Below are 49949 nucleotides of genomic sequence, written 5' to 3' on the forward strand. Positions count from 1 at the left end.
TACGTTCTGGGGCGACAAGGATGTGGGCAAGCTGCACAACGACAACAGCATGGCGCAGTTGCGCTTTGAGCATCTGCTGAATGAGAACTGGACCTTGGGCGGTGGATTCCAGTGGTTGGATGGGACGTTGCAGGGCAATGCTATTGAGGCCAACGGTCCCGCCAGCCTGAACGCCGACGGTCGCACCCTGCAACGCAACTTCAACTACCGCAAGCTGGAATGGACCGACAAAGACACCCAGCTCAACCTCACCGGGCATTTCTCCGCAGGCGGCTTCGAGCACACCTTGCTGACCGGTGTCGAATTTGAAAACTACGACTACAAATCGATCATCCAGCGCTCCAGTGCGGCGGCTGGCACTTACCCCATCGACATCTTCGATCCGGTCTACGGCCAGGCACGTCCGCCGCTCACCCGCACACCGACCCATGACAAGGAAAACCTCAAGACTTACGCCGCATTCGTGCAGGACCAGGTTGCGCTCACCGAGCGCCTGAAAGTGCTGGCCGGCGCGCGTTTCGAGCGCTTCGAACATGACTACGAAAGCTATGTGAGCGGTGTCAAACCCTGGAGCGCCGCGGACAACGCGGTCACTCCGCGCGTGGGTGTGACCTACGACCTCACCGACACCGTAGCGATCTACGCCGACGCTGCGCGTTCGTTCAAGCCAAACACCGGCGCGGCCCGCGTCGGTGGCGGGTTCGAGCCGGAGAAGGGCAAGTCCTATGAGATGGGTGTGAAGTGGGAAGCACTGGATCGCCAGCTGAGCGTCGATGCCGCGATCTATCAGATCGAGAAGAAAAACGTCCTCGCCACCGACCCGGTGGATTCGGCCTTCAGCGTTGCCGCAGGCCAGGTACGCAGCCGTGGTTTCGATCTCAACGTGGCGGGCAACCTTACGCCGCAATGGCGGGTCATCGGCGGCTATGCCTATGTAGACGCCGAAGTCACTAAGGACACCACGCTCCGCTCCGGCACCCGCCTGATGAACATCCCGCGCAACAGCTTCAGCCTGCTCAACGTGTACGAGTTCCAGGACGGCACGCTGAAGGGCCTTGGCCTGGGTGCAGGTGCCAAATACGTGGATGAGCGCGCAGGCCAGACGGCAAACACCTCGTTCGCCATGGATGCCTACACCGTCGTCGACCTGCTTGGCTACTACAAGGTCAACGACAAAGTACGCCTCAACCTCGACGTGAAAAACCTGTTCAACCGCGACTATGAAGAAGGTGCATTCGGCAACTTCTACGCCTACCCCGGTGCCCCCCGCACCGTCCAGGTCGGCATCGCCTACACCCTGTAAAACCCCGCGCGGCTTGCAGCCAATTGCAAGCCGCGTCACACCCCTGACAAATCCCCGCCGATAAGCATTTACGTCCACCCCCATTCGATGAGAAAAGCATGTCCATTTTCCCGGATATGGACATCTCATGCCTCGTTCAACCCTGATAGCCCGTGTGCTTTTCACGCTGGTGGTCGTCCTGGCGCTCTGGTACTGCTGGATTCTCATCAGCGCCACCCAGCAAATCGGCGGCGCCAGCCCCGCTCAACAGACCCTCGGCACCTTGCCCGGCGTGCGGCCACGGGCGGTCGCCAAGGACTGCACCGGGGTGGTGGTGACCGCCCAGGGCACGTGGCTGGTGGGGCGTGTGGAAAATGAATATGAACAGCTGGCGCCGTCGGCCGAGCGCATCGACCTGAATGGGTTGGTTGCCGGCAAACCACGGGACACGTCCCAAACCAGCGTTATCGCGCGCCTGGATGCCGACGGCGTGTTCAAGCCGGTAGCGCAGGTCAGTGGCACGGCGTGCCTGGTGACGAGTGCAGACGGTGCAAGGGTTGTGCTGTTGACGGACATTTATCGGGCCGACGATGGGGGCGCCCAGAACGTGGTGTTTCGCAGCGATGACCAGGGCAAAAGCTGGGCGTGGCTGCGCGACGGGTTTTTCCCTGACGTGAGCGGTGCGGCCACCACGATCACACCGTACTTCTACGGCAAGGACGAGGTCTGGGCCTGGCGCTGGGCCGACGACATCGAGCCGCTGTCCGGGGTGTTTTACTCCGCCGATGGCGGTGCCCACAGCACGCCGATCACGGTGACAGAGCCGCTGGCAGTGACCGCCGACTACGTGCGCAGCCAGCATCCGGACATCCAGGAGTGGCGCGACTCGGTCGACCAACTCACCCACGTCCTGCAAGTCAGCCCGCAGCGTGCGTTTATCTGGGTGTCCCAGCGTTATTGGGCCAGCCATCCCGATGGCAAGAGCGATAACCTGGCGTTCAGCGTCACCACCCGTGTGCAGGTGCAACGCGTGGCTGGGCAGTGGCAAGTGGAGAACCTGCAGCGGGACAACGGCCTGTATATCTCCGAACTGGCCGACAACGGCGCCGGTCGTGTGATCGGGCTGATCGACCAGGGCTCCAGCGGTCGCACGCTGGTCGCCGAGCTGGACACGGGCAGCCTGGCCTGGAAACCCCTGGGCGAGTTACCCAACGTGTTCTCCCCACTGCCCGCCAAGACCCGGGCGTTCGGGCTGTGGGTAGGACGCAACAGCCTGCTGGTCAACACCTACAGCGGCCACCGTCCGCCGCGTTGGCTGTATTGGTGGAGTGAGGCGAACATCTCGGCCGACGCGGTGTTCTATTCCCAGGACTGGGGCCAGTCCTGGAAACGCCTGGCGTTGGACGGCTACATGGGCGTGCGCGGGTTTGAGGGCAAAAGCGACCGGGTGATCTGGAGCCAGCAGGATTACGGCGCCGACACCGTCCTCAACACCTACCGCTTGCACTAAACCCCGTAGTGAGCGGGCTTGCCCGCGCCGGGCGGCGAAGCCGCCCCAAATCCAGCCCCCCCGGTTTTTCTGAAACACCGCGGCGCACCGTTTGGGGCGGCTTCGCCACCCAGCGCGGGCAAGCCTGCTCACTACAGGGGGGTGAGGACGTTCATGACGGTGTCCAGCGCTACGCGTGTGTCGTCCAGTTGCACCAGAGAGGCATGCCGCGCACCCAGTGCGTCGCGGTTCTGGATCGCGGTGAGGATCGCCTTGTGCCGGGGCAGGCTCAGGCCCTGGATGTCGGGGCGGCGGTTGGTGATGTTGATTGATTCGCGCAGCGGCAACGACAGCATGTTGCACATGTAGGCCAGCAGGTCGTTGCGCGTGGCGTCGGCGATGGCGCGGTGGAAGTCCAGGTCGGCCTGTAGCAGCTCCTCGTGGGTCTTCGCGGTTTCCATACCCAGGTAGGCTTTTTCGATGGTGGCGATGTCTTCATCGGTAGCCGTGGTCGCGGCCATGGCGGCGATTTCCGGTTCGAGGATGCGCCGCACACCGGCCAGGGTGTTGAAGAATTCGCTGTGGGGCGTGGACTGCATCAACCAGGACAGCACGTCCGGGTCGAGCAGGTGCCATTTCAAGCGTGGCCGTACCACCGCGCCGACCCGTGGCTTGGAATACACCAGGCCCTTGGCGCTGAGCACCCGCGTCGCCTCGCGCAACACCGAGCGGCTGACCTTGTACTCCTCGCAGAGCGTGGCCTCCAGGGGCAGCTTTTCTTCGGGCTTGAAGCGCCCGGAAACGATGTGCATGCCCAAGTCCTGAACGATCTGGGCATGCATGCTCTTGCGCGGCTTGGGCGGCTGGTGATCCATAACGACGGGGAGGCTCTGGCTTAAAGACGCCGCATCATAGCATCCCAATTAGTGGGAATGCCGGGGGACTTCCGCCCCTCGGCAGCCCACCAGGAAGTCAAAGTCGCAACCCTGGTCCGCCTGCAGTACATGGTCGATGTACAGTTGGCGATAGCCGCCAACGATCAGCTTCTGCGGCGGTGCAAGATCGGCCATGCGCGCCGCCAGTTCGGCGTCGGGGATGTCCAGGTGCAGGCGGCCGTTGGCGCAGTCCAGCTCGATCCAGTCACCTTCCTGCACCGTGGCCAACGGCCCGCCAGCCGCCGCTTCCGGCGCCACGTGCAAGACCACGGTGCCGTACGCGGTGCCGCTCATGCGCGCGTCGGAAATCCGCACCATGTCCGTCACGCCCTGGGCCAGCAGCTTGGCCGGCAAGCCCATGTTGCCCACCTCGGCCATGCCCGGGTACCCCTTCGGCCCGCAGTTCTTCATGACCAGAATCGAGTTGGCATCCACGTCCAGTTCCGGGTCGTTGATGCGTGCCTTGTACATGTCGAAGTTCTCGAACACCACCGCACGGCCGCGATGCTGCATCAGTTCCGGGCTGGCGGCCGACGGCTTGAGCACCGCACCCAGCGGCGCCAGGTTGCCGCGCAAGACGCAAATGCCGCCGTCGGCGCGGATCGGGTTGTCGAGGGTGCGGATCACTTCATCTCTGCCGTAGATCGGTGAGTCCTTGGTGTTCTCGCCGAGGGACTTGCCGTTCACGGTCAGCGCATTCGGATGCGGGATCAGGTTGGCTTCACCGAGGCGGCGCAACACGGCGGGCAGGCCGCCGGCGTAGTAGAACTCTTCCATCAGGAAGCGCCCCGACGGCTGCAAGTCGACGATGGTCGGCATGCCGCGGCCCATGCGGGTCCAGTCGTCCAGGTCGAGTTCGACGCCGATGCGTCCGGCGATGGCTTTGAGGTGAATCACCGCGTTGGTCGAACCGCCGATGGCCGCGTTCACACGGATCGCGTTTTCAAACGCCTCTTTGGTGAGGATCTTCGACAGCTTCAAGTCTTCACGCACCATCTCCACCGCACGCATGCCAGACATGTGCGCCAACACATAACGTCGCGCATCCACCGCCGGAATCGCCGCGTTGTGGGGCAGGGAAGTACCCAGCGCCTCGGCCATGCAGGCCATGGTCGAGGCGGTGCCCATGGTGTTGCAGGTGCCCGCCGAACGCGACATGCCGCCCTCGGCCGCGAGGAAATCGTCCAGGGTAATCGTGCCGGCCTTGACCTGTTCGCTGAGCTGCCAGACCACTGTGCCCGAACCGATGTCCTGGCCCTTGTGCTTGCCGTTGAGCATTGGCCCGCCGGTGACCACGATGGCTGGCACGTCGCAACTGGCGGCGCCCATCAGCAGGGCGGGGGTGGTCTTGTCGCAGCCGGTCAGCAGCACCACGCCGTCAATCGGGTTGCCGCGAATCGCTTCCTCCACGTCCATGCTCGCCAGGTTGCGCGTGAGCATGGCGGTAGGGCGCAGGTTGGATTCGCCATTGGAGAACACCGGGAATTCCACCGGGAAGCCACCGGCCTCGATCACGCCGCGTTTGACGTGCTCGGCGATCTGGCGGAAATGCGCGTTGCACGGGGTCAACTCCGACCACGTATTACAGATGCCGATGATCGGTTTGCCATGGAACTGATGGTCGGCAATGCCCTGGTTCTTCATCCAGCTGCGGTACATGAAGCCGTTCTTGTCGGCAGTACCAAACCACTGGGCGGAGCGTAGGCCGGGCTTTTTATCAGACATGATCGATTCTCTTATTGTATGACTATATGTTCTATGCGTGCTTAAACATAAGCGCAAAATCGCTGCTTTGGAAGAGTTGTTTTGCAAATAGTCCTACTATATAGTCTTTCTCAACTGAGGTATGACCCTGGCGGATTTTCGCGAGAGGCGTCCCCCGAGCTTCTATAAAAACAACAATCCGGAGATCGACCCATGAGCCAGGAACTGCGGCTTATTCGGCGCATCACGCTGAAACTGATTCCCTTCCTGATCCTGCTGTACCTGATCGCCTACGTGGACCGTTCCGCCGTGGGCTTCGCCAAGTTGCACATGGGCGCCGACGTCGGCATCGGCGACGCCGCCTATGGCCTGGGCGCGGGGCTGTTCTTTATTGGCTACTTCCTGTTCGAGATCCCCAGCAACCTGATGCTCGACCGCTTCGGCGCACGGCGCTGGTTTGCGCGGATCATGATCACCTGGGGCACGATCACCATCGGCATGGCCTTTGTGCAGGGCCCGCACAGCTTCTATGTGATGCGCTTTCTGCTCGGCGCGGCGGAGGCGGGGTTCTTCCCTGGCGTTCTGTACTACATCACCCAGTGGTTCCCGGTGCGCCATCGCGGCAAGATCCTCGGGTTGTTCATCCTCTCCCAGCCCATCGCAATGATGATCACCGGCCCGGTGTCCGGTGGTTTGCTGGGCATGGACGGCATCCTCGGCCTGCACGGCTGGCAGTGGCTGTTCATCGTCATCGGCACCCCGGCGATCCTGTTGACCTGGCCGGTGCTGCGCTTCCTGCCGGACGGCCCCAAGCAGGTCAGCTGGATGAGCGCCGACGAGAAGGCCTGGCTTACCGGCGAATTGAACAAAGACCTGCAAACCTACGGCCAGACCCGCCACGGCAACCCGCTGCATGCCTTGAAAGACAAACGCGTGTTGCTGCTGGCGCTGTTCTACCTGCCGGTGACCCTGAGCATCTACGGGCTGGGCCTGTGGCTGCCGACCCTGATCAAGCAGTTCGGCGGCAGCGACCTCACCACGGGTTTCATCTCCGCCGTGCCTTACCTCTTCGGCATTATCGGCCTGCTGATTATCCCGCGCAGTTCCGACCGCTTGAACGACCGCTACGGCCACCTTGCGGTGCTCTACGTACTGGGTGCCATCGGGTTGTTCTTCAGTGCCTCGCTCAGTGTGCCGGTGCTGCAAATGGCCGCGCTGTGCCTGGCGGCATTCGCGATGTTTTCCTGCACGGCAGTGTTCTGGACCTTGCCGGGGCGCTTCTTTGCGGGGGCCAGCGCGGCGGCGGGCATTGCGTTGATCAACTCGGTGGGCAACCTCGGCGGCTATATCGGCCCGTTCGTGATCGGTGCGCTCAAGGAATACACCGGCAACCTCGCTTCGGGCCTGTACTTCCTGTCCGCTGTGATGGTGTTCGGCCTGCTGCTGACCGGCGTGGTCTACCGCCTGCTGGAACGCAAGCACGTGCTACCCGCCGACCAATTTGCCGCCAGCGCCCGTGGCGCCACACGTACTTGATTCAAGGAGAAAAGGCATGCGTTTAGTTCAGTTTGAAGTGCACAACAGTGAGCGTCGGGTCGGCGTGGTGCAGGGCGCGCAATTGCGCGAAGTGCAGGGCGCCCGCAGCGTGCGGGAATTGGCCCTGGCCGCCATCGAAGCCGGCGTCGGCCTGGCGCAACACGTGAACAGCCTGGGCCTGGGTGCCAGCCACGATTACGCGGCATTGCTCGCCGCGCTGAAAATCCTGCCACCGCTGGATCACCCCGACCCCGCTCACATGCTTATCAGCGGCACCGGCCTGACCCACCTGGGCAGCGCCTCGGCCCGCGACAAGATGCACCAGGCCGGTGACGACACCGCCCTGACCGACACCATGCGCATCTTCAAATGGGGCGTGGAGGGCGGCAAACCCGCGGCCGGCCAGGCGGGTGTGCAACCGGAGTGGTTCTACAAGGGTGACGGCAGCATTGTCGTGCGCCCCGGCGCCGCGTTCCCGGTGCCACCCTTTGCCGAAGACGCCGGTGAAGAGCCGGAAATCGGCGGCCTCTACGTCATCGGCCCGGACAGCCGGCCTTATCGCGTCGGCTTCGCGGTGGGCAACGAGTTCTCCGACCACGTGATGGAGCGCAAGAACTACCTGTACCTGGCCCATTCCAAACTGCGCAGTTGCAGCTACGGCCCCGAGCTGCGCATCGGCGAGCTGCCCGCGCATTTGTCGGGCAGCAGTCGCATCCTGCGCAACGGTGAAGTGATCTGGCAGAACGAGTTCCTCAGCGGCGAGGCCAACATGTGCCACAGCCTGGAAAACCTCGAATACCACCACTTCAAGTACCGCCAGTTCCTCACACCGGGCGATGTGCACGTCCACTTCTTCGGCACCGCCACGTTGTCATTCGCCGACGGTATACGTACCCAACCGGGGGATGTGTTCGAGATCAGCCAGGCCGAATTCGGTGCGCCGTTGGTCAATAGCGTCGGCAGCAGCGATGCGGCATTCGAACCCGGCCACGTCCTCACCCTTTAAGGAGCCCCTCATGTCCCAGTTTCTCGGCCACAACTACATCGGCGGCCAGCGCAGCGCCAACGGCAGCGTCACACTCAAGAGCGTCGACGCCAGCACCGGCGAAGCCTTGCCCCAGGATTTTTACCAGGCCACCGCGCAGGAAGTTGACGCCGCCGCCAAGGCCGCCGCGCAGGCCTACCCGGCCTACCGTGGATTGAGCGCGGCGCGGCGTGCGCAGTTCCTCGATGCGATCGCCGAAGAGCTGGATGCGTTGGGCGATGATTTTGTCGAGCTGGTCTGCCGCGAAACCGCGCTGCCCGCTGCCCGCATCAAAGGCGAGCGCGGGCGCACCAGCGGCCAGATGCGCCTGTTCGCCAGTGTGCTGCGGCGCGGTGATTTCTACGGCGCACGCATCGACAAGGCGTTGCCGGAGCGCCAGCCACTGCCGCGCCCGGACCTGCGTCAATACCGCATTGGCCTGGGCCCGGTCGCCGTGTTTGGTGCGAGCAACTTTCCCCTGGCGTTTTCCACGGCCGGCGGTGATACCGCGGCTGCGCTGGCCGCAGGCTGCCCGGTGGTGTTCAAGGCCCACAGCGGGCACATGGCGACCGCCGAGCGCGTGGCAGACGCGATTATCCGCGCCGCCGAAGCCACCGGCATGCCGGCCGGTGTGTTCAACATGATCTTTGGCGCGGGCGTCGGCGAGGCGCTGGTCAAGCACCCGGCGATCCAGGCCGTGGGCTTTACCGGCTCGCTCAAGGGCGGGCGTGCGTTGTGCGACATGGCGGCGGCGCGGCCGCAACCGATCCCGGTGTTTGCCGAGATGTCGAGCATCAACCCGGTGCTCGTGCTGCCCGAGGCGCTCAAAGCCCGCGCCGAAACCATCGCCCGCGACCTGACCGCCTCGGTGGTGCAGGGCTGCGGCCAGTTCTGCACCAACCCTGGCTTGGTGATCGGTATCGCCTCGCCAGCCTTCACCGCGTTCACCCAACAAGTGGCGCAATTGATCGGCGATCAACCGGCACAAACCATGCTCAACGCCGGCACCCTGGGCAGTTATGGCAAGGGCCTGGAAAAACTCCTCGCACACCCCGGCATCGAGCATCTGGCGGGCAACCCGCAGGCGGGCAATCAGGCGCAGCCGCAGCTGTTCAAGGCTGATGTGCGCCTGTTGATCGACGGCGATGAAGTGTTGCAGGAAGAAGTCTTCGGCCCCACCACGGTGTTTGTCGAAGTGGCTGATCAGGCTCAGCTCAGTGCCGCTTTGCACGGCCTGCATGGCCAGCTCACCGCGACCCTCATTGGCGAACCGAATGACCTGCAACAGTTCGCCGAACTCACGCCGCTGCTGGAACAGAAAGTCGGGCGCATCCTGCTCAACGGTTACCCCACCGGCGTCGAAGTCTGCGACTCGATGGTACATGGCGGCCCGTACCCGGCAACGTCCGATGCCCGTGGCACCTCGGTCGGCACCCTGGCCATCGACCGCTTCCTGCGCCCCGTGTGCTTCCAGAACTACCCTGATAGCCTGCTGCCCGACGCGTTGAAAAACGCCAACCCGTTGCGTATCCAGCGGTTGGTGGATGGCACGCCATCGCGTGACCCGCTGTAAGACGCAGACCTGAGAACAACAACAATCCAGGAGGCAACATGTCGTTTCACGCCGTTACCGCACACCGTGCGCAACTGGGGGAGAGTCCGTTCTGGGACGTGCCCACCCAGGCGCTGTACTGGGTCAATATCGCCGGCAAGCAGGCGCTGCGCCTGATGGGCGGGCAGTTGCAGGTGTGGCAGTTGCCCGAGCATGTCTCGGCGTTCATCCCGTGTGAGCGCGGCGATGCGTTGGTGACGTTGAGCAGTGGTGTGTATCGCCTGGATCTGGTCACCGAAGCCCTGACGTTGTTGTGCGTCGCCGACCCGCAGCCGGGCAACCGCAGCAATGAGGCGCGCTGCGATGCCCGGGGGCGCCTGTGGCTGGGCACCATGCAGAACAACATCGGCGAACAGGGTGAAGACCTGCCGATTACGCGCCGTTCCGGCGGCCTGTTTCGTATCGATGCCGATGCGCAGGTCACGCCGTTGCTCGGCGGCTTGGGCATCCCCAACACCCTGCTGTGGAACGAGGATGCCAGCCTGGTGCACTTCGGCGACAGCATGGACCGCACGCTGTACCAGTTTGCAATCCGGCCGGACGGCCAGCTCGACCCCGCGCAGGCGTGGTTCGGCGCCCACGCACGTGGCGTGCCGGACGGCTCGGCGATGGACGTTGAAGGCTACCTGTGGAATGCGCGCTGGGATGGCAGTTGCCTGCTGCGTATCGCGCCAGATGGGGAGGTGGACCGCATCATTGAACTGCCTGTCAGCCGTCCCACCAGTTGTGTGTTCGGTGGGCCGGACCTTACCACCCTGTATATCACCAGTGCCGCCAGCCCTTTGGATCACCCGTTGGACGGTGCCGTGCTGGCAATGGAAGTGGATGTACCCGGAAAGCCTTGCACGCGTTTCGCCGGATAACGAGCGAGCCTGAACTGTGGCCAGGGAGCAAGCGCCCGCGCCACAAGAACCGTTCTACCTAAAAACAACAACAAGGAGTCACCCTATGAATCGTCGTCGTGGTATCCGTTCCCTGTGCGCCGCCGCCGTAGCGGTCTCGGCCATGAGCTTGAGTGGGCTGTTACTGGCCGCTGAAGAAGTGAAGATCGGCTTTCTGGTCAAGCAGGCTGAAGAACCGTGGTTCCAGACCGAATGGGCCTTCGCCGAAAAAGCCGGCAAGGACCATGGATTTACCGTGATCAAGATCGCCGTGCCCGATGGCGAGAAAACCCTTTCGGCCATCGACAGCCTCGCGGCCAACGGCGCCAAGGGCTTTGTGATCTGCCCGCCGGATGTGTCCCTCGGCCCGGCCATCGTCGCCAAGGCCAAGGCCAACGGCCTCAAAGTGATTGCCGTGGATGATCGCTTCGTCGATGCCAAGGGCGCCTTTATGGAAGACGTGCCGTACCTGGGCATGGCGGCCTTCGAAGTTGGCCAGAAACAGGGCGCGGCCATGGCGGCCGAAGCGAAAAAACGTGGCTGGGACTGGAAAGACACCTACGCGGTGATCAACACCTTCAACGAACTCGACACCGGTAAAAAACGCACCGACGGTTCGATCAAATCCCTGGAAGAAGCCGGCCTTCCCAAGGACCACATCCTCACCGCCGCCCTGAAAACCCTCGACGTGCCGGGCAGTATGGACGCTACCAACTCGGCCCTGGTCAAGCTGCCCAGTGGCGCGAAAAACCTGATCATCGGCGGCATGAACGACAACACCGTGCTTGGCGGCGTGCGCGCCACCGAAAGCGCCGGCTTCAAGGCGGCCAACGTGATCGGCATCGGTATCAACGGCACCGACGCCATCGGCGAGCTGAAAAAGCCTGACAGTGGTTTCTTCGGTTCGATGCTGCCGAGCCCGCATATCGAGGGCTACAACACCGCGAAAATGATGTTCGACTGGGTCACCAAGGGCACGGAACCGCCGAAGTACACCGCCATGGATGAAGTGACGCTGATCACCCGCGACAACTTCAAGGAAGAACTGACCAAAATCGGGTTGTGGCAATGACCGCTGCGGCCCTGCGCTTTGACGGCATCGGCAAGACCTTTCCCGGGGTCAAGGCGCTGGATGGCATCAGCTTTACCGCCCACCCCGGGCAGGTGCACGCCCTGATGGGCGAGAACGGCGCGGGCAAGTCGACGCTGCTGAAAATCCTTGGCGGCGCCTACATCCCAAGCAGCGGCACAGTGCAGATCGGCGCGCAGACCATGGCCTTCAAATGCGCCGCCGACAGCATCGCCAACGGTGTGGCGGTGATCCACCAAGAGCTGCACCTGGTGCCGGAAATGACCGTCGCCGAAAACCTGTTCCTCGGGCATTTGCCGTCGCGGTTCGGCGTGGTCAATCGGGGCCTGCTGCGCCAGCAGGCCCTCGCTTGCCTCAAGGGCCTGGCGGATGAAATCGACCCGGCCGAAAAACTCGGCCGCCTGTCCCTGGGCCAGCGCCAACTGGTGGAAATCGCCAAGGCGCTGTCCCGTGGCGCGCATGTGATCGCGTTTGACGAACCCACCAGCAGCCTGTCGGCGCGGGAGATCGACCGCTTGATGGCGATCATCACGCGCCTGCGCGACGAGGGCAAAGTGGTGCTCTACGTGTCGCACCGCATGGAAGAAGTGTTCCGCATCTGCAACGCGGTGACGGTGTTCAAGGACGGCCGCTTCGTGCGCACCTTCGACGACATGAGCGCGCTGACCCATGACCAGTTGGTGACGTGCATGGTCGGGCGCGACATCCAGGACATCTACGATTACCGCCCGCGTGACCACGGCGAAGTGGCGTTGAAGGTCGACGGTTTACAAGGCCCTGGCTTGCGTGAACCGATCAGCTTTGACGTGCGCAAGGGCGAGATTCTCGGGCTGTTCGGCCTGGTCGGGGCAGGGCGCACCGAACTGTTGCGCCTGCTCAGCGGTTTAGAGCGCACCAGCGCCGGTCGCCTGGAGCTGTGCGGCGCGCCGCTGCAACTGCGCTCACCGCGCGATGCCATCGCCGCCGGGGTGCTGCTGTGCCCGGAAGACCGTAAAAAGGAAGGCATCATCCCGCTGTCCAGCGTCGCCGAGAACATCAACATCAGCGCCCGTGGCGCCCATTCGGCGTTCGGCTGGTTGTTGCGTGACGGCTGGGAAAAGGGCAACGCCGAGCACCAGATCAAGGCGATGAAGGTCAAGACGCCGAATGCCGAGCAGAAGATCATGTACCTCTCCGGCGGCAACCAACAGAAGGCCATTCTCGGCCGCTGGCTGTCGATGCCGATGAAGGTGCTGCTGCTCGACGAACCCACCCGCGGTATCGATATCGGCGCCAAGGCCGAGATCTACCAGATCATCCATAACCTCGCAGCCCAGGGCATTGCGGTGATCGTGGTGTCCAGCGACCTGATGGAAGTGATGGGCATCAGCGACCGCATCCTGGTGCTGTGCGAAGGCGCGCTGCGCGGCGAACAAACCCGCGCGCACGCCACTGAATCCAACCTGCTGCAACTGGCCCTGCCGCGCAGCCTGGCGAACTGAGAGAGAACCATGACCACTCAACACAACACGCTGCCCACGGCACGCAAACCCCTGGATGTGCGCGCACTGCTCGACAACTGGGCGATGCTGCTGGCGGCGGTGAGCATCTTTTTGCTGTGCGCCTTGCTTATCGACAACTTCCTTTCACCGCTGAACATGCGCGGCCTGGGCCTGGCGATTTCCACCGTGGGCATCGCCGCCTGCACCATGCTGTTCTGCCTGGCGTCCGGGCACTTCGACCTGTCGGTGGGCTCGGTAATTGCCTGTGCCGGGGTGGTCGCGGCCATCGTGATGCGCGATACCGACAGCGTGTTGCTCGGCATAGGCGCGGCATTGCTGATGGGCCTGGTTGTCGGGCTGATCAACGGCATCGTCATCGCCAAGTTGCGGGTCAACGCGCTGATCACCACCTTGGCGACCATGCAGATCGTGCGCGGCCTGGCCTACATCTTTGCCAATGGCAAGGCGGTGGGCGTGTCCCAGGAACAGTTCTTCGTGTTCGGCAACGGCCAGTTGCTGGGCGTGCCAGTGCCGATCCTGATCACCATCCTGTGTTTCCTGTTCTTCGGCTGGCTGCTCAACTACACCACCTACGGGCGCAACACCATGGCCATTGGCGGCAACCCGGAGGCCGCGCTGCTGGCCGGGGTGAACGTGGATCGCACCAAGATCCTGATCTTCGCCGTGCACGGCCTGATCGGCGCGCTGGCCGGGGTGATCCTGGCGTCACGCATGACCTCTGGCCAGCCGATGATTGGCCAGGGCTTCGAGCTGACCGTGATCTCGGCCTGCGTGCTGGGCGGGGTGTCGTTGAGTGGTGGGGTGGGCATGATCCGTCACGTGATTGCCGGGGTGTTGATCCTGGCGATCATCGAGAATGCGATGAACCTGAAGAACATCGACACGTTCTACCAGTACGTCATCCGTGGCTCGATCCTGTTGCTGGCAGTCGTCATCGACCGCATGAAACAACGCTGACTCCAAGCCATGTGAGGAACCAAATGTGGGAGCGGGCTTGCTCGCGAATGCGGTGTATCAGATTCAAATGTGTTGACTGACACACCGCATTCGCGAGCAAGCCCGCTCCCACAGTTTTAGTCCGCGGTGAATCTGAAAATGGTGTTCTGGGTGTAGGTCTGGCCTGGGTTCAGGCGGGTGGATGCAAAGTTCGGCTGGTTGGGCGCATCCGGAAAATGCTGGGTCTCCAACGTAAACCCACTCCAATGCAGATACGTCTTGCCGGCTTTACCCTTCACCGAACCATCGAGGAAGTTGCTGGTATAAAACTGCACCCCGGGCTCCGTGGTAAACAGCTGCAAGCGCCGTCCCGACTCAGGATCACGCACTTCGGCCGCCAGTTTTTTCACGTCGCCCTTGCTATCCAGCGCCCAGTTGAAATCAAACCCACCGCTCTTGGGCTCGGCAAACTTGAGCTGCGGATGATCGTCCTTGATGCGCTGCCCAATCGGCGTCGGCGTGAGGAAGTCCATCGGCGTGCCCTTGACGGGCGCTAGTTCGCCGGTCGGGATCAGGGTGGCATTCACCGGCGTGTAATGGCTGGCGTGCAGGGTGGCGACCTGCTTGAGAATGTCGCCATTACCCGCGCCGGCCAGGTTGAAGTAGCTGTGGTTGGTCAGGTTGAGCACCGTGGGTTTGTCGGTGGTGGCCTTGTAGTCGATGTGCAGTTCGTTGTTGTCGTTGAGGCGGTAGGTGACTTCGGTCTTGAGGTTGCCGGGGAAGCCCATCTCGCCGTCCTTGGACAGGTAGGTGAGGGTCACGCCCACCGAGTCCTTGGCCTTGATTGGCGTGGCGGTCCACACATGTTTGTCAAAGCCCTGGGCGCCGCCGTGCAACGCGTTGGGGCCGTCGTTGAGCGGCACTTGGTAGCGCTTGCCGTCGAGTTCAAACGCGCCGCCGGCCAGGCGATTGCCGAAGCGCCCGATGGTCGCGCCGAAAAACGCCGTGCCGGCCTGGTAGCCCTGCACATCGTCGAAGCCGAGCACCACGTCTTCGACCTTGCCGTGTTTGTCCGGCACCTTGAGCGCCTGCAACACGCCGCCGTAGGTGATCACCGTGGCTTGCATGCCATGGCTGTTGCGCAGGATGTACTGTTCGACGGCGGTGCCGTCGTTGGTTTTACCGAAGGGTTTGTGCTCGCTGCTCAGGCCTGCCGCCTGGGTGCCGCCACTGGCGATCAGCATGGACATGGCCAGGCCCGAAAGCAGGTATCGAGGGTGCTTCATGGTCGAACTTCCTTTTGTTGTTTTGAGTGGAATAGTTCTACTAATGTGCGATATTTTGTCTGTTGGACAGCGAATTTATAGCCTTTAAACAGGTTTTTGCAAAATAAAATAAGACTAATTAGACGAGGCAGCATTTTATGACCACCACACACGCCGTTTACCCCGACCTTGAAGGCAAGACCGTGCTGATTTCCGGCGGCGCCTCGGGCATTGGTGAATTCATGGTGCGCGCGTTTGCCGCCCAGGGTGCCAAGGTCGGCTTTGTGGACCGCGCCCAAAGCCAGGGCGAACGCCTGGCGGCGTTGTTGAGCTCACGGGGGCATACGGTGGAATTCGTGCAGTGCGACATCACTGACGAGATCGCCTATAAGGCCGCCATCGCGCGTTTCGAACACTCCCTGGGGCCGATCACCGTGCTGGTGAACAATGCCGCCAATGACGTGCGTCACACCCTGGAAGAGGTCGACTCGGACACCTTCGACCGGCTCATCTCGGTGAACCTCAAGCACGCTTTCTTCGCCGCCAAGGCCGTAGTGCCGATGATGAAAGGCGCGGGCGGCGGGGCGATCATCAACCTCGGTTCGGTCGGCTGGATGATGGCCTCGGCCGGCTACCCCGTGTACGCCGCCAGCAAGGCTGCCGCCCACGGCATGACCCGTGCGTTGGCGCGAGAGCTGGGGCCGAGCCAGATCCGCGTGAACACCTTGGTGCCGGGTTGGGTGATGACCGAGAAACAACTGGCGATGTGGGTCGATGATGACGCCAAGGCACTGATCAGCCGCAGCCAATGCCTGCCGGGCAGCGTGCTGCCGGAACATATCGCCGACATGGCGTTGTTTCTGGCCTCGGATGCGTCGGCGATGTGTTCGGCGCAGAACTTTATCGTGGATGGTGGGTGGGTCTGATCCTCAATCTTCCAGTCAACAAAGCACTCATGTGGGAGCGGGCTTGCTCGCGAAGGCGGTGTACCAGTCGGTAAATCCAGTAACTGACACTCCCCCTTCGCGAGCAAGCCCGCTCCCACACAAACTCACTCCTACAGGTGGATAGGGGGTGTTTATTCGATGGGGTATTTCTTGAAGGCAGGGTGTTGCTCCAGCCGCTCGGCCAGGCGTTGCAGGTTGGGGAATGCCTGGGCATCGACCACCGACGCCACGGTGTACTGGCTGAACGACCACGCCACCGCAGCCGTAAGGCTGGCTTGGTTCAGCGCGTCACTGTCGGCCACGTGCTTGTCCAGCAACGAATACGCCGCGAGCAATTGCCCCGTGACCCGCTCCAGCCATGGCGCGTGCAACTTCTCCGCGGGGCGCAGGTTGTGTTCATAGACGATCTGCACGCTCTTCTCGCAGGCCGCCAGCGCCAGGCCCAGCACTTGCAAGTCATGGGCGCGTGCCTTTGGGGCCTGGGGCAGCAGCTTTTTGTCGGCCGGGGCCAGGTTTTCCAGGTAATCCAGGATCAGGCTCGAATCCATCAACACCGTGCCATCGTCCAGCACCAGGGTCGGGGCCTTGACCACCGGGTTGATCTGGGAGAATTCGTTGAAGGTGCTGAACACCGACAGCGATTGATGCTCGAATGCCACCCCATACAACTCCAGGGAAATGGCCACGCGGCGTACGTAGGGCGAGTCCAGCATGCCGATCAATTTCATGAAGCCTCCATTGCTCACAACGTCATTGGCCCAAGAGAGTAAGGGCAGGCGATAGGCCTGCGCAATATCGGACGTCAATGGGTAAGATGGCCTACGAATTCGTTGATCGTAAACGCCTATGGAGCAGTCAGCATGACCGACTACGTACCCCCGAAAGTATGGACCTGGGACACCGAAAACGGCGGCACCTTCGCCAGCATCAACCGGCCCATCGCCGGTGCTACCCATGAGAAACAACTGCCGGTGGGCAAACACCCGTTGCAGTTGTATTCCCTGGCCACGCCCAACGGGCAGAAGGTCACGATCCTGCTCGAAGAGCTGCTGGCCCTGGGGCACAGCGGTGCGGAATACGACGCCTGGCTGATCAAGATCGGTGACGGCGACCAGTTCGGCAGCGGGTTTGTCGGCCTCAACCCGAACTCCAAGATCCCGGCCTTGCAGGACCGCAGCGGCGCCACGCCGATTCGTGTGTTCGAGTCCGGCGCGATCCTGCAATACCTGGCCGAGAAGTTCGGTGCGTTCTTCCCCACTGAACCGGCGGCCCGGGCGGAGTGCCTGTCGTGGTTGTTCTGGCAGATGGGCAGCGCGCCATACCTGGGCGGTGGGTTCGGGCATTTTTATGCGTATGCGCCGAGCAAGATGGAATACGCGATCAACCGCTTTGCCATGGAAACCAAGCGTCAACTCGACGTGCTGGACCAGCGCCTGGCAGTCAGCGAGTACATTGCCGGAGATGAATACACCATCGCCGATATTGCGATCTGGCCTTGGTACGGTGGTTTGGTCAAAGGCCGTTTGTACGGTGCGGCGGAGTTTTTGTCGGTGCATGAATACAAGCATGTGCAACGCTGGGCCGATGCGATTGATGCACGGCCGGCGGTGCAGCGTGGGCGTAGGGTGAACCGGGTTTCCGGTGAGCCCCATGAGCAACTGGCCGAGCGCCATGACGCCAGCGATCTTGATTAACGCAGTTGTAAAAGGTGGGCGCGGGCTTGTGTGTGGGAGCGGGCTTGCTCGCGAAGACGGCGTGCCAGTCAGCGGATTTGTCGACTGATACACCGCATTCGCGAGCAAGCCCGCTCCCACACAAGCCCGCTCCCACAGTTGGATCTGCACATATCAATCTATTGGTAGCGTTGCTCGTAGATCGCGACCTGCTCGGGCTTGATCAGCTCAAACGGCACCCACACCTCTGACTCAATCGCTTCACCCTTGATCATCCTGATCGCCGACTCCACGGCTTTGGCTGCCTGGGCTTTTGGGTCCTGGAACACTGACGCCGCCAACAACCCACGCTTCACCGCCGCCAAGCCATCCGGCAAGCCATCGATCCCCACAATCGCCACTTCGCCCTTGGCTTTCCCCGCCTGCTGCAACGCCATCCCGGCGCCGATCGCCATTTCGTCGTTGTTGGCGACAATCGCATCGAACTGCGTCCCCGCCAGCAGCCAGTTGCTGGTCAGGTCCATGCCCTTGTTGCGTTGCCATTCGGCGCTCTGCTGCTCCACCACCTTAATCCCGGGATAGTCCTTGAGCACCTGCCTGGCACCTTCGGTGCGGTCGTGGGTCGCGTTCTGGGCGAGGTCGCCCATGATGATCGCCACATTGCCCTTGCCGCCCAGTTTCTCGGCGAGAAAGCGCATCTGCAACTGCCCGGCCTCGATGTCGTTGGAGGCCACGGTGACCACGCCCTTGGGCAGGCTGCGCTCATCCGGGTGGCGGTTGACGTACACCAGCGGCTTGTGGGCGGCCACGGCGGCGCGGGTCATGTTGGCGGTGGCGGAGGTGTCCACCGGCAGCACAATCACTGCGTCGACGTTCTGGTTCAGGAAGCCTTCGACCTGATTGAGCTGGCGCACCACATCACCCTGGGCGTCTTCGAACTGGATCTGCACGCCCTGTTGCCTGGCGGCCGTTTCCAGGCCGTTGCGCACGTAGGTCATGAAGTTGTCGTCGACCCGGGCAATGCTCACGCCGATGCGGTAATCGGCGAATGACCAGGGGCTGACCAGCAGCAACAGCGAGGCAACAATCAACGAGTAGCGGTTCATAGGGGGGTTCCTTTTATTGTTATAGGGTGAACGCTTGGCGGAATCGCTCCAAGGCCAGCTCGCTGTCGCCGCTGGCCCAGCCTTCGAGGCCGACCACGCCGCGGTAGCCCATGGCATGCAAGGCCCTGGCAATCGCAGGGTAGTGGATTTCACCAGTGCCGGGCTCCTTGCGCCCCGGTACGTCGGCGACCTGGATTTCGCCGATCGCGCTGCCGGCGCGCTGGATCAGCTCGATCAGGTTTCCTTCGCCGATCTGCGCGTGGTACAGGTCCAGGTTCAGCTTCAGGTGCGGGCTGCCCACCGCCTCGATCAGCGCCAGGGTGTCCTCGGCGCGGGCGAACGGCGTGCCGGGGTGGTCGACCGCGGTGTTGAGGTTTTCCAGCAGAAACACGCGGCCGGCGTCTTCGCCCAGGCGGGCGATTTTTTCCAGGGTCTTGCAGGCGCTCAACCACATGCGCCCGCTGGTGTGGCTGACCGGCTGCACGGGCAGGCCGCCGTCACCCAGGCCGGTGCCGTGCAGGTTGAGGCTCGGGCACTTCAAACGTTCGGCAACGCCAAGGGATTCGCGGGCGCTGTCGAGCAATCGGCGGATGCCGTCGGGGTCGGTGAGGGTGCCGCTGATGTAGCCGGTCATCGAGGTGAAGTCGGCGCCGGTGGCGGCCAGGGCGCTGATGTCCTTGTCGGTCCAGTTCCAGATCTCGGCACTGAAACCCAGTGCATGGATGCGCTTTACGCGCTCGATGAAGGGCAGTTCGAGAAACACCATCTCGGCACTGATCGCCAGTTTGAACGGGCTCATACCGCCACCGCCTGGCCTTGCTGGAACGACTCGATACACGCCCGCGCAATCGCCAGGGCGGCGCGGGCATCTTCACCGCTGGCCAGGGGTTTGGTGCCGCTGCGCAGGCAATCGGCGAAGTGGTTGAGCTCGGCAATATAGGCGTCGCGCAGCAGGTCGGTGTCCAGGCGCTGGGTATCGGCCTGGATACCCTGGGCCAGGTAACGCACCAGGTCGGACTCGTTGACGCCGCCCATGGTCAGCATGCCCGCGCTGCCGAACACTTCGCCGCGCACGTCGTAGCCATACACGGCCTGGAAGTTGGCTTCGGCGGTGGCAATCGCACCGTTGTCGAAGCGGATCGTGACCACGGCGGTGTCAAGAAAGCCTTTGCTCTTGTACTCAGGCGCGATCAACGCGTCGGCCATCACGTGCACTTGCACGGCTTCGGCGCCAGGGTTGAGGTAGCGCAGGGTGTCGAAGTCATGGATCAAGGTTTCGAGGAAGATCACCCATTGCGGCGAGGCCGCTGGGTTGTTCAGCGCCGGGTCGCGGGTCAGCGAGCGCAGCAGCTGCGGGGTGCCGATACGGCCGGCGACGACATCGAGGTGGGCGGTGCGAAAACTCTTGGCGAAGCGCCGGTTGAAGCCAACCTGCAACGGCACATGGGCATCGGCCGCGGCGGCGATGGCGCGGTCGGCTTCATCGAGGGTGATGGCCATGGGTTTTTCGCAGAAGATTCCCTTGCCGGCGCGGGCGGCGCTGATCACCAGTTCGGCGTGGCTGCGGGCGGGGGCGGCGATGAGTACGCCGTCGATGTCCGGGTCGTCGAGCAGTTGTTGCGGGTCGGTGTAGACCTTGGCCACGCCTAGCTCGGCGGCGAGGCGGGCGGCTTGGCCCGGCGTCGGATCGGCAATCGCCACCAGGCTGGCGCCGGGGATGTGCCGTGCGGCGGTCAGGCCGTGGAAGCTGCCCATGCGGCCGGCACCGATCAAGCCCAGGCGGATGTTCTGTGTAGTCATGCAATTACCCCTTTTTTATTGTTGGCCTCAGGACGGTCCTGATCGGCAAGGAGGTAAGAGCAAAGCCTGTGCCAATTTGTAACGTGTTGATAATTAACGATTAAATATTACAAATAAACAAAATGTGTTGATTTAAATGACATGCCTATACTGACATGTCGAAATTATGAACACGGACCCCTCCCCATGAGCATGACGTTCAGCGTGCAAGACCTCGATTACCTCACCGCCCTGGGGCCCGCCGCGCTGAACGATGGCCCCGTCGCGGCGCTGGAGCAGGCGTGGCGCGCTTGCCAGGGCGGCGAAGGCGAACGCCCGGCGGCGGTACGGCAGGTGATCTGGGATTCGTGGCGGCGCAGCGTCGCGGCGGGGATCGACCCGGCGGACGCCAGCTATCGTTTTGTCGGCGCCGACGCCCTGGCCACCACATTGGCTGCCCACCGCGTGCTGATCAGCGCCGCCGCGCAAGTCATGCACGGCCTGTTGGCCTACAACCCGCGTGGGCACATCAACCTCACCGACGCCGACGGCACCACTCTGTATTTCTGCGGGTTGGACATCACCCCGGTGGGCAGCCGCCTGCTGGAGTCGGTGCAAGGCACCAACTGCACCGGCCTGGCCCTGGCCGAGGATCGTCTGGTGTACGTGCTGGCCGAAGAAAATTTCGCCAGCGGCCTGCGCGAGCGGCGCATGCACTGCGCTGCCGCGCCGATCAAGAATGCCCAAGGCACGACCCTGGCCATGCTGACCCTCACCGCCGAGCCCGGCTGGTTTCACTTCCACACCCTGGGCACCGTGCAAGCGGCGGCCGAAGCCGTGTCGCGGCAGATGGCCCTGCAAGCGCTGCTGGAAGAACAGCAAACCGTCCTCGAAGTGCTCAACGAAGGCCTGGTGGTGCTGGATGAACGCGGCTGCATCAAGGCGCTCAACCGTTATGCCCGGCAATTGTTCGGGGTCGGCCTGGAACTGATCGGCCGCCCGTTCCAGCACCTGGGTCGCAGTGAATTGAGCGACTCCCTGGGTGAGCCGGTGCGCGACCTCGACTGCACCTTCCACCTGCACGACCGCAGCCAGCTCGCCTGCCTGGTCTCGGTGTGCCCGCTGGAGCAGGGCGGGGTGATCGTGTCGCTGCGCGAGAACCGGCGTATCCGCGAAATCACCCGGCGCATCATCAGCACCCAGGCCCGCTACACCTTCGACACCATCCAGGGCAGCTCGCGGGCGATCCAGGACGCGCTGCACCTGGGGCGCATCGCCAGTCGCAGTGACGCCACCACCCTGATCCTCGGTGAAAGCGGCACCGGCAAGGAGCTGTTCGCCCAGGCGATCCACAACGCGAGCGAGCGCCACAACGGCCCGTTCGTAGCGGTCAACTGCGGCGCGATCCCTCGTGACCTGGTGCAAAGCGAACTGTTCGGGCATGTCGAAGGGGCATTCACCGGCGCGACGAGGGGTGGTTCGGCGGGCAAGTTCGAGTTGGCGGATGGCGGCACGATTTTTCTGGATGAGATTGGCGACATGTCCTTCGATGCCCAAGTCAGCCTGTTGCGGGTATTGCAGGAGGGCGAAGTCACCCGTGTCGGCGCGAAAAATTCGCGGCAGGTCGACGTGCGCATCATCGCCGCGACCCACCGCAACCTCAGCCAGGCGGTGGCCGAAGGCGCATTTCGCGAAGACCTTTACTACCGCCTCAACGTGTTGAACCTGACCGTGCCGCCGTTGCGCATGCGCCGCGAAGACATTCCCTTGCTGGCACGGCATTTCCTCACGCGCTGTGCTCGCTCATTGCGTAAATCGGTGCAGGGGTTTGCGCCGGATGCGCTGGCGTTGCTCACGGCCTACAGCTGGCCGGGCAATGTGCGGGAGCTGGAAAACAGCATCGAGCGCGCGACCAACCTGGCCATGGGCGAGTTGATCCAGCCGATTGATTTGCCCCTGGACACCCGCCCGCGCACGCCCATGCGATTGCCCGAGCCGCCACCTGCCCAGCAACTGAGCAGCTTCGAGATGCACGCCATCGTCGCCGCGCTGCAGAGCACCGGCGGCAACATCCGCCTGGCGGCGCGGCAGCTCAATGTGTCGCGGGGCGGGCTGTACAACAAGATGAGCCGGTTCGGGCTCAATGCCGCGGATTTTCGCAATCATTGAGCCTCGCACCGATCAAACTGTGTGTCAGGTGCAGATGTTTTCCGAAGTGACAATCTGCGGCGGTATGTGCACTCGATGCCGCACCGGATCGAACGCCTCGGCGGTCTGCAACTCCACCATCAATTGCACCAGCGCCGTGGCCGTCAGCTTTGGTTGCGAGTCCATCGCCACATCGATCAACCCCTGCCTCAACGCCTGGCGCGACAGCTCGGTGGACTCCTGCAAGATGCAGCACAGCGCCGGGCGCTTGGGCAGTTGCGCAAGGGCGCTGATGATGCCGTCGCCACCGCCGCCCACCACGCACAGGCCGCGCAGGTCGGTGTGGCGGGTGATCAGGTCGAGGGTGGCCTCTTCGGTGATGTCGCAGTTGTCCAGGTTGATCAACGGCTCCAACGGCTTGAGCCCCGGCGCGTGTTCGGCAAGGTAGCTGTGCAGGCCTTCGACGCGGGCCTGGTGGCCGAGGAAACGGTGGCCGCCGAGCAAGATCCCGACGCTGCCTTTGCGGGCGCCGCAGGTGCGCGCGAGCAACCAGCCCATGGTGCGGCCGACCACGTGGTTGTCCTGGCCCACGTAGGGCTCAAGGGCTTGTTCGTGGATGTCCGACAGCAGCGCCACCACCGGCACGCCGGCGGCGCGGATCTGCGCCAACGTGGCATTGATCAGTGGATGGGCGAAGCTGACCACGGCGAGGCCGTCGCACTGCACCGCGAGTTGTTCGATCTGCGCAGCGATCACGCTCGGTGTGCGCTCGACGATGTACTCGAACTGGCAGGTCAGGTTGGCCCCGGCGTGTTGCTGCGCCGCCTCGGCAATCGACTGCGCCAGGGTGGCGTAGAACGCCTGGGCGGTGGCCAGCAGCAGGATACCGAAACGGTAGGTCGGCCGCCGTTCGCGAATGCGCTGGCCGATCAGCCGCGCGGCGAAATAGCCTACGGCTTCGGCCGCCTGGAACACCTGCTCGGCGGTATCGGGATTGACCGGCGCACGCGCATTCAAGACCCGGTCGACGGTGGCCACGCTGAGGCCCGCCTGGGCGGCCACGGTGGCAATGGTTGGGCGTTTATGGTTGTTCATGGCAAGCCCTTGATGCGTCTTGATAGAAAACTATCAAGCCCCGCTGGGCCTGGATGATAGCTTGATAGGGAATGGATTCAAGGCCTTGAGGGCGATTTAGCGCTTCTCTATCGTGGGTTTGGCAAGGCACCTGAACCCCACGCTTGCGGAGAACAATAACAATGCCTGAACACACCGCTCACACCGCCCGGCGCGACTACAGCCTCACTGGCCCCGAAGCCGCCCGCGCCGCTGAAAAAGGCCTGGTCTCGGCCAGTTGGTATCAATCACCGATTTCCCGTAAACGCATGAAAGAACTGATGCAACGCCGCGACGGCCCGGCCTTGCGCGACACCGCCCTGTGGTTCGTCGCGCTGTTTGCCAGCGGCTTTGGCGGCTACTGGTTCTGGGGCTCCTGGGCCTGCGTGCCGTTCTTCATGGTGTATGGCGTGCTCTACGGCACGGCGTCCAACCCGCGTTGGCACGAGACCGGCCACGGCACCGCGTTCAAGACCCGCTGGATGAACGACGTGCTCTACCAGGTCGCCAGCTTCATGTGCATCTTCGAGCCCCACGTGTGGCGCTGGAGCCATGCGCGGCACCACACCGACACCATCGTCGTCGGCCGCGACCCGGAGATCGTCGAGCCGCGCCCGCCGAGCTTTCTGATGATGTGCCTGAGCCTGTTCAACCTGCCCCTGGCCTGGAAAACCTTCAGCGGCGTGGCGCGTCACGCCGCCGGCAAGATGAGTGCCCAGGAGGCCGACTTCATTCCTGAGTCCGAGTGGCCCAAGGTATTCCGTGCCGCCCGTGTCTGGCTGGCGATCTACGCCGTGGTCATCGGCACCGCGCTGTACCTGCACAGCTGGTTGCCGCTGATGCTGATCGGTTTGCCGAGCATCTACGGTGCCTGGCTCGGCTACCTGTTCGGCCTGACCCAACACGTGGGCCTCGCCGAAGATGTCCTCGACCACCGCAGCAATTGCCGCACCATCTACATGAACCCTGTGCTGCGCTTTATCTACATGGACATGAACTACCACCTCGAACACCACATGTACCCGATGGTGCCGTACCACGCCCTCGAGCAACTGCACGCAGAGATCCGCGGTGACTGCCCGCCGCCGTACGCCAACCTCTTCGAGGCCTACAAGGAAATCCTGCCGACGATCTGGAAGCAACGCAGCGACCCCACCTACTTCATCCAACGCCCGATTCCCGGCGCGCCTGTTGTAGTGAGCGAGCTTGCTCGCGCTGGGCTGCGAAGCAGCCCCAATGACGCCCCCGCGTTTTTTCAGACAAATCCCGATAGCTGATCCTGGGGCCGCTTCGCAGCTCAGCGCGAGCAAGCGCTCACTACAACAAGCTCGTTCACCACGAGGAACTACCATGAACGATCAATGGATCGACGTCTGCGCCGTGGGCGAAATTGACGAAGAAGACGTGCTGCGTTTCGACCATGGCGCTCACACCTACGCGGTGTATCGCTCGGCCGAGAATGAATTTTTTGCCACGGCCGGCCTGTGCACCCACGAGAAAATCCACCTCGCCGACGGCCTGGTGATGGACCACGTGATCGAATGCCCCAAGCACAACGGACGCTTTGATTACCGTACCGGCAAAGCCATGGGCGCGCCGGTGTGCGTCAACCTCAAGACCTACCCGGTACGGGTCGAAGCGGGGCGGGTGTTGCTCGCCGTCACGGTGTGACGATGAACGCGCCCTTGATTATCGTCGGCGCCGGCCATGCCGGCGGCCGTGCGGCGCTGACCCTGCGCGAAGAAGGCTACACCGGACGCCTGATCCTGATCGGCGATGAACCGCACCTGCCCTACGAACGGCCGCCGCTGTCCAAGGGGTTGCTGCAAGGCTGCGTGGACCTGGCCGGCTACAGCCTGTGCGACCGCGAGCGGTTGGCCGCGTTGAACATCGAACATATCGCCGCCAACCCGGTGACTCATTTGCAGCCCGAGCAACAGCGCCTGCAACTCGCCGACGGCCAGTGGCTGGCCTACGCCGGCCTGTTGCTGGCCACCGGCGGCCGGGCGCGGCGTTTGCCCCAGGCACAGGCCAACGTGTTGTACCTGCGCACCCACGATGAAGCCTTGGCCTTGCGCAGCGCGCTGCGGCCCGGCACACGGCTGGTGGTGGTTGGTGGCGGGTTTATCGGCCTGGAAGTGGCGGCGACCGCCCGTGGCCTGGGCTGCGAGGTGACGCTGCTGGAAGCCGGGCCGCGCCTTGCCGGGCGGGTATTGCCGCCGGTGATCTCGGCGGCGCTGTTGGCGTTGCATCGCCAGCACGGGGTGGATGTGCGCTTGAACGTGGCACTGGAATCGATCCAGGCCGATGCCGTGCAGTTGGTCGATGGGCAGTTGTTGCCGTGCGACCTGGTGGTGGTGGGCATCGGCATGCAGCCGAACATCGAACTCGCGGCGGCGGCCGGGCTGGAAGTGGGGCAGGGCATTCGTGTCGATGCGCAGTTGCGCACCAGCGCGGCGCATATCTATGCGGCGGGCGATGTGTGTGAGTTCCGCCTCGACGGCCTGTACCAGCGCCAGGAAACCTGGCGCAATGCCGAAGCCCAGGGGCGGCATGCTGCGTTGAACCTGCTCGGGCGCCAGTTGCCTTTCGATGCGCTGCCCGGTTTCTGGTCCGACCAATACGATTGGGGCTTGCTCACCGTGGGCGTGATGACGCCGACTGTGGTCACTCGGCCATTGCCCGGCGGCGCACTGTTGCTGTTCTACCTGGACGCCGAGTCCCGCATGCAAGGCGCTTGCGGTTGGGCGCCCGGCAACGGCGCGGCCAAGGACATCAAGCTCTGCGAACGCCTGATCGGCGCGCGTATCGCGCTCGACACGGCCAGCCTGGCCGACCCCGAAGTATCCCTCAAACAGTTGCTGCGAGGCTGAGATGCGCCAATTCCTGGTATTCCAATCCCTGTGGGCGATGCAAACCGAGCCCGGCCCTCTGGAAGTGCAACTGGACCGCATCAAAGCTGCGGGTTTCGACGGCATCACCGACCACTACTGGAAGCCCGCCGATGTCGCCCGCCTGCACGCCGCCGCCGCGGCCAGGGGCTTGCAGATCGAGGGCCAACTGTTCCCGCAATCGGTGGATGACCTGGCCGCCGCACTGGATGTGATCAGCCGCTACGGCTGTCACCATCTCACTTTGCAGGCCGACGTGCGCCCGCGTACGCAGTCCGAGGCGGCACGCTTGGTCGAAGGCTGGCAGCGCCTGGCCGAGCAGGTGGACTTTCCGGTGCTGCTGGAAACCCACCGTTATCGGCTGACCAACGACCTGCACTTCACCCTCGATCTGCTCGCGCAAATGCCGGATTTGCAACTGCTGGCCGACCTGTCCCACTACGTGGTCGGGCGCGAACTGCCGGAGCCGGGTGCCGTGGAAGACGATGAACAGATCCGCACGATCCTGCGCCATAGTTGGGGGTTTCATGGGCGTGTGGCGAGCAGTGAACAGGTGCAGGTTTCGCTGGACTTTCCCCAGCACCAAGCCTGGGTGCAGCGCTTCACCGAGTGGTGGCGCTACGGGATCGAAGACTGGCTGGCGCGGCCCGACACGCCGCACAGCCTGTCCTTCACCTGCGAGCTGGGCCCGCCGCCGTATGCCATCACCGGCGCAGACGGTCGCGAGATCAGTGATCGCTGGAGCGAGGCCTTGAAGCTGCAAGCGTTGATCCGCGAAGTGTGGCGCAACTGTCAGAAATGATCTGCTAATCTGCGCGAGTTTAATCTCGCCCTTTAGTCTGGACGTTCACCATGACCCCATCCTCTGTTTTGCCACCTCTGGAACCGCAGTCGGTGTGCCACCCGATCACCCGCAGCGCAATTTTCATGGTCGCTACCTTGACGCCCGGCAATGTCGATACGGTGCGCGCCTGGTGCGCCGACATCGCCGGGTTGGTGCGCTCGGTGGGCAAGCGCGTGCCGGACGGCAATCTCACCTGTGTCTGCGGGTTTGGCTCGGATGCCTGGGACCGGCTGTTCGGTGCGCCACGCCCGGCGGCGCTGCATCCGTTTCGCGAGTTTGGGGTGCAAGGGCGCATGGCCGTCGCGACGCCGGGGGATATCCTGCTGCATATCCGCGCCGAGCAGATGGACCTGTGTTTCGAACTGGCCACCCAGTTGATGGCGGCGCTGGGGGATAGCGTCAAGGTGGTGGACGAGGTCCAGGGTTTCCGCTACTTCGATATGCGCAGCATCATCGGCTTTGTCGACGGCACCGAGAACCCGGTGGGGCGCAAGGCCGAAGGGTTCACCCTTGTCGGTGATGAGGACAGCGAATTTCGCGGTGGCAGCTACGTGCTGGTGCAAAAGTACCTGCATAACATGAACGCCTGGAACGGCCTGACGGTAGAGGCCCAGGAGAAGGTGATCGGGCGCACCAAGCTGGCGGATATCGAGCTGGACGATGAGGCCAAGCCGAGCAACTCCCACAGTGCGCTGACGGTGATTACCGACGCGGACGGTAATGAAGTGAAGATCCTGCGCGACAACATGCCCTTCGGGCGGCCTGGGGCGGGGGAGTTCGGCACCTATTTCATCGGCTACGCGCGCTCGCCGCAGCCGCTGGAATTGATGCTGGAGAATATGTTTGTCGGGCGGCCGGTAGGCAACTATGACCGCTTGCTGGATTTCAGTACGGCGGTGACGGGTGGGTTGTTTTTTGTGCCGTCGGCTGACCTGCTGGAAGAACTGGCCGAGCGAAGCGGCGGCCTCTAAAACCACTCAGTCCAACTGTGGGAGCGGGCTTTTGTGGGAGCGGGCTTGCTCGCGAAGACGGTGTGCCAGTCGCTGAATAGGTTGACTGATCCACCGCTTTCGCGAGCAAGCCCGCTCCCACATTAGATTTCATGTGCTTTCGCAATTGGGTTAGCTCAACAGCCCAGTGCTCACGGCCACAATCAGAAACACCCCCAACAACGCCCGGTAGATCACAAACGGCCAGGTCGAGAACCGCTCCAAAAACTTCATCAGCCCCCAGATCGCAAAAAACGCCGAGACGCTCGCCACCACCAGGCCAAACAACAGATGCGGCCAGGCATGCGCGGGCAAGTCGGCGCGCAGCAGTACCCACAGCTCCTTCAACCCGGCGAGGGCAATGGCCGGCAGGCCCAGCAGAAAGGAGAAACGCGCCGCTTCTTCACGCTTGAAGTTGAGGAACAGTGCGGCGGTGAGGGTGGAACCCGAGCGCGACACCCCCGGAATCAAAGCCCCAATCTGCGCAATGCCGACGATCAACGCATCACGCAGGCGCATCTCACCCATCTCCCGGGTGTGGCGTGCGCGTACTTCCGCGACGGCCAGCAGCACCGCCATGACCACGCAGGAAATGCCGATCACCATCAACCCACGCAACGGCGAGTTGCATGCATTCAAGGTCGAAGACAGCGCCAACCCGGCAATCCCGATGGGAATCGTCGCCAGCACAATCGCCACGGCCAGCTTGAACCAGCGGTCGTTGTAGTCGCCCCGACGCACTGCGCCGATGCTGCCGGTGGTGACTTGGCGCACGTCGCGCCAGAAATAGCTGACCACCGCCGCCAGCGCCGCCAACTGCATTGCCGCCGAAAACGCCGAGCCTGGGTCCTGCCAGCCGAGCAGGGCGGGGACCACGCGCATGTGGGCGGTGGACGACACCGGCAGCAGCTCGGTAATGCCCTGGATCACGCCCAGGATGAAGATCTGCAAGTAGTCCAGGGAGGCAAAGCCCACATCCAGGCCGGCGGAACAGACGTTGGTCACGGTGCGTGTCCTTGAGAAAAGGGGGATTTGCGCGAAGTCTATTCTAAATGTTTCAGGAATTTGGCCAGGGCAGGGTAAATCCGCAATCGGTTCAGCAAACAGAAAGGTTGGACAATGTATTGGCCTGCGCGAAGGTTTTGTGAACAATGGCGCCCTGCATTTTTTCACCGAGAGCCCCATGTCCGAAACCACCGTCGAACTGATCCAGACCGGCCCCGAAGCCGCCGAGCTGATCCGCAATCTCTACCAGTACTACGCCTATGAGTCGTCGGACTGGGAACAGGAAGATGTCGAAGGGGACGGCCGTTTCTACATCCATGACGAACACCTGGCGCGCTACTGGCAAGACCCGCAGTGGAGCGCCAACCTGTTGTTGGTGGATGGTTTTATCGCCGGCTTCCTGCTGATCGAAGGCAGCGAGTTGCCCGGCATTGATGCGCTGGAACTGGCCGACCTGTTTATCCTCAAGCGCTACCGGCGCAAAGGCATCGGGCGCGCTATCGCCACCCAGGTGCTGTGCAGTGGCGCATCCAACTGGCTGGTGCGTTTTTATGATCAGGACGAAGTGTCCCAGGCGTTCTGGCGCACGGTGCTGGATAACCTGCCGCGCCCGGTGCAACTGCTTGAACTGGATGACGAACCGCAGTTGGTGAACTACCTGATCACGCGGGTGGCGCTGCATTAAACGCTTGCTGCATTGCCTGCGGCGGCTGGCCGAAGGCGCGCAGGAAGGCCTGGCGCATGCGTTCGCGATCACCGAAGCCGGTTTCGCGGGCGACCACTTCCACCGGGTGGCGGCTGGTCTCCATCAGCGTCCGCGCGGCTTCCACCCGCAGCGATTCGATGGCTTTGGCCGGGGTCTGGCCGGTTTCTTCACGAAACACCCGGCTGAACTGGCGTGGGCTGAGCCGTGCGACATCGGCCAAGGCGTCCACCGACAGATCATGGGTCAGGTTTTCGCGGGCATAGGCCAGGGCCAGTTGCACGCGGTCTGACTTGGGGTCCAGCTCCAGCAGGGCCGACAGCTGCGACTGTTCGCTGCCGCGCCGCTGGGCGATCACCAGTTTGCGGGCGATGCGCCGCGCGAGGTCGCTGCCCAGGTCGTTCTCGACCATGGCCAGGGCCATGTCCACGCCGGCGCTCATGCCGGCACCGGTCCAGATCTGGCCGTCGACCACGAACAAGCGGTCTTCTTCCAATTGAATCTGCGGGTAGCGCTTGCGAAATGCCGGGGCGTGAATCCAATGGGTGGTGGTGCGCTTGCCTTCCAGCAGGCCGGCGTCGGCCAACACGAAAATGCCCATGCACAGCGATGCAACACGCCGCGATTGGACGGCAGCGGCCTTGACCAATTCCAGCAGGTTGGCCTCCGGCAGGCGGAACTCCATGTAGCCGCCGACGATCAGCGTGTCATAGCCTTCGGCGCGGATCGGCGTGGTGTTCACCGAGAACCCCTGGGAGGTCATCACCGCGCCGCCTCGCTCCGACACCAGGTGAAACTCGTAGGCCGGCTCGCCACGCAGCAGGTTCGCGCACTCGAACACCGAGCCGACACTGAGGCTCAGGCACTCAAAATTCGGGTAAACCAGCAGCGCCACGCTGTGCATCGCATCTCTCCAAGGGCAGGGGAGGTGGAATTGTCCGCGCGCGGCGGGCAAACGGCAACCGCCACCGTGCATGTCCGAAAACCTTGCGGATATGACGTTGTGCCGTGCAACCCAGGCTCCTAAGCTTCAACCCACACTCATCCCGAGGCACTCGACAATGAAAGTATTGATGGTTTTGACCTCTCACGATCAGTTGGGAGACACCGGCCGCAAGACCGGCTTTTGGCTCGAAGAGTTTGCGGCACCCTATTACGCGTTCAAGGACGCCGGTGCCGAGGTGGTGCTGGCATCCCCGGCCGGCGGGCAACCACCGCTGGACCCGGTCAGCGACCTGCCGGACTTCCAGACCGAACAGACCCACCGCTTCGCCGCCGACCCGGCCGCGCAGCAGGCCTTGGCCAATACGTTGAAGCTGGATGCGGTCAACGCCGCCGATTTCGACACGGTGTTCTACCCAGGCGGCCACGGTCCGTTGTGGGACCTGGCGGAGTCGCCGGTGTCGATCGCACTGATCGAGTCCTTCGAACGCGCCGGCAAGCCGATTGGTTTCGTCTGCCACGCACCGGGTGTGCTGCGTCACGTCAAGGCAGTCAACGGTGAGCCGCTGATCAAGGGGCGTCGCGTCACCGGCTTCTCCAACTCGGAAGAAGCCGCGGTGGAATTGACCGATGTGGTGCCGTTCCTGGTTGAAGACGAATTCAAGAAACTCGGCGGCAAGTACGAGAAGGGCGCCGACTGGCAATCCTTTGTGATCGTCGATGGTTTGCTGGTCACCGGGCAGAACCCGGGCAGCTCCAGCGATGTGGCCAAGGCGCTGCTGAAACTCACCGCGTAAGTTCATTCATTACCTTTTGATTGGCGGCTCCCGAGGAGTCGCCAAGGCTTTTGCTCGTCCAGGATTTGGAAAACCGCACATGACAGACAATATTCTCAACACCCCACTGCAACTGGGTCGGCACACACTGGGCAACCGCATTGTGCTGCCGCCGTTGACCCGCCAGCGCAGCGCCCAACCCGGTGACATCGCCACCGCCTTGATGGCCGAGTATTACCGCCAGCGTGCGTCGGCCGGCTTCATGGTCAGCGAGGGCACGCAGATCGAGCCCCGTGGCCAGGGGTATGCGTGGACGCCGGGGATCTACAACGCGGCGCAGGTCGATGGCTGGCGCACCGTCACCGACGCCGTGCATGCTGACGGCGGGGTGATCTTTGCTCAGCTGTGGCATGTGGGGCGCGTCTCCCATCACGCGTTGCAGCCAGGCGGCGCAGCTCCGGTGGCGCCGTCGGCGATCCAGCCGAAACAGGTCAAGGCGTTCATCGAAACCGCGCCGGGCGCTGGTGAACTGGTGCAACCGCCAGTACCGCGTGCGTTGGATACGCAAGAGGTCAAGGACCTGGTCGGCTTGTATGCCGAGGCCGCGCGCAACGCGATGGCGGCGGGGTTCGATGGGGTGGAGATTCATTCGGCCAACGGTTACCTGGTCAACCAGTTCATTTCGGCCCATTCCAATCAGCGCGATGACGAATACGGTGGTTCGCTGGATAACCGCCTGCGTTTCCTGCGCGAGATTGTCGCGGCGGTCAGCGATGCGGTCGGGGCGGATCGACTGGGCGTGCGTTTTTCGCCGTTGTTCAGTGGCACCGACCAGGACCGCGTGTACATCGGCCTGGTGGAAGAAGACCCACATCACACTTACATCGAAGCCGTCAAAATGCTCGAAGCGGCGGGCATCGCCTACGTTTCCATTGCCGAGGCGGATTGGGACGACGCACCTCAATTGCCGGAAAGCTTCCGGCGTGCGCTGCGTGACAGCTTCAGCGGCCGCATTATCTACGCCGGACGCTATACCGCCGAGCGTGGCGAGAAACTGGTGCAAGCGGGGCTGGCGGACCTGATCGCGTTTGGCCGCCCATTCATTGCCAACCCGGACCTGCCGCAACGCCTGTTCAATGGCTGGCCGCTGAACCCGCTGCGGGTCGAAGGCATGTACGGGGGTTCGGAGCAGGGCTATACCGATTACCCGACTTACCGTTAAAACGGCGGCCTTCAATACACAGCAAATCAAATGTGGGAGATCAAATGTGGGAGCGGGCTTGCTCGCGAAAGCGGTGGTTCAGTCAAAGTATCTGTTTCTGATACACCGTCTTCGCGAGCAAGCCCGCTCCCACACAAGCCTGCTTTTCACATTGGGTTTGTGCTGGTTCAGATCACCCGCAACACAATCTTGCCGATATGCTCCCCACCTTCCATCCGCGCATGGGCCTTGTCGGCGTCGGTGTACTCAAACACCTGATCGATCATCGGCAGGCAACGCCCGGCTGACAGCGCCGGCCACACGTGTTCGCGCAGTTGTGCGGCGATGGCGGCTTTTTCATCCGCAGTCCGCGTGCGCAGCAGTGAGCCGGTCACAATCGCGCGTTTGCCGAGGATGGTCAGCAAGTCCACGTCATTGGCCTTGGTGCCGCCGAGAAAGCCCAGCATCACCAGGCGGCCATCCATGCTCAAGGCCTTGAGATTGGTGTTGAGGTACGAGGCGCCCATGATGTCGAGGATCACATTCACGCCTTGGGCACCGATCACTTCGGCGAAGTCCTGCTCACGATAATTGATCGCCTCGGCGCCCAGGTCGCGGATGACCGCACATTTCTCGGCGCTGCCGGCGGTGGCAAATGCCTGGATGCCGAATTCGCGGCACAACATCAGCGCGGTGGTGCCGATGCCGCTGGTGCCGCCATGGATCAGCACGCGCTGACCCTTGTGCGCGCCACCGATGCCAAACAGGTTGGCCCACACGGTAAAGAAGGTTTCCGGGATCGCGGCGGCTTGAAGCCACGACAGGCCCTCGGGAATCGGCAACGCCTGGCCGGCAGGCACCGCGCAATATTGCGCATAGCCGCCGCCGTTGGTCAGGGCGCAAACCTTGTCGCCGAGGGCGAAGGCGCTGACCCCGTCGCCCAGTGCCACCACTTCACCCGCCACTTCCAGGCCGGGAATCAGGCTCATGCCGGGCTTCATCGGGTACTTGCCCGCGCGTTGCAAGGCGTCGGGGCGGTTGACCCCGGCGGCGTGCACGCGAATCAGGATTTCGCCGGCGCCTGGGGTGGGCACGGGGACCTGGCGTGGCTTGAGCACTTCGGGGCCGCCGGGCGTGGTGATTTCAATCAGGGTCATGTCGGTAGGCAGGGTCATTTTGCAAGTCCTGTAGCGGTAAGCGTATGGGTTGGGACCGTAGCGAACGGTCGGCGGTTCAGTTGCAACATACCCAGTTCCAGCATCAGCGCGACCACGATCGCCCCGGCTGCAATCATGAACAACAACCCATGGTCGCCGCCGCTGCTGTTGAACAAGGCTGAATAGGCAAACCCGCTCAGCGCCTGGAATGTCGCGAACGACACCGTTGCACGGCTCCAGGCGAGCTGTTGCTGGTGATGGTCGGGAAGCAATTCATGCACCCGCGCCAAGGCCAGCGGCACGATGCCTGGTGGGAACGAGCCAAGGATCACCGCCAGCAGCGCCAGGGCGGTGAACGAGCTGGCGAAGGGCAATAGCCCGACGGCCAGCGCCTGCACCACCAGGACCAGGCGAATGCTGGCGCGGGCCCCGAGTTTGTCAGCCAGGTACCCGTAGGTGACCGGCCCGATAATCGAGCCCAGCCCGTACATCACCCAGATCATCGCGCCGACCTGCGGGCCATCCCCCAGGCCACGGGCCACGTAGTCCACCAGGAACACCATGGCCGGCACCAGGCCCGCCGCCATAAAGGCGTATTGGGCAAACAACAGGTACACACCGGCGGGGGTGGGTAGCGGCGCGTGTGCCGGTGGTGCGGGTTCCTGCTGCGCGCCGTGGGGCCATGCCAACCAGCTTGCGGCGGTCAGCACCAATGCCAACAGGCCGAGGCCGAACCAGGTCTGCTGCAGGCCCAGGCGCAACAGCGGCGGCACGAGGGTGCCTGAACCGGCAATCCCCAGGCCGATCCCGAGGAAGATCGCACCGCTTGCCAAGCCCCGCCGCGCTGCCGGGACATGGGGCAGCACCGTCGCCGCCACCAGCACCATGATCGCGCCACCGGCCACCCCCGACAGCAGGCGCCAGCCGAAGAACCAGGCCACCGACAACGGAAAGCCGCAGGCAAAGAACGCCAGGGTTACCGCGACCATCATCAGGCGCAACGCGGTGGTGTTGGAGGTCCGTTGGGCGAGGGGCCGGCCGATCAGCGCACCGATCAAATAGCCCACTAGGTTGGCGGCGCCGAGGTACACCACATCGCTGGCGCTGAACCAGTGGGCCTGGATCAGGCTTGGGATCAGTGGCGTGTAGGCGAAACGTGCCAGGCCAATACTGACCAGGCTGGCACACAGGCCGGCGAAGATCGGCAGCCAGATCGAGCGACGAGCACAAGCGTGGAGGTCATGCATGGGGGCGGTCCTGGGTATTTTTCTCTGGCGCCCAGCATAGCCAGGATTATCGATGCAATAATGCTGCGATTAAGCTTCATACTGATGCATATATGCAGCACTGGAGAAACGCATGAATTGGGACGATGCACGGGTATTCCTCGCGGTTTGCCGCGAATCCACGCTGCGCGGGGCGGCGCGGGTGCTGGGGGTGGACCAGGCGACCGTTGGCCGGCGCGTCAATGCCCTGGAAAAATCCCTGGGCGCGACGCTGTTCCTGCGCACCTCAGAGGGCTACGCACTGACCGCCGTTGGCGAGGCGGCCTTGCTCTCGGTGGAAAAAATGGAACGCTCGGCCCTTGATCTGCAACGCCAGATCCAGGGCCTGGATGAGCGCCTGACCGGCACTGTGCGGGTCAGCACCACCGACTCCCTGGCCATCGACTTCCTGATCCCGGCCATTGCCTGTTTGCACGACAAACACCCCGACGTACGCGTGCAATTGGACGCGTCCACCCAGATCCTCAGCCTGGCCAAGCGGGAAGCCGACATCGCGGTGCGCAACACGCGCCCGGACAACCCCGACCTGATCGCCCGGCGCATCGCCCGTTGGCCGGTGGGCTTGTTTGCCTCCCAAGGCTACGTCGAGCGTCACGGTGTGCCCGAGCCCGGCAGCCTGTTCGACGGCCACGATCTGGTGGTCTATCAACCCTATCTGCAACACCAGAAGGACCTGACGCTGGTGTCCGAGCCGCTGGGCCGTGGGCGCATTGTCGCCGCCTTGAGTTCCAGCCTGCTGGTGCGCCGGTCGATTGCCGCCGGCATCGGCATCGGTGAAATCCCGGTGGCCAGCGGTGAGCGCGACGGCCTGGTGCGCCTGTGGCCGCAGCGCACGCGACCGACGCCCTACGACGTATGGCTGGTGACCCACGCCGACCTGCGCCACACCGCACGGGTGCGGGTGGTGATCGATGAAATCGTCGCGGCGTTTGCCGGCACGGGGGAGTGAGGTCAGCACAGGCTTGCAAGCGTGCGCGCGCGCCTGTCGACAGAATCGACCGCGACAGAAGGTCAACTCACACCGGAGCGCATATGCACGAATCAAAGTATCAGGATCTGGGGCTGTTGTTCCTGCGGGCCAGCGGGGCGTTGTTTTTGCTGTGGGTGCATGGCCTGCCCAAGTTGCTCAACTACAGCGAGCAGTTGAAGCTGATCGAAGACCCGTTCCACCTCGGTGCGCCTATCACCCTGGCCTTGGCGATTTTTGCCGAGGTGCTGTGCCCGTTGCTGATCATTGCCGGGGTGCTGGTGCGGCTGGCGTGCCTGCCGATTCTTGCGGTGCTGTTGATCGCGTTGCTGGTGGTGCATCCCGAGTGGACGCTGTTCGAGGCGCAGTTTGGCTGGTTGTTGCTGATCATCTTCATCACGTTGCTGATCAGCGGGCCGGGGCGCCTGGCGTTGGGCCAACGCCAAGCAGTCAACACCTAGCGCATTGCCTGTGGCGAGGGAGCAAGCTTCCTCGCCACAGGTAGGCTGTTGACCCAGGTTCAGCGTTGGAGGAAGGCCAGCAGGTCTTCGTTCAACTGCTGGGCGTGGGTCGCGGCAAAGCCGTGGGGCGCGTCTTTGTAGACTTTCAGCTCGGCACCCTTGATCAGTTCGGCGGCCACTTTGCCGGTGGTTTCGAACGGCACGATCTGGTCGCCGTCACCGTGGATCACCAGGGTCGGTACGTCGATCTTGGCCATGTCCGGGCGGAAGTCGGTCTCGGAGAAGGCGGTGACGCAATCCACGGTCGACTTGAGCGACGCCATCAGCGCGATCTGCAAGGTCTGGGTCAGCACGCCGTTGGAGACTACCTGGCCCTTGTTGAGGCCATAGAACGGCGTGTTGAAATCACTGATGAATTGCGCACGGTCCTTGAGCAACTCGGCCTTGAACCCGGCAAATACATCAAGCGGCACGCCTTGGGGGTAATCCGCTTGCTGGCCGAAGATCGGCGTCACCGCGCCCAGCAGCACCAGGCCGGCCACACGGGCGCTGCCATGGCGGGCGATGTAGCGCGACACGTCGCCGCCGCCCATGGAGAAGCCGACCAGGGTCACGTCTGTGAGGTCCAGGTGTTCGATCAACTGCGCGATGTCGTCGGCAAAGGTGTCGTAGTCATTGCCGGTCCAGGGCTGGTCCGAGCGGCCAAAGCCACGGCGGTCGAAGGCGATGGTGCGGTAGCCGCGACTGCTCAGGTACTCCATCTGGTATTCCCACATGTCCGCATCCAGCGGCCAACCGTGGCTGAACAACACGGGCTGGCCGCTGCCCCAATCCTTGAAGTAGATCTGGGTGCCGTCTTTGGCAACGAATGTGCTCATGGAAAACTCCTGGGTGGGTGGGAAGAGAACTGTAGTTCACTATTGCGTGAAACCGGACAAAGGGCTTGTACGGGTGTGCTCGGTTGAACGGTTCAGCGTCTATGCTGGTCCACTGACTTCCACTGTCCGATCACACAGGTGAACGAAATGGCCAAGACTTACAGCTACGCCGCGCAGAACGCCAAGGATGCCCTCAAGCCCTACACCTTCGAACGCCGCGCGCCGGGGGCGGAGGATGTGCAGATCGACATCCTCTATTGCGGCGTCTGCCACTCCGACCTGCACACCGCGCGCAACGAATGGAACAACACCCTGTACCCGTCGGTGCCGGGCCATGAAATCGTTGGCCGCGTCACGGCGGTGGGCGCAGGCGTGAAGCACTTCAAGGTCGGCGACCTCGCCGGTGTCGGTTGTATGGTCGACAGCTGCCAACACTGCGCGTCGTGCGCCGAGGGCGAAGAGCAGTACTGCGAGAACGGCTTCACCGGCACCTACAACGGCCCGGTATTTGGTGGCGAAAACACGTTTGGCGGCTACTCCGACAGCATCGTGGTCAAGGAGAAGTTTGTGCTGCGCATCTCCCACGACGATTCCAACCTGGCGGCCGTGGCGCCGCTGCTGTGCGCCGGCATTACCACCTATTCGCCGCTGCACCACTGGAAGGTCGGCCCCGGCAAGAAGGTCGGCGTGGTCGGCCTCGGCGGCCTGGGCCACATGGCGGTAAAGATCGCCCACGCCATGGGCGCCCACGTGACCTTGTTCACCACCTCGCCAAACAAACGCGAAGACGGCCTGCGCCTGGGCGCCGACCAGGTGGTGGTGTCAAAGAACGCGGACGAGATGGCCAAGGTCGCCAACAGCCTGGACTTCATCCTCAACACCGTCGCCGCGCCCCACGACCTCGATGCCTTCCTCAACCTGCTCAAGCGTGACGGCACCATGACCCTGGTCGGCGCCCCGGACAGCCCGCACCCGTCGCCGTCGGTGTTCAACCTGATCTTCAAGCGCCGCAGCCTGGCGGGCTCGTTGATCGGCGGGGTCCAAGAGACCCAGGACATGCTGGATTTCTGTGCCAGGCATGGGATTGTCTCGGATGTGGAGATGATCGACATCCAGGGTATCAATGAGGCGTATGAACGGATGCTCAAGGGTGATGTGAAATACCGCTTTGTGATCGATATGGACAGCCTGAAAAAAGAGCGCAACGCTGCCTAGTAACACCGTAAGTCCCAGGTGGAAGCGGGCTTAATGTGGGAGCGGGCTTGCTCGCGAAGACGTTGTATCAGACACAGATATGCTGACTGATCCACCGCATTCGCGAGCAAGCCCGCTCCCACACAAGCCCGCTTCCACATGTTTGCTCAGCGCTGTTGCTTAGACCGACAAGTGCTCATACAGAATCGTCGCACCCACCAGCATCAACACCACCCCGCCAACCATCTCCGCACGCTTGCCCACCACGGTGCCCAGCTTTCGACCCAGCGCGTGGCGGCATGGCCGATGGCCCAGCGGACCATCGGTGTGATGGCTTCAATCACACCAAAGATCAGGCCGCCGCGAAGGCGTCGGTGGACACGGTTACTCCCCAACGAGGGGGGGCGATCATAGGCAGGCAAAGATGATTATTTCGTCAAAAGGCTCAGGGCCGTTGCGGCTTGACCGAGTTGCCGAAGGTATTGCCCATGCGCACGCCCGTGGCGGCCGGGGTGGCCAGACCCACCGCGTTCGGCGGGCGTTTTTCGATCGGGATCTGTTGCGCCTCGCGGTTTTTCTTCGCCGCCTTGGTCGCGTCTGTGTCACCGCCCATCTGTTGGCTCAGGCAGCCATAGTCGGGCGCCTTGTAACCATCCACCGACACCTCGGTGCAGGTGCGTGCCGCGTTGTCGGCGTGGGCGAGCAGGGGCAGGGCGGTGCACAGCAGCAGGCTGGCGAGGGTCGGGACTAGCTTCATCGGGGCCTCCTGGCAGGCCCGAGGGGTGGGCCGGTTAGGTTTGAAAGTGTAATGCAGCGGGCTTGTCGTCACCGTGATGTTTTTTTTGCTATCACCGTAACATCAGGTTCATAAACTGGCCTCAGGATGACGGTTTTCGAGGACACGTCGGCCGTGCAGCGATGCAGAGCGGGAGGTGAACAGGGGGGCTGGAGGCGCGCCGTTTGCGCCTGGGTCCTGCTGTTGCTGCTGACGGGGGCGGCGTCCGCACAGGCAGAGCCAGCGTTGCTGCTGGACCTGCCGCCCCAAGACTTGGAACACGCCCTGCAAGCCTACAGCCGCGCTACCGGCATGGCGGTGCTGGTTGATCGCGAACTCACCCGGGGTCGGCGTTCCATCGGCGTGCATGGGCGCTTCACGGCGCAGGAGGCACTGGCGATGTTGCTCACCGGGAGTGGCCTGATGGCGCGTTATGCGCGCAGTGACGCGTTCACCTTGCAGGTGCCCGAGGTCAGTCACACCCCCGCGCGGCGTAATGCAGCGCGGATCAACAACAGCTATGCCACCGCCTTGCAGCAAGCCATCGAGGCCAGCCTGTGCCGTTCGCCGCTGACCCGGCCTGGCAGTTTCCGGGCGTTGGTCCAGGTGTGGGTCAGCCCGAACGGGGTGATCCAATACAGCCGGCTGGTCAGCTCCACCGGCGAAGCACAACGCGATGAAGCACTGGTGCGCAACCTGGGTGCGGCGCGGGTCGAACGCCCGGCGCCCAGCTCGCTGCGCCAGCCGGTGACTTTACTTTTGATGCCCGACACAACAGGAACACGCATGGAATGCACAGCAGCGAAGGGAGCCTCGGGCGGATGAAAAATACCGGGCACAGCACGATGGTCAGCTTGTTCCTGGCGTCCTATGAAGACTTCAAGGTGCGTTTGCGCAAGCGCCTGGGTTCGGAGGACCTGGCCAACGACGTGCTGCACGAAACCTACCTGCGGGTCGACCGCATGGACATGCCGCCGAACCTTGCGCAACCCAACGCCTACTTGTACCGCATGGCCCTGAACATCGCCGCCGACCGCCGCCAGGCCGACGCCCGGCTGCTCACCGGCAGCGAGGTCGAAGAGTTGCTGCAAACCGCCGACGAAGCCCAGGACCCGTCGCGGGTGGTGGGGGGCCAGCGTGAGATCCAGTCCCTGGTCAAGGCGCTCTACGAGCTGCCGGCCCGCCGGCGCAAAATCCTGATCGCTGCCCGCCTGGAAGAAGCGCCGCACCTGGAAATTTCCCAGCGTTTCGGCATCTCCACGCGCATGGTCGAGAAGGAAATCAAGGCCGCCCTTGGCCATTGCGCCAAGCGTCTGGAAAGAAAAGTGATTCAGCGGTTCGGTCCCGGGGCCGGAAAACCGTCTTAGTGTCGAGTCCCTGATAAAACCGTGAGTATGTGCGCGCTTGAACATTTTTAGCCTCTCCACCGCCCGGGAAACATCCGCCAGCCCCCTGCATGACGAAGCCCGCGACTGGCTGCTCCTGCTGACCTCGGGCCGCGCCACCGTGGCCGATGCCAAGGCCTTGCAGGCCTGGCGCGAGCAGAGCCCGGAACATGCCCAGGCGTTCGAGCAGGCCAAAGTGCTGTGGCAGCAACTCGCCCCGGCCCTTGAGCAGGCGACGCAGCCGCGTCGCTTCGGCCGTCGTGCATTCCTCGGTGGCGCGATTGCCGCTTCGGCCGCCGTGGTGATGGTGCGGGTGGGGACGCCGGGCGGCTTTGCCGGGCTCACGGCGGACTATCGCACCGAAGTCGGCGAGCAGCGCCAAGTGCTGTTGAGCGACGGCGTGAGCCTGGAGCTCAACACGCAGACACGCATCAGCCGGATCGGGCCGGGCATTGAATTGCTCGAAGGCGAAGTCGAAGTGGTCGCCCACCTGGCGCAGCCGCTCAAGGTCCAGGCCGGCGCCGGTTGGGTGAGTGCGGCCCAGGCGCGGTTCAATGTGCGCAACACTGACCAGACGGTGTGCGTCACCTGCATCGAAGGCTCGCTGTCGGTGGACGTGGGCGGCAACAGCGTCAGCCTGGGCAGCGGCCGGCAATTGACCTATGGCGCAGGGGGTATCGGTGCTGTGGTGGCGGTGGATACCCAGGCTGTGGTGGCTTGGCGCGAGCAGGTGCTGGTGTTCAACAACGCCACGCTGGCCACGGTGGTGGACGAGATCAACCGCTACCGGCCGGGCATGCTGGTGCTGCTCAACAAGCAGCTGGGCCAGCGTCGCGTGCAGGCCCGCTTCAGCTTGCAGCAACTGGCCGGGGTGGCCTTGTTGATTCGCGATGCGTACGGCGCCAAGTGCACGGAACTGCCGGGTGGCGTGGTGTTGTTGAGCTGAGCCGCCTTACTTCAGCGGCCCCACCACCTGCCGATAGCGCTCAACCCCCTGGGGCGTCTGGCGTACCAGGCTGATCTCCAGCCCCAATGGGTCGTCCCGCCGGTTGCCGCTCAACTGCCGCCAGCCCTTGTCCTGCTCCCACACCCGCACCTGCAAGTCACTGACGCCCGCCAGCACCATCACCCCATCCACTGCCGCCGGCAGCGGGAAGCGATCCCGTGCCGGTGCGGCGGCGCGGTACAGCGCGTCACCCTTGAGCCACCAGCGCACGCGTTGCAGGCCGTCCCCCAACGCCGGTGCGCTGCGGATCACCTCCAGACGAAAGCCCTTGCTGTCGGAGCTGCGCACAGTCACCGCGGCCAGCCCCTCGGCTTTTGGCGCCTCGGGCGCGGTCAGTTCGACGCTGGCGCGCAGGCTGAGGTCGCGTTGCATCTGGTTCAGCGCCCGCAGCAGCGCCTCGGTCTGTTCAGTGCTGGCCTGCAAGTGCTGGTCGGCACGGGTGACGCTGTCGAGCCCGCGCCAGGCGATCACACTGACCAGCGCCATCAGCATGATCGCCACCATCACTTCGATCAGGGTGAAGCCCCGTTGCACTGCATGAACCGACAAATTGCCTTTGTAGTGAGCGGGCTTGCCCCGCGCTGCGGTGTCTCGGGAATACCGCGGTGCCTGGGTTTGGGGCGGCTTCGCCACCCAGCGCGGGGCAAGCCCGCTCACTACAGGCTTATTCATGGCTGGCTCACCACGCGCAGCAAGCCGGCGGGGTCGCGTTGCAGGCTGAGGCTGTGTTGCCCGTCCGACAGCACTACGCGCAGGGGTGGGTTGATCCATTCGGCGTTGAGTACCAGGGTTTGTCGCGGCTCGATGTTGATCTGCATCGGTGTGCTGTCCCACAGGCGCGGGCGCAATGAGCTGTCGCCCTGGAACGCGTCCACGCCCGCGCCATCATCGCTGCGCCGATTGAAGCGATAACCCTTGGCATCCGCGCGCCAGGTGATCGGCCGCCCGTCGGCGCGGGCTTCGGCCTGGGCGATTTGCAGCAGTTGGCTGAGGCGCTCGGCGTCTTTGCGCAGCCGCTGCAGCGGGTCGGGCTTGATGGTCAGGCTGATGGCGGCGCTGGCGATGCCGATGATCACCAGCACCACCATCAGTTCGATCAGGGTGAAGCCTTGCTGTTTCATCGGTCGGCACCTGGAGAACTGGCGAGGTTGTGAAATAAAAAAGTGCGAATTGGCCTGTAGGCTGAGGCCACGGACAAACAGGAGGTCCCCCATGGCATTTCCCCTTCGTGTTTCACCCGCCCATGGCGTGCAGGCCCTGGGCGTGTTGGCGGCGTTGGCTGGCGTCGCCATCTGGGCGCCGCTGCTGCTCACATCCGCCGAATCCAGCACGCCACCGGCCACACCCCAGGCACTGGCCGCTCGCAGCGATAATCCGGCGTTGCAGTGGTTTTCCAATGTGGCGACGACGCCCCAGGTCAAAGTCACCGGCGTGCTTGCCGGGGCCCGTGGTGCGGTGGCGATCCTCAGCCTCAACGACGGCCCGCCGCGCAGCTTTTTACTGGGTGAACGCCTCAGCCCCGGCGTGCGGTTGACGGCCATCGAGGGCGATGCCGTGGAGATCGAACGTGCGGGCGAGAAGGTTCGCGTCCACCTCGAAAAGCTGCCGGACGGCCCCGCGTTGCCGCGCCTCACTCGGCCATGACCTGCGTCTGCAACCACGCCAGCGGCGGTGCTTCGCGGCTGGCATCAAGCACTCGTACCGAGACCTGAAACAGTCGGCCATCGGCGTTGATGGTTTGTTCGCAGCGCAGCTTCAGGCGGCCCTGATCGCACTCGAACGTCTTCTTGCCGCTGCGCAGCCCGCCTTCCAGGCGCAGCTCCGCCAGGCGACTCTGCGCCGCCAGCAACGCCATGGACTTGTCGCGCAGCAGGCCGTTGCTCTGGGTCATCAAGCCGGCCACGCGCACGGCGGCAGCCATGGCCACGGCAATGATCGCCAGCGCCACCAGCACTTCAATCAGGGTAAAACCGCTCTCGTTGCGACGGCCGTGCATGGCGCTCTCAAACCGGGGAAACAGGCCCGCAGACTAACGCCGCGAGTTGACCGATTGGCGACCGAAACTCCCGAGGATTTTCAATACGACTGACATGTGTTCTTGCAACACTGCGGCCTCGAAATGCACTCAAGCCAAGGAATGTCGAGATGGAAATCGCGCCCCTGAAGTCCCCGATGCAGAGCCGTCGCGGCCAGCGTGGCTTCACGTTGATCGAGATCATGGTGGTGGTGGTCATCCTTGGCATCCTCGCAGCGATGGTGGTGCCCAAGGTGCTCGACCGCCCGGACCAGGCGCGCGCCACAGCCGCCAAGCAGGACATCGGCGGGTTGATGCAGGCGCTGAAACTCTATCGCCTCGACCACGGCACCTACCCGAGCATGAACCAGGGTCTCAACGTGTTGGTGGAGCGCCCGGCCGATGCGAAAAACGGCAGCTGGCGCGCCTACCTCGACCGCTTGCCCAACGACCCCTGGGGCCATCCGTACCACTACCTCAACCCGGGCGCCAACGGCGAGATCGACGTGTTCTCCCTCGGCGCCGATGGCCAACCGGATGGCGACGGCGTGAACGCCGACATCGGCTCCTGGCAGTTGTAAGGCGCCATGAAACGGCATTCGCCCACAGCGGCGAAGCAGCGCGGCATGGCGATTATCAGCGCGTTGCTGATCGCGGCGGTGGTGGCGGTGCTGGCCGGCGCCATGCTCACCCGCCAGACCGTGTTCACCCGCGGCCTGGAGGCCGAGCAGTTGCGCCTGCAGGGCACATGGCTGTTGCAGGGCAGCCTGGAGCGCAGCCGGCAGATGCTCTGGGAGGCGCGGCAAAAGGATGTGCTGACCCGTCTCGACCAGCCGTGGGCACGGGCGCAGGGCGGCGTGTTCGAAGGGCGCATTGACGACGAGCAGGGCAAGTTCAACCTGCGCAACCTGGTCAATCGCCAGCAGGTGGATACCGAGCAGTTGCAGGGCTTTGAACGCCTGTGCCGCACGCTGGGCGTCGACCCTGCCGTGAGCCGGCGCATCAGCCAGCGGGTGATCGGCTCGTATGGAGTACCGGCCAAATACCCGATGCTGCGCAGCCTGGACGAGTTGAGCGCAATCGAAGGGCTCGATCCACAACTGTTGCGCCGCTTGCAGGCGTATATCAGCGTGCTGCCCGGCCAGACCTGGGTCAACGGCAACACCGCCAGCGCCGAAGTGCTCAGTGCTGTGGTGCCGCAACTGAGCCTGGCCCAGGCCCAGGGGCTGGTGGCCGAGCGCGACAGCGGGCGCTGGTTTATCAACCGTGGGGATTTCGTCAACCGCCTGCACTTGCCGCAGGTCGCTGTGGAATCGGTGCTGGTGGGGATTACCAGTGAGTGGTTTCGCGTGCAGGGCCAGGCGCGGCGTGAGCAACGCCGGGTCACGATCGATGCGTTGCTGCACCGCCCCGAAGACCGCCAACCGCAAGTGATCTGGTCGCGGGTGGGCGTATGAAGCGCCTGCGCATTGGCTTGCCGCCACTGGAGCAATTGAGCGCCGACAGCCAGGTCAAATTCGCCTCGCTTGAGCGTGGCGTGGTGATTGATGAGGGCTACGCCAGCCTGGCCGAATTGCGCAATCGTCGACAGGCGCTGGAGTGCTTTCTGCATCCTCGTGACAGCCTGCTCACCCGCCTGGAATTGCCGCCACTGCCCGCGGCGAAAACCGCCGCCGCCGTGGCCTGCGCCGCACAGGCGTTGATCCTCGGTGCGGTGGAACAGATGCACGTAGCCCACGGCCCGCGTGACAGCGACGGCGGTGTGCAGGTGGCGTGGCTGCCCAAGGCCGGGCTGGAGCGCCTGGCCCAATTGCAACTGAAACTGCGCGGCCTGTACCCGGCGCCCTATGCCTTGCCGGTCGGCACGGCGGCGCTGGACGAAGGCTACCTGCTGACACGTGACAGCCTGCAACAAGGCGCGGTGCACCCGTTGGGCCAGCCACCGTTGGATAGGCCGCTGGTGGACGCCGCGCAACGCTGGAGCGGCGCCGTGCCCGGCTGGGGCTTGCACGCAGGCCTCAGTCATACGCCGAGCGGCGGCTGGGGCAGGGCGCTGGCGTGTGTCGCGCTGGCTGTCGCGATCTGGACCTTGGGCCTCAACCTTTACGCGGCGCGCCAGGCCGACGCAGGCCAGCGGCTCAAGGGGTTGATGAGCCAGCAGGTGCGCCAGGCGTTTCCCGAATTGCCGGTGGTGCTCAACCCGTTGCAGCAGGCGCGCCAGCAATTGGCGGCGCGCCAGAGCGGCGCGGGTGCCGATGCTGGCCAGCGCTTTTCCAGCCTGCTGCAACTGGCGGGCAGCAACCTGCCATTTATGGTGGCCAGCGTCGAGCGCCTGACCTTTGAACAGGGCCGCCTGCACCTGCAATTGCTCGCCGACACCCGCAACCCGGTAGCCCAGGCCGAGTGGCAGGCCGCCTTGGCCCAGGCCGGGTTTGCCGCGACTCGCGAAGAACACGGCTGGAGCATCGGCCCGGCCGTAGCGGGAGCCAGCGATGAATAAGTGGAAGGCTCGATGGCGTGTGTTCTGGAGCGGCCTGGCCCTGCGCGAAAAACGCTTGCTGAGTGGCGCCGGGCTGGTGCTGGCGAGCCTGTTGACCTGGCTGGTGCTGGTCCAGCCAGCGTTGAAAAAGATCGCTTACTGGCAGGTCGAAACCCCCAAGCTGCGCGCCCAGGCCGAAGCCTTGCAAGTGTTGTTGCAAGGCGTCGCCGCGCCACGCCAGGCCGATGAAGCGACGCTGCGCGAGGCCCTCGACAGCGCGGGTCTGCAAGGTCATTACCACTTGCAGGCGCAGGCCCCCGGCGGCTGGCAACTGACCTTCGACAACGCCCCGGCCGACGCCGTGGTGGACTGGCTGTTGGGCAGCCCCCGTTCGTTTTCCCTGGAGGTGTCCGCGGCGCGCTTACAGCGTGCCCCGGACGCCCTCGACAACTCGGCCGGCACTGTGTCCGGGACCGTTCGCATGGATCAGGCGCTTGGCGCTAAGGAAGCTTCATGAAGTGGTCAGTCCCCCCTTTCCGTTTGGCCGCGCCGTTGCTGTTGCTGGCCCTGAGTGCATGCAACAGCCCATCGACCAAGCCGTTGCTGGTGGACAGCGAACTCGGCCAGCCCCTGGCCGACACCCGGCGCAGCGGCGGCGACAGCGCGTTGGAGCGCCAGCGCGAACTGGCGCCCAAGCCCGCCGTGCAACATCCGATCACCAGCAGCGCCCGTGGTCATGCCCCGGCGGTGCTCAAGGCACGCAACCCACTGGGTGACCAGCCGGTGCAGCTCAATTTTGTCGACGCCGACATCCAGGCAGTGGTGCGCGCCTTGTCCCGTGCCACCGGCCAGCAGTTCCTGGTGGACCCCCGGGTAAAGGGCAACCTGACCCTGGTCAGCGAAGGCCAGGTGCCGGCGCACCAGGCCTACGACATGCTGCTGGCGGCGCTGCGCATGCAGGGTTTCAGCGTGGTGGACGTGGGCGGCGTCGCCCAGGTGGTGCCCGAAGCCGATGCCAAATTACTCGGCGGGCCGATCTACAGCGCCGGCAGCAGTGGCATGCAGACCCGCACCTTCCGCTTGCAGTACGAAAACGCGGTGAACCTGATCCCGGTGCTGCGCCCCATCGTGTCGCCGAACAACCCGATCAACGCCTACCCCGGCAACAACAGCATTGTCATTACCGACTACGCGGAAAACCTCGCGCGCGTGGCGCAGATCATCAACGGCATCGACACCCCCAGCGCCATCGATACCGACGTGGTGAAAGTGCAGAACGGCATCGCCGTGGACATCGCCGCGATGGTCGCCGAACTGCTCGACACCCAAGGCGCCGACCAGACCCAGAAGATCAACGTGGTCGGCGACCCGCGCTCCAACTCGATCATCATCCGTTCCGGTAGCCCCGAGCGCACCGAGCTGGCGCGCAACCTGATCTATAAGCTCGACAATGCCCAGAGCAACCCGAGCAATATGCACGTGGTGTACCTGCGCAATGCCCAGGCGGGCAAGCTGGCCCAGTCGCTGCGTGGGTTGTTGACCGGCGAGAGCGAGTCCGGCGTCAGCGACGAAGCGCGGGGCAAGCTCAGTGCAATGGGTGGCAATGGCCAGAACACCCAGGGCGGCGCCGCGCAAAACGGCAGCGGCACGCCCACTGGCAGTGGCGTGCAGTCCAGCTATGCCCAGGACAAACAAACCAGCGGCACCGGCACTACGAAGGATCAAGACACCGCCTTCAGTGCCGGCGGTGTGACCATCCAGGCCGACGCCACCACCAACACCTTGCTGATTTCCGCCCCGGACCCGCTGTACCGCAACCTGCGCGAAGTCATCGACATGCTCGACCAGCGTCGCGCCCAGGTGGTGATCGAAAGCCTGATCGTTGAGGTCGGCGAGGACGATGCCAGCGAGTTCGGGGTGCAGTGGCAGGCCGGCAACCTGGGGGGTAAGGGCGGTTTTGGCGGGGTCAACCTGGGCGGCAGCGGTGTGAACGCCACGCCCACCAGCAAGACCAGCATCGACGTGTTGCCCAAGGGCCTGAACATCGGCCTGGTCAACGGCAGCGTGGACATCCCCGGCATCGGCAAGGTGCTCGACCTCAAGGTCCTGGCCCGCGCCTTGAAGAGCAAGGGCGGCACCAACGTGCTGTCGACGCCGAACCTGCTGACCCTGGACAACGAAGCGGCAAGCATCTTTGTCGGCCAGACCATCCCGTTTGTCACCGGCAGCTATGTGACCGGCGGTGGCGGCACCAGCAACAACCCGTTCCAGACCGTGCAGCGTGAAGAAGTCGGGCTCAAGCTGAATGTGCGGCCGCAGATTTCCGAAGGCGGCACGGTCAAGCTGGACATCTACCAGGAAGTCAGCAGCGTCGACTCGCGGGCCTCGGTGGAGGCGGGCACCGTGACCAACAAGCGGGCGATCGATACCAGTATCCTGTTGGATGACGGGCAGATCATGGTGCTTGGCGGGTTGCTGCAGGATGGCTACAGCCAGAGCAATGATGCGGTGCCGTGGTTGTCGGATATTCCCGGGTTGGGTGCGCTGTTTCGCAATGAAAAGCGCAGTGTGAGCAAGACCAACCTGATGGTGTTTTTGCGGCCTTACATCATTCGTGACAGTGGCGCGGGGCGCAGTATCACGCTGAACCGCTATGAATTCATGCGTCGGGCACAGGGTGGGTTGCAACCGGAGCATAGTTGGGCGATGCCGGATGTGCAGGCGCCGCAGTTACCGTCGGTGGAGAAGGCGATCCCGGGCGGGCAGCAGGGGCCGCGGGCGGTGATTCGGGCGGTGCCGCAGTGATCTTCGGCCAGCGTGGTTTTACGGGGCGATCCCAGATCAAAAGCCAGAGCGCGGCGGCCTTAGAGCCGACCGAAATGGGCGGGATGAACTGGGTCAAAACTGTGGGAGCGGGCTTGCTCGCGAATGCGGTGGATCAGCCAATGAATGAGTTGACTGACACACCGCATTC

49 protein-coding genes and 1 pseudogene (1 of these 50 only partly in view) are annotated in these 49949 nt (G+C 63.7%); 32 read left to right on the forward strand and 18 right to left on the reverse strand.

The features are described 5' to 3' along the window. Together OPU96_RS18545 and OPU96_RS18550 are read left to right on the forward strand one after the other, a co-directional pair. Nucleotides 1-1303: the 3' portion of a TonB-dependent siderophore receptor gene (locus OPU96_RS18545; RefSeq protein WP_498559487.1), read on the forward strand. It extends 833 nt beyond the left edge of the window; 1303 of the gene's 2136 nt are visible here — the last part of the coding sequence; its start codon lies off the left edge, out of view; its stop codon occupies nucleotides 1301-1303. 127 nt (nucleotides 1304-1430) lie between these two features. Continuing rightward, on the forward strand, nucleotides 1431-2792 hold the full coding sequence (locus tag OPU96_RS18550; protein ID WP_498559488.1) for a hypothetical protein: 1362 nt from the start codon (nucleotides 1431-1433) through the stop codon (nucleotides 2790-2792). 131 nt (nucleotides 2793-2923) lie between these two features. On the opposite strand, the gene OPU96_RS18555 is transcribed toward OPU96_RS18550, so the two are convergent. Then, a complete protein-coding gene (locus OPU96_RS18555; RefSeq protein WP_017739605.1) occupies nucleotides 2924-3646 on the reverse strand; it encodes a FadR/GntR family transcriptional regulator in 723 nt (240 codons plus the stop codon). A 48-nt stretch (nucleotides 3647-3694) separates the two neighbouring features. Continuing rightward, nucleotides 3695-5431, reverse strand: a complete 1737-nt coding sequence (locus OPU96_RS18560) for an IlvD/Edd family dehydratase (RefSeq protein WP_192300901.1) — start codon at nucleotides 5429-5431, stop codon at nucleotides 3695-3697. 192 nt (nucleotides 5432-5623) lie between these two features. Between OPU96_RS18560 and OPU96_RS18565 the strand changes: the two genes are divergently transcribed. The 7 genes from OPU96_RS18565 to araH all read left to right on the forward strand — a co-directional run bounded on the left by OPU96_RS18565 (nucleotide 5624) and on the right by araH (nucleotide 14012). Beyond that, complete coding sequence (locus tag OPU96_RS18565) at nucleotides 5624-6946, forward strand: MFS transporter (protein WP_192300902.1); 1323 nt, start codon at nucleotides 5624-5626, stop codon at nucleotides 6944-6946. Between the two features lie 16 nt (nucleotides 6947-6962). Beyond that, the gene (araD1, locus tag OPU96_RS18570) at nucleotides 6963-7952 is read left to right on the forward strand and encodes an AraD1 family protein (RefSeq protein ID WP_226457800.1); all 990 of its coding nucleotides are present in this window, start codon (nucleotides 6963-6965) and stop codon (nucleotides 7950-7952) included. Nucleotides 7953-7962: 10 nt separating this feature from the next. Next, complete coding sequence (locus OPU96_RS18575) at nucleotides 7963-9543, forward strand: aldehyde dehydrogenase (NADP(+)) (protein ID WP_498559489.1); 1581 nt, start codon at nucleotides 7963-7965, stop codon at nucleotides 9541-9543. A gap of 38 nt (nucleotides 9544-9581) precedes the next feature. Next, nucleotides 9582-10445, forward strand: coding sequence for an SMP-30/gluconolactonase/LRE family protein (locus tag OPU96_RS18580; protein ID WP_192300905.1), 864 nt, complete (start codon nucleotides 9582-9584; stop codon nucleotides 10443-10445). 85 nt (nucleotides 10446-10530) lie between these two features. Then, nucleotides 10531-11535 (forward strand): substrate-binding domain-containing protein, encoded by a 1005-nt coding sequence (locus tag OPU96_RS18585; protein ID WP_498559490.1) that lies wholly within the window; start codon nucleotides 10531-10533, stop codon nucleotides 11533-11535. Further along, nucleotides 11532-13034: an L-arabinose ABC transporter ATP-binding protein AraG gene (gene araG, locus OPU96_RS18590; RefSeq protein ID WP_305392442.1), complete on the forward strand. Its 1503-nt coding sequence runs from the start codon at nucleotides 11532-11534 to the stop codon at nucleotides 13032-13034. Before OPU96_RS18585 ends, araG begins: the two co-directional genes overlap by 4 nt. A gap of 9 nt (nucleotides 13035-13043) precedes the next feature. Then, nucleotides 13044-14012: an L-arabinose ABC transporter permease AraH gene (gene araH / locus OPU96_RS18595; protein WP_498559491.1), complete on the forward strand. Its 969-nt coding sequence runs from the start codon at nucleotides 13044-13046 to the stop codon at nucleotides 14010-14012. A 116-nt stretch (nucleotides 14013-14128) separates the two neighbouring features. Here the strand turns inward: araH and OPU96_RS18600 are convergent, their stop codons facing one another. Next, entirely contained in the window at nucleotides 14129-15277 is a 1149-nt protein-coding gene (locus tag OPU96_RS18600) for an aldose epimerase family protein (RefSeq protein ID WP_305392444.1), read from the reverse strand. A 137-nt stretch (nucleotides 15278-15414) separates the two neighbouring features. On the opposite strand from OPU96_RS18600, the gene OPU96_RS18605 reads away from it, so the two are divergent. Continuing rightward, complete coding sequence (locus OPU96_RS18605) at nucleotides 15415-16182, forward strand: SDR family NAD(P)-dependent oxidoreductase (RefSeq protein ID WP_226457363.1); 768 nt, start codon at nucleotides 15415-15417, stop codon at nucleotides 16180-16182. 152 nt (nucleotides 16183-16334) lie between these two features. Here the strand turns inward: OPU96_RS18605 and OPU96_RS18610 are convergent, their stop codons facing one another. Beyond that, nucleotides 16335-16931, reverse strand: coding sequence for a glutathione S-transferase family protein (locus tag OPU96_RS18610; protein ID WP_226457364.1), 597 nt, complete (start codon nucleotides 16929-16931; stop codon nucleotides 16335-16337). Nucleotides 16932-17063: 132 nt separating this feature from the next. Here OPU96_RS18610 and yghU point away from each other — a divergent pair, with 132 nt between their 5' ends. Then, nucleotides 17064-17897: a glutathione-dependent disulfide-bond oxidoreductase gene (gene yghU / locus OPU96_RS18615; protein WP_192300912.1), complete on the forward strand. Its 834-nt coding sequence runs from the start codon at nucleotides 17064-17066 to the stop codon at nucleotides 17895-17897. 158 nt (nucleotides 17898-18055) lie between these two features. Here yghU and OPU96_RS18620 read toward each other — a convergent pair whose 3' ends face one another. From OPU96_RS18620 to OPU96_RS18630, 3 genes are read right to left on the reverse strand one after another with little or no spacing between them, the layout of a single operon-like run. After that, nucleotides 18056-18982 (reverse strand): sugar ABC transporter substrate-binding protein, encoded by a 927-nt coding sequence (locus tag OPU96_RS18620; RefSeq protein ID WP_192300913.1) that lies wholly within the window; start codon nucleotides 18980-18982, stop codon nucleotides 18056-18058. 19 nt (nucleotides 18983-19001) lie between these two features. Continuing rightward, on the reverse strand, nucleotides 19002-19781 hold the full coding sequence (locus OPU96_RS18625; RefSeq protein WP_192300914.1) for a TIM barrel protein: 780 nt from the start codon (nucleotides 19779-19781) through the stop codon (nucleotides 19002-19004). Beyond that, nucleotides 19778-20782 carry a Gfo/Idh/MocA family oxidoreductase gene (locus OPU96_RS18630; RefSeq protein WP_498559492.1) on the reverse strand — a complete coding sequence of 335 codons (1005 nt, stop codon included), beginning with the start codon at nucleotides 20780-20782 and terminating at the stop codon, nucleotides 19778-19780. The genes OPU96_RS18625 and OPU96_RS18630 overlap by 4 nt, the downstream gene beginning before the upstream one ends. 186 nt (nucleotides 20783-20968) lie before the next feature. Between OPU96_RS18630 and OPU96_RS18635 the strand changes: the two genes are divergently transcribed. After that, on the forward strand, nucleotides 20969-22930 hold the full coding sequence (locus OPU96_RS18635) for a sigma-54 interaction domain-containing protein (RefSeq protein WP_498559493.1): 1962 nt from the start codon (nucleotides 20969-20971) through the stop codon (nucleotides 22928-22930). 24 nt (nucleotides 22931-22954) lie between these two features. Here OPU96_RS18635 and OPU96_RS18640 read toward each other — a convergent pair whose 3' ends face one another. Then, nucleotides 22955-24004 (reverse strand): LacI family DNA-binding transcriptional regulator, encoded by a 1050-nt coding sequence (locus tag OPU96_RS18640; protein ID WP_226457367.1) that lies wholly within the window; start codon nucleotides 24002-24004, stop codon nucleotides 22955-22957. Between the two features lie 161 nt (nucleotides 24005-24165). On the opposite strand from OPU96_RS18640, the gene OPU96_RS18645 reads away from it, so the two are divergent. From OPU96_RS18645 to OPU96_RS18665, 5 genes are all read left to right on the forward strand, one after another. Continuing rightward, nucleotides 24166-25299 carry a fatty acid desaturase family protein gene (locus tag OPU96_RS18645; RefSeq protein WP_225595723.1) on the forward strand — a complete coding sequence of 378 codons (1134 nt, stop codon included), beginning with the start codon at nucleotides 24166-24168 and terminating at the stop codon, nucleotides 25297-25299. A gap of 73 nt (nucleotides 25300-25372) precedes the next feature. Continuing rightward, complete coding sequence (locus tag OPU96_RS18650; RefSeq protein WP_017735293.1) at nucleotides 25373-25693, forward strand: MocE family 2Fe-2S type ferredoxin; 321 nt, start codon at nucleotides 25373-25375, stop codon at nucleotides 25691-25693. 2 nt (nucleotides 25694-25695) lie between these two features. Beyond that, entirely contained in the window at nucleotides 25696-26895 is a 1200-nt protein-coding gene (locus OPU96_RS18655; protein ID WP_498559494.1) for an NAD(P)/FAD-dependent oxidoreductase, read from the forward strand. A gap of 1 nt (nucleotide 26896) precedes the next feature. Further along, nucleotides 26897-27715: a sugar phosphate isomerase/epimerase family protein gene (locus OPU96_RS18660; RefSeq protein ID WP_226457370.1), complete on the forward strand. Its 819-nt coding sequence runs from the start codon at nucleotides 26897-26899 to the stop codon at nucleotides 27713-27715. 50 nt (nucleotides 27716-27765) lie between these two features. Then, the gene (locus tag OPU96_RS18665) at nucleotides 27766-28728 is read left to right on the forward strand and encodes a Dyp-type peroxidase (protein WP_498559495.1); all 963 of its coding nucleotides are present in this window, start codon (nucleotides 27766-27768) and stop codon (nucleotides 28726-28728) included. 150 nt (nucleotides 28729-28878) lie between these two features. Here OPU96_RS18665 and OPU96_RS18670 read toward each other — a convergent pair whose 3' ends face one another. Beyond that, nucleotides 28879-29751 (reverse strand): undecaprenyl-diphosphate phosphatase, encoded by an 873-nt coding sequence (locus OPU96_RS18670; RefSeq protein WP_226457372.1) that lies wholly within the window; start codon nucleotides 29749-29751, stop codon nucleotides 28879-28881. Nucleotides 29752-29929: 178 nt separating this feature from the next. Here OPU96_RS18670 and OPU96_RS18675 point away from each other — a divergent pair, with 178 nt between their 5' ends. Beyond that, nucleotides 29930-30436, forward strand: coding sequence for a GNAT family N-acetyltransferase (locus OPU96_RS18675; RefSeq protein WP_192300922.1), 507 nt, complete (start codon nucleotides 29930-29932; stop codon nucleotides 30434-30436). Here OPU96_RS18675 and OPU96_RS18680 read toward each other — a convergent pair. After that, nucleotides 30414-31358: a GlxA family transcriptional regulator gene (locus tag OPU96_RS18680; RefSeq protein WP_192300923.1), complete on the reverse strand. Its 945-nt coding sequence runs from the start codon at nucleotides 31356-31358 to the stop codon at nucleotides 30414-30416. The two genes, OPU96_RS18675 and OPU96_RS18680, sit on opposite strands and share 23 nt — an antisense overlap. 157 nt (nucleotides 31359-31515) lie before the next feature. Here OPU96_RS18680 and OPU96_RS18685 point away from each other — a divergent pair, with 157 nt between their 5' ends. Both OPU96_RS18685 and OPU96_RS18690 read left to right on the forward strand, forming a co-directional pair. Then, nucleotides 31516-32193: a type 1 glutamine amidotransferase domain-containing protein gene (locus OPU96_RS18685; RefSeq protein WP_226457374.1), complete on the forward strand. Its 678-nt coding sequence runs from the start codon at nucleotides 31516-31518 to the stop codon at nucleotides 32191-32193. Nucleotides 32194-32272: 79 nt separating this feature from the next. Further along, nucleotides 32273-33394 (forward strand): alkene reductase, encoded by a 1122-nt coding sequence (locus tag OPU96_RS18690; protein ID WP_498559496.1) that lies wholly within the window; start codon nucleotides 32273-32275, stop codon nucleotides 33392-33394. A 167-nt stretch (nucleotides 33395-33561) separates the two neighbouring features. On the opposite strand, the gene OPU96_RS18695 is transcribed toward OPU96_RS18690, so the two are convergent. Beyond that, complete coding sequence (locus tag OPU96_RS18695) at nucleotides 33562-34548, reverse strand: NAD(P)H-quinone oxidoreductase (RefSeq protein WP_305392449.1); 987 nt, start codon at nucleotides 34546-34548, stop codon at nucleotides 33562-33564. Further along, the gene (locus OPU96_RS18700) at nucleotides 34545-35777 is read right to left on the reverse strand and encodes a YbfB/YjiJ family MFS transporter (protein WP_498559497.1); all 1233 of its coding nucleotides are present in this window, start codon (nucleotides 35775-35777) and stop codon (nucleotides 34545-34547) included. Before OPU96_RS18700 ends, OPU96_RS18695 begins: the two co-directional genes overlap by 4 nt. Nucleotides 35778-35889: 112 nt before the next feature. On the opposite strand from OPU96_RS18700, the gene OPU96_RS18705 reads away from it, so the two are divergent. Together OPU96_RS18705 and OPU96_RS18710 are read left to right on the forward strand one after the other, a co-directional pair. Then, on the forward strand, nucleotides 35890-36765 hold the full coding sequence (locus tag OPU96_RS18705) for a LysR family transcriptional regulator (protein WP_192300928.1): 876 nt from the start codon (nucleotides 35890-35892) through the stop codon (nucleotides 36763-36765). Nucleotides 36766-36848: 83 nt separating this feature from the next. Beyond that, complete coding sequence (locus tag OPU96_RS18710; protein ID WP_226457378.1) at nucleotides 36849-37244, forward strand: DoxX family protein; 396 nt, start codon at nucleotides 36849-36851, stop codon at nucleotides 37242-37244. Between the two features lie 59 nt (nucleotides 37245-37303). Here the strand turns inward: OPU96_RS18710 and OPU96_RS18715 are convergent, their stop codons facing one another. Continuing rightward, nucleotides 37304-38122: an alpha/beta fold hydrolase gene (locus tag OPU96_RS18715; RefSeq protein WP_192300930.1), complete on the reverse strand. Its 819-nt coding sequence runs from the start codon at nucleotides 38120-38122 to the stop codon at nucleotides 37304-37306. Between the two features lie 147 nt (nucleotides 38123-38269). Between OPU96_RS18715 and OPU96_RS18720 the strand changes: the two genes are divergently transcribed. Continuing rightward, nucleotides 38270-39337: an NAD(P)-dependent alcohol dehydrogenase gene (locus OPU96_RS18720; RefSeq protein ID WP_498559498.1), complete on the forward strand. Its 1068-nt coding sequence runs from the start codon at nucleotides 38270-38272 to the stop codon at nucleotides 39335-39337. A gap of 159 nt (nucleotides 39338-39496) precedes the next feature. Here the strand turns inward: OPU96_RS18720 and OPU96_RS18725 are convergent. Together OPU96_RS18725 and OPU96_RS18730 are read right to left on the reverse strand one after the other, a co-directional pair. Continuing rightward, nucleotides 39497-39604 (reverse strand): annotated as a pseudogene (locus tag OPU96_RS18725) (manganese efflux pump); the annotation flags it as partial. A gap of 157 nt (nucleotides 39605-39761) precedes the next feature. Continuing rightward, entirely contained in the window at nucleotides 39762-40073 is a 312-nt protein-coding gene (locus OPU96_RS18730) for a hypothetical protein (RefSeq protein ID WP_463984754.1), read from the reverse strand. Nucleotides 40074-40289: 216 nt separating this feature from the next. On the opposite strand from OPU96_RS18730, the gene OPU96_RS18735 reads away from it, so the two are divergent. The 3 genes from OPU96_RS18735 to OPU96_RS18745 are packed head-to-tail and all read left to right on the forward strand — an operon-like array spanning nucleotide 40290 to nucleotide 42422. After that, nucleotides 40290-40916, forward strand: a complete 627-nt coding sequence (locus OPU96_RS18735; protein WP_305392763.1) for a secretin and TonB N-terminal domain-containing protein — start codon at nucleotides 40290-40292, stop codon at nucleotides 40914-40916. Continuing rightward, a complete protein-coding gene (locus tag OPU96_RS18740) occupies nucleotides 40913-41458 on the forward strand; it encodes an RNA polymerase sigma factor (RefSeq protein WP_192300946.1) in 546 nt (181 codons plus the stop codon). The genes OPU96_RS18735 and OPU96_RS18740 overlap by 4 nt, the downstream gene beginning before the upstream one ends. A gap of 37 nt (nucleotides 41459-41495) precedes the next feature. After that, nucleotides 41496-42422, forward strand: a complete 927-nt coding sequence (locus OPU96_RS18745; RefSeq protein WP_192300934.1) for a FecR family protein — start codon at nucleotides 41496-41498, stop codon at nucleotides 42420-42422. A gap of 6 nt (nucleotides 42423-42428) precedes the next feature. Here the strand turns inward: OPU96_RS18745 and OPU96_RS18750 are convergent, their stop codons facing one another. Continuing rightward, the gene (locus OPU96_RS18750; protein WP_498559499.1) at nucleotides 42429-43154 is read right to left on the reverse strand and encodes a type II secretion system protein GspJ; all 726 of its coding nucleotides are present in this window, start codon (nucleotides 43152-43154) and stop codon (nucleotides 42429-42431) included. Next, on the reverse strand, nucleotides 43151-43603 hold the full coding sequence (gene gspH / locus OPU96_RS18755; protein WP_192300936.1) for a type II secretion system minor pseudopilin GspH: 453 nt from the start codon (nucleotides 43601-43603) through the stop codon (nucleotides 43151-43153). The genes OPU96_RS18750 and gspH overlap by 4 nt, the downstream gene beginning before the upstream one ends. 91 nt (nucleotides 43604-43694) lie before the next feature. Here gspH and OPU96_RS18760 point away from each other — a divergent pair, with 91 nt between their 5' ends. Then, a complete protein-coding gene (locus OPU96_RS18760; RefSeq protein ID WP_226457382.1) occupies nucleotides 43695-44126 on the forward strand; it encodes a type II secretion system protein N in 432 nt (143 codons plus the stop codon). Here the strand turns inward: OPU96_RS18760 and gspI are convergent. After that, a complete protein-coding gene (gene gspI, locus OPU96_RS18765; RefSeq protein WP_498559500.1) occupies nucleotides 44113-44478 on the reverse strand; it encodes a type II secretion system minor pseudopilin GspI in 366 nt (121 codons plus the stop codon). The genes OPU96_RS18760 and gspI overlap by 14 nt on opposite strands. Before the next feature lie 149 nt (nucleotides 44479-44627). On the opposite strand from gspI, the gene gspG reads away from it, so the two are divergent. The 5 genes from gspG to gspD are packed head-to-tail and all read left to right on the forward strand — an operon-like array spanning nucleotide 44628 to nucleotide 49780. Beyond that, the gene (gene gspG, locus OPU96_RS18770; protein ID WP_498559501.1) at nucleotides 44628-45077 is read left to right on the forward strand and encodes a type II secretion system major pseudopilin GspG; all 450 of its coding nucleotides are present in this window, start codon (nucleotides 44628-44630) and stop codon (nucleotides 45075-45077) included. 6 nt (nucleotides 45078-45083) lie between these two features. Continuing rightward, complete coding sequence (gspK, locus tag OPU96_RS18775) at nucleotides 45084-45953, forward strand: type II secretion system minor pseudopilin GspK (RefSeq protein ID WP_498559502.1); 870 nt, start codon at nucleotides 45084-45086, stop codon at nucleotides 45951-45953. Further along, nucleotides 45950-46996, forward strand: a complete 1047-nt coding sequence (gene gspL / locus OPU96_RS18780; RefSeq protein ID WP_305392457.1) for a type II secretion system protein GspL — start codon at nucleotides 45950-45952, stop codon at nucleotides 46994-46996. The genes gspK and gspL overlap by 4 nt, the downstream gene beginning before the upstream one ends. Beyond that, nucleotides 46989-47492 carry a type II secretion system protein M gene (locus tag OPU96_RS18785; protein WP_498559503.1) on the forward strand — a complete coding sequence of 168 codons (504 nt, stop codon included), beginning with the start codon at nucleotides 46989-46991 and terminating at the stop codon, nucleotides 47490-47492. The genes gspL and OPU96_RS18785 overlap by 8 nt, the downstream gene beginning before the upstream one ends. Further along, nucleotides 47489-49780 (forward strand): type II secretion system secretin GspD, encoded by a 2292-nt coding sequence (gene gspD, locus OPU96_RS18790; protein ID WP_498559504.1) that lies wholly within the window; start codon nucleotides 47489-47491, stop codon nucleotides 49778-49780. The genes OPU96_RS18785 and gspD overlap by 4 nt, the downstream gene beginning before the upstream one ends. Nucleotides 49781-49949: the final 169 nt, after the last annotated feature.

This window comes from Pseudomonas sp. RP-B7 (assembly GCF_059803535.1).

Coding starts and splice junctions, on each gene's coding strand:
- OPU96_RS18560 (WP_192300901.1), bottom strand. CDS start 5,431: ATGTCTGATAAAAAGCCCGGCCTACGCTCCGCCCAGTGGTTTGGTACT.
- araD1 (WP_226457800.1), top strand. CDS start 6,963: ATGCGTTTAGTTCAGTTTGAAGTGCACAACAGTGAGCGTCGGGTCGGC.
- gspK (WP_498559502.1), top strand. CDS start 45,084: ATGAAACGGCATTCGCCCACAGCGGCGAAGCAGCGCGGCATGGCGATT.
- OPU96_RS18685 (WP_226457374.1), top strand. CDS start 31,516: ATGAAAGTATTGATGGTTTTGACCTCTCACGATCAGTTGGGAGACACC.
- OPU96_RS18640 (WP_226457367.1), bottom strand. CDS start 24,004: ATGAACAACCATAAACGCCCAACCATTGCCACCGTGGCCGCCCAGGCG.
- OPU96_RS18645 (WP_225595723.1), top strand. CDS start 24,166: ATGCCTGAACACACCGCTCACACCGCCCGGCGCGACTACAGCCTCACT.
- OPU96_RS18785 (WP_498559503.1), top strand. CDS start 46,989: ATGAATAAGTGGAAGGCTCGATGGCGTGTGTTCTGGAGCGGCCTGGCC.
- OPU96_RS18760 (WP_226457382.1), top strand. CDS start 43,695: ATGGCATTTCCCCTTCGTGTTTCACCCGCCCATGGCGTGCAGGCCCTG.
- OPU96_RS18680 (WP_192300923.1), bottom strand. CDS start 31,358: ATGCACAGCGTGGCGCTGCTGGTTTACCCGAATTTTGAGTGCCTGAGC.
- OPU96_RS18710 (WP_226457378.1), top strand. CDS start 36,849: ATGCACGAATCAAAGTATCAGGATCTGGGGCTGTTGTTCCTGCGGGCC.
- OPU96_RS18700 (WP_498559497.1), bottom strand. CDS start 35,777: ATGCATGACCTCCACGCTTGTGCTCGTCGCTCGATCTGGCTGCCGATC.
- OPU96_RS18555 (WP_017739605.1), bottom strand. CDS start 3,646: ATGGATCACCAGCCGCCCAAGCCGCGCAAGAGCATGCATGCCCAGATC.
- gspG (WP_498559501.1), top strand. CDS start 44,628: ATGGAAATCGCGCCCCTGAAGTCCCCGATGCAGAGCCGTCGCGGCCAG.
- gspL (WP_305392457.1), top strand. CDS start 45,950: ATGAAGCGCCTGCGCATTGGCTTGCCGCCACTGGAGCAATTGAGCGCC.
- OPU96_RS18605 (WP_226457363.1), top strand. CDS start 15,415: ATGACCACCACACACGCCGTTTACCCCGACCTTGAAGGCAAGACCGTG.
- OPU96_RS18575 (WP_498559489.1), top strand. CDS start 7,963: ATGTCCCAGTTTCTCGGCCACAACTACATCGGCGGCCAGCGCAGCGCC.
- OPU96_RS18660 (WP_226457370.1), top strand. CDS start 26,897: ATGCGCCAATTCCTGGTATTCCAATCCCTGTGGGCGATGCAAACCGAG.
- OPU96_RS18695 (WP_305392449.1), bottom strand. CDS start 34,548: ATGACCCTGCCTACCGACATGACCCTGATTGAAATCACCACGCCCGGC.
- OPU96_RS18750 (WP_498559499.1), bottom strand. CDS start 43,154: ATGAATAAGCCTGTAGTGAGCGGGCTTGCCCCGCGCTGGGTGGCGAAG.
- OPU96_RS18630 (WP_498559492.1), bottom strand. CDS start 20,782: ATGACTACACAGAACATCCGCCTGGGCTTGATCGGTGCCGGCCGCATG.
- OPU96_RS18585 (WP_498559490.1), top strand. CDS start 10,531: ATGAATCGTCGTCGTGGTATCCGTTCCCTGTGCGCCGCCGCCGTAGCG.
- OPU96_RS18610 (WP_226457364.1), bottom strand. CDS start 16,931: ATGAAATTGATCGGCATGCTGGACTCGCCCTACGTACGCCGCGTGGCC.
- gspD (WP_498559504.1), top strand. CDS start 47,489: ATGAAGTGGTCAGTCCCCCCTTTCCGTTTGGCCGCGCCGTTGCTGTTG.
- OPU96_RS18550 (WP_498559488.1), top strand. CDS start 1,431: ATGCCTCGTTCAACCCTGATAGCCCGTGTGCTTTTCACGCTGGTGGTC.
- OPU96_RS18650 (WP_017735293.1), top strand. CDS start 25,373: ATGAACGATCAATGGATCGACGTCTGCGCCGTGGGCGAAATTGACGAA.
- OPU96_RS18600 (WP_305392444.1), bottom strand. CDS start 15,277: ATGAAGCACCCTCGATACCTGCTTTCGGGCCTGGCCATGTCCATGCTG.
- OPU96_RS18620 (WP_192300913.1), bottom strand. CDS start 18,982: ATGAACCGCTACTCGTTGATTGTTGCCTCGCTGTTGCTGCTGGTCAGC.
- OPU96_RS18580 (WP_192300905.1), top strand. CDS start 9,582: ATGTCGTTTCACGCCGTTACCGCACACCGTGCGCAACTGGGGGAGAGT.
- araG (WP_305392442.1), top strand. CDS start 11,532: ATGACCGCTGCGGCCCTGCGCTTTGACGGCATCGGCAAGACCTTTCCC.
- araH (WP_498559491.1), top strand. CDS start 13,044: ATGACCACTCAACACAACACGCTGCCCACGGCACGCAAACCCCTGGAT.
- OPU96_RS18740 (WP_192300946.1), top strand. CDS start 40,913: ATGAAAAATACCGGGCACAGCACGATGGTCAGCTTGTTCCTGGCGTCC.
- OPU96_RS18705 (WP_192300928.1), top strand. CDS start 35,890: ATGAATTGGGACGATGCACGGGTATTCCTCGCGGTTTGCCGCGAATCC.
- yghU (WP_192300912.1), top strand. CDS start 17,064: ATGACCGACTACGTACCCCCGAAAGTATGGACCTGGGACACCGAAAAC.
- OPU96_RS18730 (WP_463984754.1), bottom strand. CDS start 40,073: ATGAAGCTAGTCCCGACCCTCGCCAGCCTGCTGCTGTGCACCGCCCTG.
- OPU96_RS18635 (WP_498559493.1), top strand. CDS start 20,969: ATGAGCATGACGTTCAGCGTGCAAGACCTCGATTACCTCACCGCCCTG.
- OPU96_RS18565 (WP_192300902.1), top strand. CDS start 5,624: ATGAGCCAGGAACTGCGGCTTATTCGGCGCATCACGCTGAAACTGATT.
- gspH (WP_192300936.1), bottom strand. CDS start 43,603: ATGAAACAGCAAGGCTTCACCCTGATCGAACTGATGGTGGTGCTGGTG.
- OPU96_RS18665 (WP_498559495.1), top strand. CDS start 27,766: ATGACCCCATCCTCTGTTTTGCCACCTCTGGAACCGCAGTCGGTGTGC.
- OPU96_RS18625 (WP_192300914.1), bottom strand. CDS start 19,781: ATGAGCCCGTTCAAACTGGCGATCAGTGCCGAGATGGTGTTTCTCGAA.
- OPU96_RS18655 (WP_498559494.1), top strand. CDS start 25,696: ATGAACGCGCCCTTGATTATCGTCGGCGCCGGCCATGCCGGCGGCCGT.
- OPU96_RS18675 (WP_192300922.1), top strand. CDS start 29,930: ATGTCCGAAACCACCGTCGAACTGATCCAGACCGGCCCCGAAGCCGCC.
- OPU96_RS18715 (WP_192300930.1), bottom strand. CDS start 38,122: ATGAGCACATTCGTTGCCAAAGACGGCACCCAGATCTACTTCAAGGAT.
- OPU96_RS18690 (WP_498559496.1), top strand. CDS start 32,273: ATGACAGACAATATTCTCAACACCCCACTGCAACTGGGTCGGCACACA.
- OPU96_RS18720 (WP_498559498.1), top strand. CDS start 38,270: ATGGCCAAGACTTACAGCTACGCCGCGCAGAACGCCAAGGATGCCCTC.
- gspI (WP_498559500.1), bottom strand. CDS start 44,478: ATGCACGGCCGTCGCAACGAGAGCGGTTTTACCCTGATTGAAGTGCTG.